The organism is Ahrensia sp. R2A130 (genome assembly GCF_000179775.1).
Lineage (GTDB): Bacteria > Pseudomonadota > Alphaproteobacteria > Rhizobiales > Rhizobiaceae > Pseudahrensia.
This window is the reverse complement of record NZ_AEEB01000022.1, coordinates 288358-345851: the sequence shown is the minus strand read 5'-3', so window position 1 is coordinate 345851 and position 57494 is coordinate 288358. Positions and strand designations below refer to the sequence as shown.

The following is a 57494-nucleotide window of genomic DNA, read 5'->3' as shown; positions in this document are numbered from 1 at the left end:
ACTGCCAGCGCGCAGCTTGCGATGCGGGCCTCGGCGCTGTCGGCGCGGCTGGTCAGGATGACGGGGGCAGAAGCGCCCACTACAAGTCCGCCGGTTTCTGCGCCCGCCATATAGACTAGCGCTTTGAACAGGATGTTGCCTGCCTCGATGGTCGGCACCACCAGAATGTCAGCGTCTCCGGCTGCCGGATTGGTGATGCCTTTCAGCTTTGCTGCTCGTGCGCTCACGGCATTGTCCAACGCAAACGGTCCGCCGACGATGGCATTTTCATAGCCGTGGTCTGCGATTTCCTTTGCTTCGGCGGAGGACGGTATCGCGGCATTCACGCTTTCTACAGCCGACAACACAGCGACCTTCGGTTCGGTCACGCTCAGCGCATGGGCGAGTTTGATGGCGTTTTTGGTGATGGCGATGCGGTTCTTCACGTCTGGCGCAACGTTGAGCGCAGCATCGGTGATGATGACCGGCTTTGGCCAGTTGGGAATGTCCATCACGAAGCAATGGCTGGTGCGATTGGCCGTTCGCATGCCGTTTTCGCGGCGGATAACGGCGGCTAGATAAGTGTCGGAATGGACGTCGCCTTTCATGATGGCCTGCGCGCGCCCATCGGCCACGCAATCGACACCGGCATGGGCCGCGCCCGCTTCGCCCCTTGCTTCCACGATGGTGAGGCCGGAAATATCGAACCCGTTCTTTTGAGCGACCTGCTGGATGCGTGCGCTCTCGCCCACCAGAACCGGTTCGATCAGGCCCAGATCACGGGCTTCCAACGCGCCGCCCAACGCGGTTTTTTCATGCGGGCAAACCAGCGCGGTACGCAGTGGCGGCAGCGGCTTGCAGCGTTCCAGCATGGTGGTGAAGTGTGGGCGGTTGCTCATATCTGTTGCGGCGTCGGTCACGAAAAAGTCCAGCGTTCAAAGTCGGTTCACCGCTTCTAATGCGTGGGAAGCGTCACGTCACGCTTGTAAACTGGCCCGTTAGCTGGTCGGCTCACTTGCCCCCAACCGCGCTGGATGGTTTATCTCACCGCAAGATTTCAATCGTTCTCATATAGGCTGTTTTATGTCCCACAAGGTTCTCGTCGTCGGCAATTTCTTCCCTTCTGTCATGGATGATTTGAAGGGCAAATTTGATGTCCTCCATGCCACCGACAAGGATGCGTTGGCTGCGATGAGCGACGATGATATCGCCGATATCGAGGCCATGGCGACGTTCGGTTGGGCACCTGCTGATGTGATGGACCGCATGCCGAAACTCAAACTCGTTTCATCTTTTGGCGTGGGCTACGATGGCGTCGCCGCTGAACATGGTGCGGGCAAAGGCATCATCTGCACCCATACGCCCAACGTGTTGAACGACGATGTGGCCAATGTCGCCATCTCGCTGATGTTGATGACAACCCGCCGTTTGGTGGAGCACGACCGTTATCTGCGGGCAGGCAAATGGCTTTCGGAGGGCAACGCGCCCCTCACCACATCGGTGCGCGGCAAACAGGTCGGTATCGTCGGTCTTGGTCGTATCGGTGAAGCGATTGCCGAGAAGCTTTCGGTCTTCAACTGCAAAACGGTTTACCACTCCCGCAACGACAAGGGCGTGGCCTATGAATATTACCCAAGCCTGTTGCAGATGGCCCGCGACAGCGATGTGTTGATCGTCATCACGCCGGGCGGACCGGAAACCGACAAGCTGATCTCACGCGAAGTGATGGAAGCGCTGGGTCCAACTGGCACGCTCATCAATGTCGCGCGTGGCACGGTTGTCGATGAAGCAGAAATGATTTCCGCACTGCAGGATGGCCGCCTGGGCAATGCCGGTCTCGATGTGTTCGAAGAAGAGCCGAAGGTGCCGCAGGCGTTGATCGACATGGACCACGTTGTCCTCACTCCACACGTCGCGTCCGCCACGCAGGAAACCCGTCAGGATATGTCCGATATGGTGGTCGAAAATATCGTCACCTTCTTCGATAGCGGTAAGCCGACTGCACCTGTGCCGGAAAGCGCGCATCTGGTTCAGGCGTAAGCCTTTAAGTTTGGTGGCGGTTAAGCCGCCACTAGCCCGCGTTTTTCGATCATCGCCTCGACAGTCGGCATTTTGCCACGAAACGCCTTGTAGGTTTCTTCAGGGTCGATGGACCCGCCCGCGCTGTAAATGTGGTCGTGCAGGCGTTTGGCGAGGTCCGGGTCGAAGGGGTTTTGCACCTCTTCGAAGGCGGCGAACGCATCAGCGTCCAACACTTCCGACCACATATAGCTGTAGTAACCGGCGCTATAGCCATCGCCTGAAAACACATGGGCGAAATGCGGCGTGGCATGACGCATGACGATAGCGTCCGGCATACCGAGCCGCTTCAGTTCTGCTGCTTCGAATTCCAGCACATCGTTCAGTTTTGCATCATCGCCGCACAAGCGGTGGAAGGCCATATCCACCAAGGCGGACGACGTGAATTCCACCGCGCCGAAACCGGCGTTGAAGGTGAGCGCCGCCAGCACTTTGTCGAGCAAAGCTTTCGGCATGGCTTCGCCGGTTTCAACATGGCGCGCGTGTTTTGCCAGCACTTCGGGCACGGTGAACCAGTGTTCGTAAACCTGGCTCGGCAGTTCCACAAAGTCGCGGGCAACCGACGTGCCGGACACGCTGGGATAGGTGACGTTGGACAACAACCCGTGCAGCGCATGGCCGAATTCATGAAACAGTGTGCGCGCATCATCCATCGACAGCAGCGTCGGCTGACCGGCAGGCGCTTTGGCGAAATTCATTACATTGACAATGATCGGTGCGGAGCCTTCGGTTCCGTCCGCATTGGTCAATTTGTGTTGCCCGCGAAAGCCGCTCATCCATGCGCCGGACCGTTTGGAGGGTCGGGCGAAATAGTCACCGATGAACACGGCGCGGTGTGAACCGTCCGCATTCTTCACCTCGAAAATCCGCACATCGGGGTGGTAGGCGGTGATGCCTTTGCGCTCTTCGATGGTGATGCCGAACAGGCGGTTGGCGACGTCGAAGGCGGCGGCGATGATGTTGTCCAGCGCGAGATAAGGCTTCAATTCTGCCTCGTCATAGGCATAGGTTTCCGCACGAACCTGTTCGGAATAATAGCGCCAATCCCATGGCTTCACATCGTGGTTCGCGCCGCTGGCAGCGATGCGGTCTGCTAAAAGTTGCTCTTCGGCAGCGGCTTTATCGACGGCCTTTTCCCACACCGTTTCCAGCAGTTCGATCACCGCTTCCGGCTTTTTCGCCATCTGATTTTCGAGTTTGAAATGGGCGAAGGTTTCGTAACCCAACAAGGCTGCTTTCTCTGCACGCAGGCGCACGATCTCGGCGACGTTGGCGCGGTTATCCGTATCGCCGCCGTTCTTACCTCTGGCTGTCCAGGCCGCAAAAGCTTCTTCGCGCAAGGCGCGGTCATCGGCAAAGGTGAGGAAGGGTTCGATGATCGAGCGCGACAGGGTCACGGCATATTTGCCGTCTTCGCCACGTTCACTTGCCGCGGATTTCATGGCATCGCGCAGAAAGGGCGGCAGACCTGCGAGTTTTGCCTCATCCTCGATCACCAACATCCAGTCTTTTTCATCGGCCAGCATGTTCTGTGCAAAGCTGGCACCCAGTTCGGCCAAGCGCGCGTTGATTTCTGCCAGCCGTTTTTGGTCTGCATCTTCCAGCGCAGCACCGCCACGCACGAAACCCTGCCATTTGCGTTCCAATACGCGAAATTGCTCCGTGGTGAGGTTCAGGCTTTCGCGACCATTCCAAAGCGTGTCGATGCGCTGGAACAATGCCTTGTTGGCGGCAGTCTCGGAACCATGGCGGGACATTTTTGGCGCGATCTCACGTTCCAGCGCGCGCAACGTGTCGTCGCTGTTGGCGCCCATGAGGTTCCAAAATAGTGCGGATACACGAGACAGATCATGGCCGGAGAGTTCGAGCGTTACGACAGTGTTGTCGAAGGTAGGCGCTTCGGAATTTTCAGCAATTGCATCGATCTCGGCACGGTCGGCTTTCAGCGCAATGTCGAAGGCGGCAGCGAAATCATCGCTCTCCACGGCTTCGAAGCGCGGTAGGTCCATTGGACCATCCCAGTTCACCAATTCCGGTTTGATCGTGTCGTTCATGGGGGATGCCTTCGGTGAAAATACTGAAGTCATCACTTAGGTAGCGAAATGCTGCACTGCAATCGGCTCAAGCTCTGGCATGTGCGGCAATGTCGCTTACATGATGGCCTATCGTTCCTCCCAGCGAATCAGAACCAATGCGTGACCGCTTAGCCGCCTTGCTGAAAGACCGCCGTTTCGAATACATCATCATCGCGCTGGTGGTGTTGAACGCCATCGTTTTGGGGCTGGAAACCTATCCCGCCGTGATGAATGCTGTGGGTCCATTTCTGATCGGGTTGGATAACGTTATCCTCGCGATCTTCGTGGTGGAACTCGGCGTTCGCATGTTCGTCCATCGGACGCGGTTCTTTCACGACCCATGGCGGATTTTCGACCTTGTGGTGGTGGGTATCGCGCTGGTGCCGGCATCCTCTGGCTTCGCCGTGTTGCGCGCGTTGCGGGTGCTGCGGATATTGCGGCTGCTGTCGGTCATTCCAAGCCTGCGCGCGGTGGTCACCGGTCTTGTCGCAGCGCTGCCGGGCATGGGCTCCATCGTGGTGCTGATGTTGCTGGTCTTCTACGTTTTTGCCGTTATGGCGACGAAACTGTTCGGCGCAGATTTCCCACAATGGTTCGGGTCGCTCGGCGATTCCGCCTATTCGCTGTTCCAGATCATGACGCTGGAAAGCTGGTCCATGGGCATCGTGCGCCCGGTGATGGAACAGTTTCCATGGGCTTGGGCGTTCTTCATCCCCTTCATCATGTCCACCACGTTCACCGTTCTGAACCTGTTCATCGGTATCATCGTCGCTGCCATGCAGGCCGAGCATGATGAGATAGCCGATGATGCCCGCAACCAGTTGCAGTCCGATCAAGAGATGATTCTGAGTGAGGTAAAAGCACTGCGGGTGGAACTGGCGGAGATGCGGAAGGAGCGGGGTTAGACCCCACACCTACGCTGTCATCCCCGCGGAGGCTGGGACCCGCTTCTCAACAAATTCGATTGTTGTTCTGGACGCGACGGCTAGCTGTGTGGGCTTTGGAAAAAGTCTGTGCAAGCCCACCAGTGGGTCCGCGCCTTCGCGGGGATGACAATGGTGGAAGTGGTTAGAGCGGTTTCAATGTGTCGGGGTCTATTCCCCCCATCCGACACACGACTTCCCATTCTGCACGTTTCACAGGTTGCACTGATAACCTCATCGACGTGACCAGCGACATATCAGCGAGCACCTCCATCGCCTTCACATCCTTCAACGTCACAGGCTTTGGCACATCGGCCAGCGCGCGGATGTGGACGCAGTCCCAGCGCTCGTCGTCGATGGTGCTGTCGGGTGCGGATTCGGCGGAGACTTCCGCAATGCCAACGACTTCCAGCCCTTCGTTGGAATGATAGAAGAACGCCCGGTCTCCGACCTTCATGTCGCGCATGAAATTGCGGGCCTGATAGTTGCGGATGCCGTCCCATTCTTCGCCAACATCGCCCTTGGCTTTTTGTTGTTCCCAGGACCATTTGAACGGTTCGGATTTGAAGAGCCAGTATTGCATCGGATCAGCTTTCAGTTTCGCGGGTAAGTGGGCGTGACAGGAGTTGCCGCACCGCGTCGGTGGCGTCCAGATCACCATTCAGGATTGCACAGACCATGTCGATGATGGGAGCGTCCACGTTCGTCTGGCGAGCCAGCTGTTGCGCCTGTCGCGCGGTATGAACGCCTTCTGCCAGCGGACGGTCTGACAGGTCTTCGCCTTTCGCCAGCGCTTCTCCGTAAGCGAAATTGCGCGATTGCGATGAACCGCAAGTGAGAACCAGATCGCCGAGGCCTGACAGGCCGGTGAGTGTTTCGGCATTTGCGCCGCGGGCGACCGCGAGGCGCGTCATTTCGGCAAACCCACGGGCGATCAGCGCGGCTTCTGCGCTGGCTCCTAGTTTCAGCCCGCGTGTAATGCCGACGGCAACGGCCATGACGTTCTTCAACGCGCCGCCGAGTTCTACACCGACGAGATCGGTGCTGGCATAAAGGCGTAGATTGCGGGTCGAGAGGTTGGCGCAAAGCGCATCAGCTTTTTCATCATCCTGCGCTGCCAATGTGACTGCGGTGGGCAGGCGGCGCGCCACATCATGGGCAAAACTGGGGCCGGATAGAACGGCGATAGCGCGTCCGGGCAATGTCTCGCTTACAATATCGACAGGAGACGCGAGCGTTTCCCGTTCGATGCCTTTGGCGCACAACACCAGTGTCGCGTCTGCTGCGATGTGCTTGCCGACATCGTTCAACACGGCTCGTAGCGCTTGCGTGGGAATGACAATCGCAATGATAGATGCACCCTGCAACGCAGCAGGATCACCGGTGATCGCCATATCTTTCGACAATGGGATGCCGGGCAAGTAGCGGGTGTTTTCTCCCGCATTTCGTATCGCGTCGGCAGCTTGCTCATCGCGAGCGAGTAGCGTGACATCCTTGCCCTCCATCGCCCAGCCCTGCGCCAATGCTGTGCCCCATGCGCCAGCGCCGATGACCGCGATGCTCATGCTTTCGCCCCTTTACGCCCGCTGCCATAGCTTTTCGGTTGGCGTTCCGCAGCGTCGGGGTCCAGCGGCCAACGTGGGCGGATGGTGTCGTCGTCCTTCTCTACCAAACCGGCACGCAGGCGCTCCAGTCCAGCCCAAGCGATCATCGCAGCGTTGTCGGTGCAGAGCGCCATGGGCGGTGCGATCCATTGCCAGCCATCGCGATTGGCCACAGCCTGAAGCTGTGTGCGAAGCATGGTGTTCGCCGCGACACCGCCCGCCACCACGACGGCACCGGCATGGCCATACTCATCTTCGAAGCGGTTGAAGGCACGGGCGATACGGTCCTCCAGCACATCTGCAACAGCGGCCTGAAAGCTGGCGCAGATGTCGTTGGTGTCCGCACCATCTTCAATTGCGGCTTTTCGCACGGCTGTCTTCAATCCGGAAAAACTCATGTCCAACGTATCGCGTCCCTTTAGTGGGCGGGGGAAAGCGTGGGCTTTGGGGTCGCCGTCACGGGCCGCGCGTTCTACTTGCGGACCGCCGGGATAAGGCAGACCGAGCAGTTTCGCTGTTTTGTCGAAAGCCTCACCCAGAGCGTCATCAATCGTCGTGGCCCAGCGTTCGTAGTCGCCCACGCCACGCACGAGCAAAATTTGCGTGTGGCCACCAGAAACAAGCAGAAGCAGGTAGGGGAATGCCACACCGTCCGTAAGCCGCGCGGTGAGCGCATGCCCTTCCAGATGGTTCACCGCGATCAGCGGCTTGCCATGCACGGCAGCGATGGCGCGGGCCGTCATGGTGCCAACAATCAATCCGCCCGCCAGTCCGGGGCCGGACGTGACGGCGATGGCATCGCACTCTTCGAAACTGGTATTCGCTTCGGCTAAAGCCTGTTCGATCACCGGACCGATTTTATCGAGATGGGCGCGGGCCGCGATTTCTGGCACGACCCCGCCGAAAGGCGCGTGATCTTCGATCTGGCTGAACACCACGTTGGAAGCGATATCGCCCGCACCACCGTTGCCTGATCGGACGACGCTGGCTGCCGTCTCATCACAGCTGGTTTCGATGCCCAAAATGGTAAGGTGTTCGCTCATCGTTGCGGCGTAACACCCGTGCGCGGTGTCGCCAACAGGCACGCGGCAATCCACTGGCATTCACCCAATCACCTTGTAGGCGGCGAGCAGCTTCGCCATACCGTTTTCATCCCGCCCTCCAGCATCGGACCCGCCGTCCATGGCCATTGCCTCCCGTAATTTCTCCGCTCCCAATCACGTTAAAATTCGACGTGCGTTGCTGTCTGTTTTTGACAAGACCGGGTTGGTGGACCTTGCCCGTGCGCTACACGATCAAGGTGTGGAACTCCTGTCCACCGGCGGCTCGTCAAAGGCGATTGCGGAGGCCGGTTTGCCGGTGCGCGATGTCTCCGACGTGACGGGTTTTCCCGAAATCATGGATGGGCGTGTGAAAACGCTGCATCCGGCAATCCACGGCGGTCTGCTGGGCATTCGTGATGCGGGCGATCATGTAGCGTCCATGGACGAGCACGGCATTCCGCAAATCGATCTGCTGGTTTCCAACCTCTACCCCTTTGGCGAGGTGATGCAGGGCGGTGCAGATGCTGCAACCATCGTCGAAAACATCGATATCGGCGGCCCTGCAATGCAGCGCGCCGCAGCCAAGAACCATGCCTATGTCACGGTGCTGACCAGTGCCGACGACTACGCTGAGCTGCTGGAGGAGATGGCCGCAAACGACGGCGCGACCACTCTCGCCACCCGCAAACGATTGGCGCAGGCCACCTATGCCCGCACTGCAGCGTACGATTCCGCCGTATCGAACTGGATGGCCGCTAATCTCGAAATCGACACGCCGCCAGCCCGCGCCATCGGTGGGCCACTGCTTTCCACCATGCGCTATGGCGAAAACCCGCACCAGAAAGCCGCACTCTACGGCACCCCGGAGGTTCGTCCCGGCGTCACCACCGCACGCCAAGTGCAGGGCAAGCAACTGTCCTACAACAACATCAACGACACGGATGCTGCTTTCGAACTGGCAAGCGAGTTTGACCCCAAACCCTCTGCTGCCGTTGCCATTATCAAACACGCCAACCCTTGTGGTGTGGCAACAGGCAGCGATCTGGTTGCGGCCTATGAGGCTGCTCTTTCCTGCGACCCGGTCTCTGCCTTTGGTGGCATCATCGCCATGAACCGCACGCTGGATGAAGCGGCTGCCAAGGCTATGACCGGTATTTTTACAGAGGTCATCATTGCGCCGGATGCTGATGAAGCGGCGATTGCCGTATTGGAAGCCAAGAAGAATTTGCGCTTGTTGCTGACCGGTACAATGGCCGACCCGCGCGGCGCTGGCCTGTTCGTAAAAACGGTGGCCGGTGGCCTGCTGGTGCAGGATCGCGACGCTGCCAATATCGATGACATGGACCTGCGCGTCGTCACCAAACGCGCGCCTAGCGAGCAGGAAATGGCTGATATGCGTTTTGCCTTCCGCGTGGCCAAACATGTGAAATCGAACGCCATCGTTTACGTCCGCGATGGCGCAACTGTGGGTGTGGGTGCGGGGCAGATGAGCCGGGTGGACTCCTCCCGCATCGCCGCACGCAAAGCAGTCGATGCTGCGGAAACAGCGGGCTGGGCAGAACCGAAAACCAAAGGTTCGGTCGTCGCGTCGGACGCATTCTTCCCCTTCGCAGATGGTCTTTTGTCAGCAGCAGAGGCAGGAGCAACGGCGGTTATTCAACCGGGAGGTTCCATGCGTGATGATGAAGTGATTGCCGCTGCGGACGAGGCTGGCCTGGCGATGGTGTTTACAGGGCATCGCCATTTCAGGCATTGAGCCTAACCGCCACTCTCTTGTCATCCCCGCCTGCGCGGGGATGACAGCGGAGGAGTTAGGTTGGGCTACCCGTCTGCTGACAACTCACCCGGCTTCTTCTGCTTCACCAGCGGTAGCAACAACAGCGCTAGGAAGAACAACACCACCACCGGCGCGACACCCAATTGCTGGCTGCCGGTGGCTGTCGTGATGATGCCGATCATCAGTGGAGCGATAAAGGATGTGGCTCGGCCCGATAGGGCGTAGAGGCCGAAGGCTTCCGCCATGCGGTCCGGGTGGGCCTGGTCGACCATCAGCGTGCGGGACGCAGCCTGAAGAGCGCCACCGGCAGCACCGATGAAACCACCACAGATATAGAACACGATGGTCGGGAGATTAGAGCCCGATTCAAGCTGCATGAAGAGTGCCGAGGTCGGGCTCGTGGTGACGATGATGAGGCTTGAGATCATAAGCACGATAACAGAGGTGACCACCACGAATTTCGGACCCTTGGCAGCATCTGCGCGACCGCCGAGGAATGCACCAGCGACGCCGGTTAGGTTTGCAAGAATGCCGAAGATACCCACCTGCACGATGTCCCACTTCAACACGCCCACGGCGTAGATGCCGCCGAATGTGTAGAGGCCGTTCAGCGCGTCGCGGTAGATCATGGATGAGCCGAGATAGGCGAAAAGCGACGGCGTTTGCGGCAGCGACTTGATGGTGTTCCAAAGGCCTTGCAGTCCGGCTTTCACCGCGCCTTTGGACTTTTCTTTCTTCTCCGCGTCCGGCGTAAACAGGAACAGTGGGATGACGAAGACGAGATACCAAAGGCCGGTCAGTGGACCGGATGCGCGCTCACCTTCCTTGGCGGAAGCGTCGATGCCGAACAATGGCTCGATGCCGAGCAGCGTCTTGCCTTCACTGTTGGTTGCCATGGTCAGCAGCACGACGATGAGGGTGAGCAGCCCAGCGATGTAGCCTAACGCCCAAGCGTTGCCCGACAGGCGGCCCAGCTGCGCACGGGGGACCAGACTTGGCATCATGGCGTTGTTGAACACGGCTGCAAATTCAAAGCCGATCATGGTGATGATGAAGGCCACCAACGCGAACAGCACACCGGAACTACCAGCGTTCGGCTCTGCCCACCACAGGCCGATAGAGCCCGCGATTGCGAGCAGAGAGAAGCCGAATATCCACGGTTTACGAGGGCCGGATGCGTCTGCGATGGAGCCGAGAACCGGCGATAAGGCTGCGATGAGAATGCCGCCAATGGCAGCCGCATAGCCCCAATAGGCTTGGCCGGTCACACCGTCCGGTGCGACGGACGCCGCAAAATAGGGCGCGAAAATGAAGGTGATGATGAGCGTGTGGAACGGCTGGGCTGCCCAATCGAACAGCATCCAGCCCCAGATGCCTTTTTTGCCGACCTTCGCTTCCGTAGGCTCATCTACGGCGTGCCTCACCGGCGCCTGCGCGGCCCTTACTTTTTCTCGCCCGATATTGTTGTCGCTCATTTCGCCCGTTCTCCCGTCAGGCCTGCTCGTTGGTGCAGGCTGTCATGGATCGGAACGCTATGCCAGCGTGGTTAACGTTGATTCAATATTGGCAACATCTCACCCGTCCCGCAGGCGGTCCCGCAAAACGAATTTCTGAATCTTGCCGGTGCTGGTTTTGGGCAACTCTTCGAAGATGAATGTCTTGGGGACCTTGAAGCTTGCCATACGCTCGCGGCACCATGCGGTCATAGTGGCAGTATCGCCGGATTTCCCCGGTTTGAGCTCCAAGAAAGCGCAAGGCGTTTCGCCCCATTTTTCATCCGGCTTGGCGACGACCGCGGCTGCCATGACGTCTTCATGGCCTGCCAGAATTCCTTCGATCTCGACGGAGGAAATGTTTTCACCACCAGAGATGATGATGTCCTTGGAGCGGTCTTTGATCTTCAGATAACCGTCGGCATTCATCACCGCGAGGTCGCCGGTGTGGAACCAACCGCCTGCGAAGGCCGCTTCCGAGGCTGACGGATTGCGGTAATAGCCCTTCATCACCACGTTGCCGCGCACCATGATTTCACCTATGGTTTCACCATCTGCGGGAACGGGTTCCATTGTGTCGGGGTCCGCCACCATAACGTCTTCCAGCACGGCGTAGCGCACGCCTTGGCGGGAGTTCAGCTCGGCTAATTCGTCGTTCGGCTTGCCGAGCCATTCTGCTTGAGGCGCGCATTCGAGAACATGGCCGTAGGTTTCCGTCAGGCCGTAAACGTGGGTGAGCGTGAAGCCTGCCTTTTTGACTGCGGCCAGCACAGCGGGCGGTGGTGGCGCGGCTGCAGTGTAAGCGCGGATGGGCCAGTCGAAGTCTTTGCGCTCTTCGTCAGTCGCATTGATGAGCATGGACAGCACGATGGGCGCGCCGCCAAAATGGGTGACGCGGTGTGCGCCGATGGCCGCGTAAAGGTTCTTCGCGTTGACGTTGCGGATGAGCACGGACATGCCACCGGTTGCAGCCAACGCCCAAGCGTGGCCCCAGCCGTTGCAGTGAAAGAGTGGCACCACATACATGTGGACGGGGAAGGTCGCGTCGCCTTCCAGTCCACCCGTCATGGGCCAAGACGCTGCCGTTCCCAATGCTATGAGGTGCGCCCCGCGATGGTGGACGACGACGCCTTTCGGGTCGCTCGTGGTGCCTGAGGTGTAGTTGAGCGAAATCGCGTCCCATTCATCGGTGGGCATCACCCAATCATAGGCCGGGTCGCCCAAGCGAATAAACGCTTCGGTGTCCATTTCGCCAAGGCGCTTGCCTTCCGGCTCGTCGGTCTCGCCATCAACAATATCGATCACCGGCAGTGCGCGACCAAGCTTTTCAAGTGCCGGTTCTACTGCTGGCGCAAAGCGGGTGTCGGTGACCAGCAGCTTCGCCTCGCCATGGTCGAGGATGTAGGCGATCGTTGCCGCATCGAGCCGGATGTTGATCGGGTTCATCACCGCGCCTGCCATGGCAACGGCAAACTGCAGTTCGAACATTTCTGGAATATTGGGCGCGATGATCGCCACCGTATCGCCGCGCCCTATGCCACGTGCGTTCAAGGCCGACGCGAAACGCACGCAGCGTTCGTACACCTCACCCCAGCTGCGCGTCAGGCTTTCATAAGCGTAGGCCGTGCGATGGGGATAAACGTCGCGGGCGCGGCGCAGGAATGACAACGGAGTCAGTGCTGCGAAGTTCGCCGTGTTCGCATCAAGATCACGGTCGTAATTCGATTGTGAAATTTGTGGGTCCGATCTTTCCGTTTCGTGAACCATATCGGCAATCTCCCCGTCCATTTGCCTTCGAAACTGCGGGTTTGGCCGCATTCTAAGGTCTTCATTAAGCTGCGCGACTGCACGTTGGTCGGGCACTCGTGCGCGGTTGAAAATCTGTCTGCCGCGTCATGAGTGGACCTGCAAGGCAAAAGAACGCGCCTGACGGGACAAAACATAGGGCATCCGCGCAAGCGAATGGAGACTTGAGACGATGGGTAACGAACAGCTTGACCAGAACACCACCACGGGTGCCACAAGCGCACTTGTACGGTGGGCTGCCGTTGGCGCTCTTGGCTTCTTCGTGGCGTGCATGCCTGCTGCCGCACAGGCATCGGGCTATACGACGCTGGCCTTGCCCGAAAAGCAGGGCTCGATCAGCAATATTGGTGCTGCACCGGACAAGGAATCTATTGATCTGAAGCTGGGCGACATCCGGACCCGCGAGGCTCAACTGCCCGGCGGCAGCACGACCCTGCGGGAACGTATGGCGATGCGGGCCAAACTGCGTGAAAAACGCCAGATGGCCGTAACAATGGCAACCCGCGAGGCTGAGCCTGCCGAAGGTGAAGACCAGGCAAAACCTGTCAGCGCTAACGGCGGTTCTGACATCGACCTGCCACCGCCGCCGAAACAGGCGCCGGTGGACGAATTCGGTATGTCCGACATCAATATGTAAGCTTGGATAAAGCCTAAACTAAATTCCGCCGTCACGCCCGAACTGCACGTCGCGTGTGGCGGAGCGGATCGACACCGAAAAGCCTGCCATCACATCTATCGCCACCATCAACATGATGAGGAAGAAGGTGGATGTTGCCGCAACCGGCACCAGCAGAAATTCCACCAGAAACAGGATGAGCACCAGCGTCGACAGCAGATGGTCGATGATGGACAGCTTGCCTATGCGCGTGGCTTTCAGAATTTCGATGAAAAGCAGGAACATGGAGAATGACAGGATCGCGTCGCCCATGTCGAAGCGCCAAACGCCACCTGTCGGCATGGTGAGGTTGAAGAGCTCGCTGTCCCAGATATTACCTGCGGCAGGGTCAAGCGTCATGCCGAAGGCAATGCCGTTATAGGCAATCAGCGCAAGCGCCATGAGCGGAAAGTTGGTGAGCATGGGCTGGCTCCAATGCAGTTAGGGCGATTCTAACCCTGTCTTTAGGCTTTCACCATCTGCAGGGCAAAACGACAAAAGGGCCAGCGGATTTATCCACCAGCCCATCGGTATTTCATTGTTTGATGTGTGAACCCACCGGAGCCGAATGGCGACCGGCCGTCGGCCGCCCCCGCGGAGCGTCGGCAAAGCCGACAGCGTGAGCGCGAAAGAAAGCTGAAGTCAGCCTTACAGGCTGTCTTTAGCTTCCAAGATCTGCTTGCCGCGATACATGCCTGATTTCAGGTCGATGTGATGCGGACGGCGCAGTTCACCGGAGTTCTTGTCTTCGACATATGTCGGGTTTTTCAACGCGTCTGTGGACCGGCGAAAACCGCGTTTCATGCGCGAAATCTTACTCTTTGGGACAGCCATGGTATCATGCTCCTACGGGTGCCGGACCTTATCCAAAACTCCGTGGCGCACACGACCGAATGTTCGGCGGGCGCTGGGTGGACATCCAGCTATCTGAAAACGTTGTTTAGCCCGTCGCAACACTGGTGTAGCGACGTTGACGGGCGGTATAGACCATATGTGCGGCAAGGCAAGAGGTTTTGCGGTTCGCTGTCACGCTTATTGCGGCTTCAGGCATCTTATATAGGCACCGGACTGTTTGGCACGACCCTCTACCCGCCGCGCCATGCGCGCCAGCGACCGTGAGGGCTTGGCGGGATTGCGGGTGAGAGGGCTTGGCAGCACCACCGCCAACCGCGAGGCCTGTCGGCGCGACAGCTTTTTGGCGGAACGGCCAAAATGGTGTTGGGCTGCCGCGTCGATGCCGAAAATGCCCGGCCCCCATTCAGCGATATTGAGATAAATCTCCATCATGCGCCGCTTGCCCCACACTTTGTCGGCGGCCAATGCCAGCGGCACTTCAAGGCCTTTACGGAGCACGGAACGGCTGTTCCAGAGGAACAGGTTTTTCGCTGCCTGCATGGAAACCGTGCTGGCACCACGCGGACGTTCACCTTCCAGCACATCGGAGACCACGGTGTTCACAGCATCCCAATCGACACCGCTGTGGCTGCAAAATTTGCCGTCCTCACTGGAGACGATGGATTGGACGACAAAGGGAGATATATCGTCGAGCGCCACCCACTCACGGGTAATTTCAGTGCCGGAAACGCGCTGCCACACCATGAGTGCGGAAACCGGATTGACCGCCGGGACGGTATAAAGCGCGATCAGCGCAAAAGGCAGCAAGACCAGAATGAGCGCGACGATAACAAGTCGTTTGACGAGCCATCGCGTCATCCGTCGCCAACGCGAGCCGGAGCGGGATGGGCCGACGATTGCAGGTCCGTTCTTCTGCGCGATCAGATCATCAACGGGTGATTTTTTGCGTTTGGACTTCGACGGCTTACTCGCTCGCCCTTTGGATGAGCTGGCTGCTTTGCTGCGTGTCGTCTTGGCCAATGTGGTCGCAGCCTTTGCAGGTTGTAGAAGGGCGGATTGTCATATCGGTGTAGCGAGGGGCCGCCGCATCAACAAGCGGCCTGATGCAATCGCTTGACGCTGCACCGCCTTCCGCGCCACCAAGGCGGCAACTTAACGGGGGGCATCATGGCTGATCTGAAACTACAAATGGCGAAGATCGCCGATGCCGTAAACGGCTGGCTCGACGTCGAACTGAACGCTGATTCTGCAGCGGAAGGCGAACGGCAGCGTCCCGAACGGTTGGTGGCTGCCATGCGGCACGGCGTGTTGAATGGCGGCAAGCGGGTGCGGCCTTTCCTCGTGGTGGAATCAGCGGCCCTTTTCGGCGTTTCGCTTGATGATGCTTTGCCAACGGCATGTGCGCTGGAATGCCTGCATTCGTTTTCGCTGGTCCATGATGACCTACCCGCGATGGACGATGACGATCTACGACGCGGCCAGCCAACGGTTCACAAAGCGTTCGATGAAGCGCTGGCTATTCTCGCAGGCGATGCGCTGTCGACATTGGCCTTCGATATTCTGGCATCGCGCTCTTCGGCTGATGCTGCGGTGCGATGCGAACTCACGACCATGCTTGCCCGCGCGTCCGGTTGGGGCGGTATGATCGGCGGGCAGGTGTTGGATATCGAGGCAGAAGACGGTGCGCCGACCGACGCAGAAATCCGCACGCTGCAAGCGATGAAAACCGGCGCGCTGATCCGCTTTGCCTGCGAGGCTGGCGCGGTGCTGGGCGGTGCAGATGATGCGGCTCGTGCAGCGCTCCGCAGCTACGGCGAAACGGTGGGTCTCGCGTTTCAGCTGGCCGACGATATTCTGGATGTTACCGCCGACACAGCAACGCTGGGCAAGACGGCGGGCAAGGATTTGGATGCCGATAAAGGCACGCTTGTTGCACTGCATGGCGTGGATGCGGTGCGGGACATGCTGGGTGAAGCCGTGGCGCAGGCGCATGAGGCGCTGGGTGGTTTTGGTGCAGAAGCCGATGGGCTTCGGGCGATGGCGACGTTCATTGCCGAGCGAAAGAGTTAGCGGTTCCGCTTCACCAGACAAAAACCGCCTGCGTCGCGAATACGCTTGCACAGTCGGATTGCGCCGATGCGGCTGGATGTTCCTAGCCTCACTGCCCATTTCGATTTCAAACCCCGCCGCGTTCGTTCGCGGTAGAGCGCGGGTTTGGTGTCGCCTAAATCTACACCGAGCTTGCCGCGCACGCGCTCCCAGTTTTGCATGGCGCGATTGCGGGAGAAGTTGCCCGCCACCTGGACGCCCCAGGGTTGGCGTGGCACGGCGATCTGACCGGGAACGCCGGGGGAACGTGTTTTCAGCACTGGCAGTTCGGCGCAAGCCTGCTGGAACGCGACGCCTTTCTTGAGCGAAAAATCGTTTACTTTCGCATCACGGGCCCGAAACTGTTCCGCCTGCTTTCCTGTGATCGCCACCACATAGTCGCGGGTTTCGAAGGGCAGGCCGCCGTTACCCGCAAGCCACTTACCCACCCGACCGGCCCCCGCGTTGTAGGCGGCCGCAGCGAGGCCAAAATTACCAAAGCGCAGGCGCAGGCTGGAGAGGAGTGCTGCGGAGGCTTCGATGGCCTGGTCCGGCGCAAAAGGGTTTTTCAAACCACGTTCGATTGCCGTGCCGGGCATGAACTGCGCCACGCCCATGGCGCCTACGGGACTGACCGCAAGCACGTCGAAACGGCTTTCCGTCCAGATGAGGCGGGTGAAAGTGGCGCGGGGAAGGCTGTGGCGGCGGGCGGCTTCGTCGATGAGTTTGCACAGCCGTTCGGCTGGCCAGTCGGCAGGTTTGGGAAGCTCGGGCGCCTTCGTCTGCGCGTTCGCCGGTAATACAAACAGCAACGTCAGAACGAAGATGCTATTCCGCAGCATCGACCTTTGCCACGTTGTCGCCTGCTGTGTTGTCTTGGCCGAAACGACGCTCGACATAGTCCTGCACCAATTGCTCGAAATCTTCGGCGATGTTCTCGCCGCGGAGCGTGACCGCTTTCTCACCGTCGATGAAAACGGGTGCGGCGGGCGTCTCGCCGGTGCCGGGCAAGGAGATGCCGATATCGGCATGTTTGCTTTCGCCGGGGCCGTTGACGATGCAGCCCATCACGGCAACTTTCAGCTCGGCAACACCGGGATATTTCTCTTTCCACGACGGCATGTTCTCGCGCAGCTGGCCCTGAATTTTGGCCGCCAACGACTGGAAGGTGGTGGAGGTCGTGCGGCCACAGCCGGGGCAGGCGGCCACGATGGGGACGAAGGTGCGGAAGCCCATGGTCTGCAACAATTCCTGCGCCACTTGCACTTCACGGGTGCGATCACCGCCAGGTTCCGGCGTAAGCGAAATGCGGATCGTGTCGCCGATGCCCTGCTGCAACAAAATGCCCAAAGCGGCAGATGATGCGACGATGCCTTTCGACCCCATGCCTGCTTCGGTGAGGCCAAGATGCAGCGCGTAATTGGTACGGGCGGCAAGGTCGGCATAGACCGTAATGAGCTGCTGCACGTCCGACACTTTGGCCGACAGGATGATGCGGTCTTTGCCCAGTCCGATGCGTTCGGCTTCGGCGGCAGACAGAAGGGCGGATTGCACCATGGCTTCGCGCATGACGGCGTCTGCGGAGAGCGGCGAACCCTTTGCGGAGTTTTCATCCATCAGCGAGGTGAGGAGTTCCTGATCGAGCGATCCCCAGTTCACACCGATGCGGACGGCCTTGTCGTGTTTGGCGGCGATCTCGACGATCTCGCCGAACTGCCGATCACGCTTTTCGCGGAAGCCGACATTGCCGGGGTTGATGCGGTATTTCGCCAGCGTTGCCGCGCAATCGGGATAAGCCTTCAACAGCTTGTGGCCGATGTAATGGAAGTCACCCACCAGCGGCACGTCGATGCCCAAGCGGTCGAGACGTTCGCGGATGCGCGGCACAGCTTCTGCCGCTTCGTTGCGGTCCACCGTGATGCGAACGATTTCCGAGCCAGCCTTCGCCAGTGCTGCCACTTGAGCGACAGTGCCGTCCACGTCTGCGGTGTCGGTGTTCGTCATGGATTGCACTACGATGGGCGCACCACCGCCGACCATCACGCCACCCACATCGACGCCCACGGTCTTTTGACGAATGAGCGGGCGAACGAGGGGGGCTGCGTCTGTAAAGGCGGGGCAATCGGCGTCGAGGGTCACGGGCGGGCTTTCGTTACATCTGAACTGTCCATGTCGTATGACAGCAGCCTAGCAAGGCGGCGGCCATGTGTCATCGTTGTCTTTGACGCGATCACGCCTTGCGATTGCCCCCTTCACGGTCCATCTGCAGTTCACGTAAGATGCGGATGAATTTTGCCGACAAGAGGGTGCCGATATGAAATTGACCATCAACGGAGAAGAGCGCGAGATTGATGCGCCGGGCGAGATGCCCCTGCTGTGGGCGTTGCGCGATGTGGCCGGTCTCAAAGGCACGAAATTCGGCTGCGGTATCGCATCGTGTGGTGCTTGCACCGTGCTGGTAAACGGCGTTCCGCGCCGGTCCTGCGTCGCACCGCTGGACTCCATCGAAGGCGAGGTGACCACCATCGAAGGGTTGGTCGGTGCTGATGGCGAGTTGCACCCGGTGCAGAAAGCATGGGCGGAAGGCAATGTCGCACAGTGCGGCTACTGCCAGTCCGGCCAGATTATTAGCGCCGTGGCGTTGCTGTCGGAAATTCCCGAACCCACCGACGAAGACATCGACATCAACATGAACAACCTTTGCCGCTGCGGCACCTATCCGCAAATCCGCACGGCCATTCGTCAGGCTTCCGCCGAGATGAAATCGTCGACCTCCAGCGCAGCCAAAACAGACAAGGTTGAGGGTTAGATCATGGGTAAAATTCTCCGCCGCACATTCCTCATCGGCTCCGCCGCCATCGTTGGTGGCGTTGCTTTCGGTGCCTACAAGATCAATCAGGACTACCCCAACCCGCTCGCCGAAGACGGCGCATTGGCAGAGGGTGAGCGCACACTGAACCCGTATATCAAGGTCATGGCCGATGGCGGCGTGACCATCATGATACCTCGTGCCGAAATGGGGCAGGGCGTCACCACTACGCTTGCAGCACTGGTTGCGGAAGAATTGGACGTGCCGCTGGACGCTATAGGCACGGAAATCGCACCGGCGTCATACGCCTATTATAATGCCGCGATGATGTCCGACGGTGCGCCCGTCGCTCACTTCAATCGTACGGCGATGGCGGAAGTCACCCGCACGGCCATGGGTACTGTGGGCAAGGTGTTGGGCTTGCAAGTGACGGGCGGCTCGTCCTCCATTGCAGATGCATACGACAAAATGCGGGAGGCTGGCGCTGCGGCGCGTGAAACTTTCCGGCAGGCCGCTGCTGATCGCACGAATACGCCGCTGACCGACATCACGACGAAGGCGGGCAACGTCGTTCTGCCAGACGGCACGACATTGTCCTATGGCGAGTTGGCGGCGGATGCGTCCAAACTCACCCCGCCATCGGAACCTGCGCTTCGTACGCCGGACAATTGGTCGATCCTCGGCAAGTCGCAGCAGCGCAAGGATGCGCTTCCGAAATCTACCGGCGCAGCGGTCTATGGCATCGACGTCGATCTGCCGGACATGGCCTATGCCACGGTTCGCATGAACCCGCGTTTGGGTGGACCAATGACGTCGTTCGACGCGACCGAGGCGAAGAAAATTCCCGGTGTTATCGACGTGATCGATATGACCGGCGGTGAGAGCGAAAAATTCGGCGGTGGTTTTGCTGTGCTGGCTGAAAACACATGGACCGCCTTCCGCGCTGCCGAATTGGTGGATGTGGAATGGGGGGAGGCACCCTATCCGGCCACCACGGACGGCATCATGGCCGTGATCGCCAAGGCGCTGGATGATGGTATCGGCGATGGCGACAAGCTGCGGAACGATGGTGATGTGGATCTGTCATTTGCAGACGCGCCCCGCGACCGTATCGTGGAAGCCCGTTATCAAGTGCCGTATCTGGCCCACGCGACCATGGAACCCATGAACGCTACGGCGCAGTTCAAAGATGGTGAGTTGGACATCTGGGCCGGTACGCAAGCGCCCACACTGGTGCGCTCCGATTGCGCGTCGGAAACCGGTGTCGACGAGCAGAACGTGCAGGTTCATTCCACCTTCCTTGGCGGTGGTTTTGGTCGTCGTGGCGAGGTGGATTTTGCCCGCTTTGCCGCCCGCGTAGCGCAGCGTGGTGACGGTGTTCTCAAGGGTCGCCCCGTGCAGGTGGTGTGGACCCGCGAGGAGGACATGACCCACGACACTTACCGCCCCGGTGCCGTGTCGCAGTGGCGCGCGCGGTTGGGCGATGACGGCCTGCCGGTTGCCATCGACGGGCATATCGCCTGTCCATCCGTCATCGGCTCGGTCATCAATCGCACCTTCCCATCCGTACCCGCAGCGGGGCCGGACAACACGATCACCCACGGCGCGTTCGACCAGCCCTATGGTGTGGAGAATTACCGCGTGTCCGGCATCAAGGCGCCGGTGGATATTCCCGTCGGTTTCTGGCGGTCGGTGGGCAACAGCTACAACGGCTTCTTCCATGAGAGCTTCATGGACGAGATGGCCCACGTTGCCGACCAGGACCCCATGGCGTTTCGCGCCGCACTCATGAAGGACCACCCAACCGCCGTGGGCGTGATGAAGCGATTGGCCGATATGTCCGGCTGGACGGAAGCGAAGGTCGAGGGTCGCGCCAAGGGCTGTGCCTTCACGCTGTCCTTCGGTTGCTGGACAGGTCAGGTGGTGGAAGTCGTTCAGACCGACGATGGCATCAAAATTGAGAACGTGTGGTGCGTCGGCGATATCGGGCAGGCGCTCGATCCCGCAAACGTCGCGGCACAGCTGCAGTCCGGCATCGTCTATGGGTTGTCATCGGCGCTAGGGCAGGAAATCACATTCGAAGACGGCATGGTGCAGGAAACCAATTTCGACACCTATGACGCGATGCGGATGGCGAATTGCCCGACGATTACCGTCGAGGTGATGGAAGAGGCAGAGCATCGTGGCGGCGCGGGCGAACCCGGCACGCCGCCGTCCATTCCCGCGCTGGCCAACGCGGTCTTCGCGCTCACCGGCAAACGCATTCGCACGATGCCGCTGTCGAAAGAGGTGGAGTTCGTTTGAGGGCTGGCTGACTTTGAACGGCTGCGATGACGGTGGACTAGCGGCTTCGTTGGGATGACACCCGCCGGAGGCTGACGTAACTTTCGCATCATACCTGCTCGCGAGAATCACACAATGGCCAAACCCTTTTCCATCGCCACGTGGAACATCAATTCCGTGCGGTTGCGTATCGGGTTGGTGGAGAAGTTTCTCGCCGAGCATCAGCCGGACGTGCTGTGCCTGCAGGAAATCAAATGTGTGAACGAGCTGTTTCCCGCAGACGCTTTTACTGCTGCCGGTTATCCGCATCACGCTGTCCATGGGCAAAAGGGTTATCACGGGGTGGCGACCGTTTCGAAGCACCCGCTGACGGAAACTGCGTCCGCCGATTACGTCGCCATGGGCGATACGCGCCATGTGGAATGTATCGTGCAATCCCCCGGCGGGCCGGTGCGAATGCACAATTTCTATGTTCCTGCCGGTGGCGATGTGGCCGACCCTGCCGTGAACCCGAAGTTCGATCACAAGATGAAATTTATCGAAGAGATGAAGGCGCTTGGCTGTGATGATGGCGATGTGCCTGCGATCCTTGTGGGCGATCTCAACATCGCGCCGTTGGAAACCGATGTGTGGTCGCACAAACAGCTTCTTAAAGTCGTTAGCCACACGCCCGTGGAAACCGATGGGTTGAACGAAGTGATGGCGAAAGGCGGTTGGACCGATCTTATCCGCCAGCACATTCCCGCTGAGGACATTCTCTTCACGTGGTGGAGCTACCGCTCGAAGGATTGGGATGCGGCCGACAAAGGGCGTCGCCTCGACCACATCTGGTCATCGCCGAAACTGGCGTCCTCGCTATCGAAGATCGAGGTTCTGCGTGAGGCACGTGGCTGGGAAAAACCGTCAGATCATGTGCCGGTGATCGCCCGTTTCGATTTCACTTAAGAGACCGTCTCTAACTCTGCTTTTTGATGTGGTTCAGTGTGGGATTTAGAGATTTCAGGTGCTTAGAGGCAGTTTTTGCGCTGCTGAACTGAGTTTGACACAGAAATTGATGGCCGGATGCGACATGGTTCGCAGGCATGGTTAACCATTCGTTTACAGTGCTTTACCAGCCAGTTTAATTACTAACGTCATGCGACCCTAGACTTTAGGCAGGCATTAATGTTGCCGCTCGGTTGTTGGCCCCCGACCCATTGTCTTAATCTCCCGCCCAACCTGCGAAAAGTAGGAGAAGAGGGAGACCATATATATGGCTATCAAACCACCACTCACGGACCTGCCGATCCATACGGCAGATTCCGGGTTCTATCGCGGCTTCAGCCCAAGCGTTGCCGTTATTTCCAAGATCATCATCGCCGCACTCGTCGTCTGGGCGATCGTGTGGCCACAATGGGCGGGCAGTGTGTTGTCCGGTTGGAACACTGTTATTTTGGCAAATTTCGCCGCATGGTACATCTGGACCGTGGCGTTTTTCATCATCGTATGTCTTGGCCTTGCGATTTGGCCAACAGCCGGACGCCTCAATCTGGGGCAGGATGGCGAAGGGCCGGAGTTCACCAACTTCTCATGGTTCTCCATGATGTTCGGTGCCGGTATCGGTGTCGGCATGTTGACGTGGGCTGTTGCTGAACCTGTTTCGCATTTTGCCAACAACCCGGAAGTCATCCAAGGCCTGACGACCGCCAAGAGCGAAGACAATATTCGCATGGCTTATAAGTGGTCCTTCCTGCACTGGGGTCTAGGCGCATGGGCTTGCTACGCGGTGGCAGGTCTTTCATTGGCCTTCTTCACATACCGTCGCGGTCTGCCGCTGACGATCCGCTCCGGCCTCACGCCGCTGTTCGGTAAAGCATTGTCCGGCCCGCTGGGTAACCTCATTGATATTATCGCTGTGGTGGCCACCATTTTGGGTGTCGCGCAGACGCTCGGTTTTGGTGTGGACCAGTTCGTTGCCGGTCTTACGCGCATTGGTATCGGTGGTCTTGTTCATCCGGCTGGTGCGGTCGATGAAGCGGGCAAAGCAATCGCCAACACCGCCAACACGTTCGGCATCATCGTTGCGCTGTTGTTCATCATGGGGGCTTCGACCCTGTCGGCGCTGTCCGGTGTAGGCAAAGGCATCAAGTGGCTGTCGAACATCAACATGGTGCTGTCCATCGTACTGCTGGGTTTCTTCATCATCTTTGGTGCCAGTTTCTTCGGCTTGACTGCGATGTTCCTCGGTTTGTTCGATTACCTGATCGCACTGCCGGTGATGAGCTTCAACGTTTGGGTGTCCGATGGACAGGCAGACTCCGAAGCCTTCAAGCTGGCGCAGTGGCAGGGCTGGTGGCCCGTGTTCTACTGGGCTTGGTGGATCGCATTTGCACCTTTCGTGGGTCTGTTCCTGGCGCGCATCTCGCGTGGCCGGACCATCCGTGAATTCGTGCTGGGCGCGATGATTGTGCCTGCGCTTATGTGCTTCGTCTGGTTCGCATGGGCAGGTGGTACCGCTATCTGGCTCGAACTCTACGGTAACGCCAACGGCGTGATCTTCGATGCCGGTAACGGCGACAAGATCTTCGCAATGACCGCCTTCATGCTGGAGCCTATTTCCGAATGGCTCTCATGGGGTATGGCGGTTCTCATCGTGGTCTTGCTGATGACGTTCCTTGTTACCTCTGCCGACTCTGCAGTTTTGATTGTGAACACGATCAATGCTGCTGGTGATGAAGGTCCGAAGGCTCGTCCGCACATCCTGTTCTGGGGTGCCGCACTGGCGTTCGTTGTTGCTGGTCTGCTGATTTCCGGTGGCACCACAGCGATCCAGACCGCGATGGTGATCGGGGCGCTGCCCTTCTCCGTCGTCATGGTATTGATGTGCATCTCGCTCATCAAAGCGATCTATAATGACGGTCGCCGTGAAGCTGCCGGTGTGCAGACGCTGTACGAAAGCGACATCGCACCTGCGGCAGCTGAGTAACAGCTGACAACACTATCGAAGTCGGCGCTTTCCAAGCGCCGACTTCCCCCCTATATAGCCGCCTGAATGCCGGACGCGACGAGCGCGTCCCGCTCCTCCCAGTTTTCAGGCCAGCTCTTATGTCCCTTCGCAACATTGCGATCATCGCACACGTCGACCACGGCAAAACCACACTCATTGATGTTCTGCTCAAGCAGTCCGGCACCTTTCGTGATAACGAGCAGGTGGACGAACGCGCCATGGACAGCAACGATCTTGAAAAGGAACGTGGCATCACGATCCTCGCCAAGGTCACGTCGCTTGCCTGGAAGGGCAACCGCATCAACATCGTCGACACCCCCGGCCACGCCGACTTCGGCGGTGAGGTGGAACGCATTCTCAACATGGTCGACGGTGTCATCATTCTGGTGGACGCAGCCGAAGGCCCGATGCCCCAGACGAAATTCGTTCTCGCCAAAGCTTTGAAGCTTGGCCTGCGTCCTATCGTCGCCATCAACAAAATCGACAAGCCGGACGGCCGCCCCGATTGGGTGTTGGACGAAGTGTTCGACCTGTTTGGCAATCTTGAAGCCAACGAAGATCAGCTCGATTTCCACACGCTCTACGGTTCCGCCAAAGAGGGCTGGATGGCGATGGATGCTGACGGCCCCAAAGACGATATGGCGCCACTGCTCGACCTCGTGATGGAGCATGTGCCGGAACCCGCCATCGAAGAGGGCGAATTCCGCATGCTGGCCACCACCATTCAGGCCAACCCGTATCTGGGCCGCATTTTGACCGGTAAAATCATGTCCGGTACCGCTGTTCCGAACCAGTCGATCCATGCGTTGAACCAGGATGGCGAGATCGTGGAACAGGGCCGCATCACGCAGGTGCTGTCCTTTGAAGGTCTGGACCGCAAGCCGGTCGATTCAGCAACCGCTGGCGACATCGTTTCCATCGCGGGCCTGTCCAAGGCCACCGTCGCCGATACGCTGGTTGCGCCCGGCATCAAAGAGCCTATCCCCGCACAGCCCATCGACCCGCCGACACTGTCCATGACCTTCCGCGTCAACGACGGCCCGCTTGCCGGTCGTGAAGGCTCCAAGGTTCAAAGCCGTGTCATCCGTGACCGCTTGATGAAAGAGGCCGAGGGCAACGTTGCACTAAAAGTCACGCAGCTTCCAAATTCAGACGCTTACGAAGTCGCCGGTCGTGGCGAACTTCAGCTGGCCATCGTCATCGAAACCATGCGCCGCGAAGGCTTCGAGCTCACAGTAGGTCGCCCACGCGTGTTGATGCAGGAAGACGAGAACGGCCAGAAGATTGAGCCCGTTGAAGAAGCCATCATCGACGTCGATGAAGAATTCTCCGGTGCTGTCGTTGAGAAACTCTCCCAGCGCCGCGCCGACCTCGTGGAAATGAAGCCTTCCGGCACAGGCCGCACCCGCCTTGTGTTCCACGCACCCACCCGTGGCCTGATCGGCTACCTGTCGGAGCTTATGACAGACACGCGCGGCACCGCGATCTTCAACCGCACGTTCCTCGCTTATCAGCCCTACAAAGGCGATATTCCGCAGCGCAACAACGGCACGCTCATCTCCAATGGCGATGGCGATGCGGTGGCCTTTGCCATGTTCAACCTGGAAGACCGTGGCCCGATGATCATTCATCCCGGCGACAAGGTTTATCAGGGCATGATCGTTGGCGAGCACGCTCGTGGTAACGATCTTGAGGTCAACGTGTTGAAGGGCAAGCAGCTCACCAACATGCGTTCGTCCGGTAAGGATGAAGCTGTGAAGCTGACGCCGCCGATCAAGATGACGCTGGAAAAGGCGCTGTCCTACATCACCGATGGTGAGCTTGTGGAAGTGACGCCGGAAAACATCCGCCTTCGTAAACGCATCCTCGACCCTATCGAGCGCAAGCGCCAGATGCGTGCCGATCAGGCAGAAGCTGCGGCTGGTTAACGTGCACCCCTCGATTTTGGGGAAGTGACAGCCGCCTGTTGAATGATCAATGTCGAAGGGAGAGAAGCTTCCTTCGACATGGGTTTAACATGAAAATCCGACGTACCCGCCTGACACCACTGCTTACGTTAGCCGCCATTTTATCGGCTGTTATATTCAATTCAGGTGCAGTTTTTGCAGCTCATCAGGTCGCGGGCGACGGCGCTAACAATCGTCAACACAGTGTTCACTGTGACAGAGGCTCACCCCCGGGCTTGTGCTGTCACAGGTCTCGCAAGGGTGTTTATTGCAAATAGAGCATTGCGGGAAGTCTGATCGGCTCGACTGGAGCAATCAAACTCCAACGAACATTATGGTCTGCGGCCCTATCTGCGGCAGCAACCACGCCATATCCGCCGGTGAAATCGCCACGCACCCTTCCGTTGGAGGATAGCCCGGTTTTGCGATGTGAAAGAAAATCGCGCTGCCGCCACGGCTCATGCGGCGCGTGATGTTGTAATCCATGACGATCACCACATCATACAGCCTATCGTCGCGCATCATCAGTTCGTGGCTTGCGGGATAGGGCAGTTGGACGGGGCAGTTGTAGTTGCGGTCGCCAACAGCATCGCACCAGCCATCCGTCGGTTCGATCGGGCTCATTGGCAACAGTGTTTGCGGTGTGTGCCCACGGTCGGCACGGAAATAGCCGTGCATCAGCCGGAACTCGCCAATCGGTGTTCCACCATCCCCCTCACGTTTTGCACTGACTATTCCGGACCGGCCAAGCGCGCAGGGCAGTACGCGATTGCCTGCCCGCAGCAGCCCTTGCTGACTGCATCCGGGTCGGGTTTTGACGTAAAGTCTGTTCAACATGTTGGGAGGTTCCCGCTTTCTTCTTCATGCAATCGACACAAAGACCAGATTGCGCCACGATTGGCTGGTTGAGAAGAGGCCGATACGAGCCCCATTTGGGAACAACTATTATGACCGAACGCACGCTTTTGCTGGTTGATGACGACAATGATTTGCGCGAGGCGCTGACCGAACAATTGTCTCTCTACGAAGAATTTACAATCCAGCAGGAGCAGACGGCATCGGCGGGCATCGCGGCGGCCCGCGATAACCACACCGACCTTCTCATCATGGATGTGGGCTTGCCGGATATGGACGGCCGCGAGGCGGTGAAACTGCTGCGCAAGGGCGGCTTCAAGAGCCCGATCATCATGCTCACCGGTCACGACACCGACAGCGACACGATTCTCGGTCTCGAAGCCGGTGCTAATGATTACATCGTCAAACCGTTCAAATTCGCCGTGCTGTTGGCCCGTATCCGCGCCCAGCTTCGCCAGCACGAACAGTCCGAAGATGCCGTCTTCACCATCGGACCGTACTCGTTCCGTCCGGCGCAGAAGATCATGATCGACGACGATGACAGCAAGGTCCGCCTGACCGAAAAAGAAACGGCGATCCTGAAATATCTCTACCGCGCCGACCGCAAAGTCGTGACCCGTGACATCCTGCTGGAAGAGGTCTGGGGCTATAATTCCGGCGTCACCACCCACACGCTGGAAACCCATATCTACCGCCTGCGCCAGAAGATCGAAAAAGATCCGGGGAATGCGGTGCTCTTGGTCACCGACGCCGGCGGCTACAAGTTGATGCCATAGGGGCGCACATGTCTCTCGATACCGACATCCGTCTCCTTTCCCGCGTCAAACTCTTCGAGGGGTTCGACCGTGAGGCTTTGCGTCTTCTGGCCTTTGGGGCGGAGGCGCGAACTTATGGGGCAGGGACGCGGTTGTTTCGTGCTGGTGAGCAGAGCGATGGCGCTTATGTCGTCGTCACCGGTGCAATTGATCTCTACCCCGAAGAAGGTTCCCAGCCACCGATGCGGTTGGAGCAAGGGGCGCTGATCGGCGAAATGGCTGTCATCGTGCCGACGTTGCGCGCCAATACCGCAATGGCGGTGGAACACAGCGAAGTGCTGAAAGTGCCACGCCCGTTGTTCCGGCGGATGCTGGAAGAATATCCCGAGCTTGCTGCCATCCTTCAGCAGCGCATTGCAGGTTCGGTCGATGAGTTCATGGCGCGGCTCGAACGTATCCGCGCCAAGCTCGATCACGCCAACGAGATAGCTGCCCGCCCCGAATAAATCGGGGCGGTCTTCAGATCATCCCCGCGCCATATCGGCCAACACATTGGCGGCGACTGTCAGCATCGAGACGCTGACACCGTCCACTTCCACGATGGTTTCCAATTGTGCGGTGGTGCGTTCCACCTCTTCGGCGTGGGCTTCACACCATTTATCGGCGTCACCCTTGGCCTTTTTGTCGGTCAGAATATCGGTGACGATATCGCGGCGGGCGCGGTGCAGGCTTTGCATCGCACGGTCCAGCGCCAGACCGTCGTAATAGTCTGCCGTCTCGATGGCTCGTGCCGCTTCCACGATGCGGCCAACACGGAATGTGTGGGTGATCGAGAAGAAGGCCCTCGCCGCTTTATCCAGGCTGGTGTTGGAGCGTTCTGCCGCCAGCACGATGTCCGGGATCAACGCTGCGATCGGCATGCGGGCAATCTCAAGCGCCAGCTTTTTCGGTACGCCACCTTCTTGGAAACGCGCAGCTTCTGAACGGATGCGGTCGCCGATGAAGGCGGGCGCTATGTCTTCCAGTTTGGGCGACAGTTTCGAAATGGCTGAACCGTAGAGCTTCACCACGTCGCCGACGCCGTTCCCAAATTCTCCGTAACGGGCGAACCAGACCGTTTGTGACACCACGCGGGATTTTAGATGGTCGTAAAGTTCCAACTGCAATGCGCCCGCAATTTTCGCGTCCAGCGCATCGATCTCGCCGTTGAGGCGGGGCATGTCGAAAGCGTCGCGTGTGGCGGTATAGGCGCGGGCGACGGTGGCGATTGTGCCGCCGGTGCGGTCCTGCACGCGGTTGATGAAGGTTGGGCCACCACGGTTGATCATCGAATTGGCCAACACCGTACCGATGATCTCACGGCGAAGCCTGTGGCCTTCGATTTCCGCTTTCCACTTTTTCTGCATCCCTTCGGGGAAATATCCGAACAGCATGTCAGTCAGGTAATCGTCGTCCGGCACATCAGTTGCCACCAGGTCGTCCAGCGCCACGATCTTGGCATAGGCCAATAAGACGCCGATTTCGGCGCGTGTCAGCGGCGTGCCGTTCTTGGCCCGCTCTGCGATTTCCATGTCGTCCGGCAGGTCTTCAACACCACGGTCCAGCAGGTCGCGGTCTTCCAGCGACCGCATAAGGCGCTGCTGGTGGGCGAGGTTGTCTTCGCCTTTCAGTTCCGAAAGCGATATGGCGAGCGTCTGCAAATAGTTGTTGCGCAGAACGAGTTCGGCGACGTCTTCCGTCATGCTTTCCAGCAGCGTGTTGCGTTTGCCACGGGTCAGCTTGTTGGCCTTCATGGCAGCGGCCAGCGCGATCTTGATGTTCACCTCGACGTCGGACGAGTTCACGCCTGCGGAGTTGTCGATGGCGTCTGAATTGCACCGCCCGCCCAGCATGTTGAACTCGATGCGGGCTGGTTGGGTGAGACCGAGGTTGGCGCCTTCGCCCATAACCTTGGCGCGCACTTGCTTTGCGGTGATGCGGATTGGGTCGTTGCCACGGTCACCGGCGTCGGCGTTGCTTTCGGTCGAGGCACGAATGTAGGTGCCGATGCCGCCGAACCACAGCAAGTCGATTGGCGCTTTGAGAATAGCGGTCATCACGTCCTGCGGTGTCATTTCGCCTGCTTCGCAATCCAAGGCTTCGGCTGCTTGTTTCGACAGATAAATGACCTTGGCGTTGCGGGAATAGATGCCGCCACCTTCGGAAATCAGGTCGGTCTTGTAGTCCTGCCAACTGGAACGGTCCTTATCGAAAAGCCGCTTGCGCTCTTTGTATGTGGCGGCGACGTCCTGCGGGTTGGGGTCGATGAAAATATCGCGGTGGTCGAAGGCTGCGATAAGGCGCGTTTTCTTCGACAACAACATGCCATTGCCGAACACGTCGCCCGACATATCGCCCACACCGCCCGCGGTGAATTCTTCTTCCTGAATGTCCCACGAACACTGTTCGGGGCGCTCCATTTCGCGGAAGTGGCGTTTGACCGCTTCCCAAGCGCCACGGGCGGTGATGCCCATTTTTTTGTGGTCGTAACCGGCGGAACCACCTGATGCGAAAGCATCGTCCAGCCAGAAATCGCGGCTCTGGCTGATGGCGTTTGCGGTGTCGGAGAATGTCGATGTGCCCTTGTCGGCGGCAACCACGAAATACGGATCGTCGCCATCATGGCGCACCATGTCGGTGGGCGGCACCACATCGCCATCCACCAGATTGTCAGTCAACGACAGCAGCGAGGCGATGAACACGCGATACGCGCCGCGCCCTTCGTTGAACCACGCATCGCGATCAGACGATGGTGGCAGGTGCTTAGGCACGAAACCGCCCTTGGAGCCCACCGGCACGATGACCGCGTTTTTCACCTGCTGTGCCTTCACGAGGCCCAGCACTTCGGTGCGGTAATCCTGCGCGCGGTCGGACCAGCGCAAGCCGCCACGGGCCACCGGGCCGAAACGCAGATGCAGGCCTTCGACGCGAGGGGAGGACACGAAAATTTCACGGTACGGCACCGGCTGCGGCATGATGGAAATCGCGGCGCAATCGAATTTGAACGCCAGCACAGGAACGGGAATCGGCTCCTGTGACTTGCCATCCGGCGTGTCCATTTCGCCCGCCTGTTCGTCGGGGTGGATGAGCGCGTCTGTGTAGTAGTTTGTCCGCAGGGTAGCGGCGATCAACATGCGGTAATTGCGTAGGATACGATCATCATCTGACGAGGATACGGATTCCAGCGCCTGTCGGATTGCATCGCGGTCGGCTTTTTCCTTACGGCCCCGCGCTTTTGTGGCGGGGTCGAAACGGTGGGTGAAGTAGCTAGCAATCTGGCGGGCGATGTCGCCATTGGCGGCCAATGTGCGGGCCATGGAGCCGATGGTGAAGCCGGAGCGGATCTGCCGCGCGTAGCGTGCATAGGCGCGGAACATGGTGGCGGTTCGCCATGTCAGGCCGGTGCGCAACACGATTGCGTTGAACTCGTCATCATCCGTCTGGCCGGACCAGATGGCGTGGAGTGTGTCTTCCAACTGCTCTTCGGGAAAGTCTGCATCCGCGTCATAGCTGGCATCCACCAGCACCATGTCGTGAATGAAGACGTTGCCGCCATCGCTGCGTTTTGCTTCCCACGTCGTTTCTTCGATGACGGAAAAGCCAAGATTTTCCAGCAGTGGAACGCGGCGGGAAAGGGGAATGGCCTCGTCGAGGTGGAACAGGCGCAGACCGAGACGGCCGGTCTCATCAGGAGCGGAAAAGTCTGTGCCGATCTCACCGGCATTTTCCAGCGCGCGCACGGCGGCCATATCGGCCAGTGCGCGGTCTGCTGATTTTACCTCGCGGTATGCTGAGGAGAATTCAACCTCGTCCAACCCTTCCACACTGCCGGCCTTTTCCGCAACGCGCTCACGCCAAGTGCGCGTCATGGCAGTTAGCGTTGCTTCCAGCTCGTCGCGGGAGACTTCCGGTGCCAGACCTTCGTCACGACCGATAATGAAGTGGACGCGCACCAGTCCGTTTTCGAGGAAGGCCGGATAGAAGGCCGAGACGCGGCCATCATAAACGTCGGCAAAATGGTCGCCCATGCGCGAGCGCACAGATGTGTCGTAACGATCACGCGGCACATAGGCGATGACGGAAACGAAACGCCCGAAACGATCAACGCGGGACAGAACCCGAATGCGGACGCGCTCTTCCAACTGGGCGGCGATGGCGGCGAATTCCGCCAGTTGTTCCACGTCTGTCTGGAACATCTCGTCGCGTGGCCATGTCTCTAGAATGTTGGTCAGCGCCTTGCCGAAATGGCTGGTTGGATCGGCGTCGAAATTCTCCAGCACCGCATCCACCTTGTGGCGCAGCAGCGGAATAGAGGACGCGGATTTTGTGTAGGCGGTGGACGTGAACAGGCCGACGAGGCGCAGTTCGCCATCGAGATTTCCGTCATCGTCGAACAGCTTGATGCCGATGTAGTCCATATAGGCGCGGCGGTGGACGCTGGTCTGGATGTTGGCCTTGGTGACGATCAGCCCGTCTTCTGAAAACAGAAATTCACGGATCTGTTCCGTCATAACCACGCCCTTGCCGGCGCGGGTCATCACATGGGCGTCGGGGTCGCGCAGCAGGCCGAGGCCGGAGTCCTTCACCGGTACCAAATTCCCCTTCTTCTCGCTGCCCTCGTAGTGGTAGTGGCGCAGGCCCATGAGGGTGAAGTTGTTGTCCATCAACCATTCGAGAAACTGGATGGCTTCCGCGATGCGCGGTGCGGGCAGTGGCGGCGGTGTTTCGCGGAAGGTGCTGACAGTTTCCGTCAGCCGTTTGACCATGGGCTTCCAGTCTTCGGTGACCGCTGTCACCTGATCGACCACGCCGTGGATCGCCTTTTCCATTTTGGTCGTCGCCATGCCACCTGGCACGCGGGCAGCGATGGCCATAACAGAGCGGCCATCCATCACGGGGTGGGCCACCAGTTGAACGTCCGCCCCGCGCACGGCCAGCTCACCCAAAACGCTGTCCAGAATGAAGGGCTTGTTGGGAGTGGCGACGGTGATGTGCCAGATGCCGTCCGGCCCTGTATCGTCTGCCACTTTCACCGTGACCTTGGTGCCTTTGCCGCCGAAGACAGCCTTGGCTTGTTTGCTCAAGGCTTCCAGTTGGCCCGCATCAAGGCTGTCGAGATCTTCCGCCGGAGTGGCGGCAAACAGCGACCGTGCAAATTCCGCCACCCCCTCATTCAACCCCTTCGTCAGCTTGGTGATGAGGCGTTTGGTGCGTGGGGAAGCCGGACGGGGCATGGGCGATCCTTCAAGGGTGCGCTAAAGCGGATGGTGACGGTTGCACCAATGATGGCTTGCGTGAAGGGATAAAGGGATGAAAAACCCACATAACGATGTGATTTCGCTCGATTTTGAGGCGGACGAACCGCTTTCGGAGCGTACGGAGCGCTATTTCAGCATTTGCAAAGAGAAACTGGGCCTCGTGCCCAATGTGTTGAAGGCCTATTCCTTCAACGCTGAAAAGCTGAACAGCTTCACCGCGTTGTATAATGACCTGATGCTCGGCGCGAGTGGACTGACCAAATTGCAGCGCGAGATGATTGCGGTCGTCGTGTCATCCCACAACAAATGCTTTTACTGCCTCACCGCCCACGGCGCTGCTGTGCGGGAGCTTTCCGGTGATCCTGCGCTGGGTGAAATGCTGGTGATGAACTTTCGCGCGGCAGACCTCGACCCCAAAGATCGCGCCATGCTGGATTTCGCCCACAAGCTAACGGCGCACGCAAGCGAAGTGGACGAACCCGACCGGCAGGCTTTGCGCGATGCAGGCTGGAGCGACCGGGACATCTGGGACATCGCCAACGTCACCGGCTTCTTCAACATGACGAATAGAGTGGCGACCGCGACCGATATGAGGCCGAATGATGAGTATCACGGGCAAGTTCGATAATTGGCGCGGTGAGGGGGGCTGCCGATCAACCTGTTCGATAAATTCAATTTTGCGACGATGGAGGTCTGAAAGAGCCCATTCCAAATGTTTGGGCACTTGCTTTTATGCCCTCACAGAAGAGTGAGCGGAAAGTCGAAACGTTTGACATATTTCCCACGTATCCTTCGGCAGAACACACTTGCTGAACGGATTGTGCATGTCTTCTCATCTGACCCGCCGAACCACCCTTTCTCTTGGTTTAGGAGCACTGGCCATGGCCGCCATTCCAAACGTAGCACGTGCTAATACGATCTCCTTTAATAATGGCTGGGAGCATCTAAAATTTCGCAGCCTTAAACCCAACACGTTCAACACTGCAGATAACGCCGTGACCGTTATTGCCGAAGGCACGTCCTCGATCTTATATCGCATTTTGCCGTCTGATCTGTTTGACAGCCGCAGTGCCGAATGGACATGGCGGGTGGACAATTCCGTCCCACCGTCTGACCTGAGCGACACCGATAATGATGACCGCAATTTGGGTGTGTTCTTCGTCAATGCCTCCGATAGAGTCGCGGGGCGCATCCGTCCTGGCACCGGTATTTCCAGCCTCATGCGCAATCGCAATGTGCAGGTGCTCATGTACACATGGGGCGGCAACAATCCGCAGGGTACTGTTGTTCCCAGCCCGCAAGCATCGGGCCGGTTGCGCAATATTGTGCAGCGGCGGCCAGCAGCGGGCGAATTCCGCGAAAGTGTGGATCTGGCAAGCGACTTCCAGCGGGTATTCGGTGTCGAAATGAGCAATCTGGTGGCGCTGGCCATTTCATCCAACAGCGAAAATTCGGGTAGCCGTGTTCAAGCGCAGGTCAGCGAATGGGTGTTGGGATAGCCGGTTGGTATAGTGCCGCCTCGCTGATTTCTTGTGTCGCAAAGACAGACGCAGAATTTCTGGCTCGTTTTCCTAGGGTGTTTACGTCCGGACAGTATCTGCCTGTGAAGTCGCCGCTTCATACTCTCCACGCCCCTCCCAAACACACGTCTTGTTACGCCCATCATTCTTCGCCTGATACAGCGCTTCATCGGCTCGTTTGTAGAGCACGTCGCGGGGGCCTTCTGACACCCCTATGCTGACGGTGAAGTTGAGCGGGCGGGTGGCTTGGCGGATGTTGTTGTGAATGTTTTGGGCGACTGCGGAAGCGGTCGCCACGCCGCCATCGTTCACCAGCACTGCAAACTCTTCACCGCCCAGTCTTACGGCATGTGTGCCTTCTGGCGCGGCTTGCGCGATGAGGCCGGCTACAAGTGCGATGCAGCGGTCACCTTCGTCGTGGCCGAAGCTGTCATTGATGCGTTTGAAATGATCGATATCGATCATCACCAGCGCTGCCAGATCATCCTTGCGACCCTGCCGCTGAATGGCGCGATCAAAGGCGCGGCGGTTGGCCAGACCCGTCAGAGCGTCCGTTTCCGCCTCCTGCCTTGCGCTAACGATGACGTCGCGCATCGACAAAGCGATGGTTGTACCAGCCAGCAGTTGCGACACGATGATCCAAACCACCGCGTAAATTGGCCAGGTGTTATACGCGATTTCCATTGGCAACAGATTGGGCAATAGGCTGCTGAGCAAGCGCGGGTTGGCAAGCAGCAACGCAGCCACGACGTAAAGCACGATCACCAAAACGCGCTCGACGGGGAAGCGCGCTTTTGCCTGCTGTCCGGCATAGGCCACCAGCAGGTACATCAAGCCGAGCGATGTGTAGAGCGCGACGAAACGCAAGCTGGTGTCATCCAGGAAAAAGCTTGCCGCGTTGCCGACGAGCCCCCAAACCGCCAATGCGCCAACGGGTTTCCACGCGACTGCCCATTTCCCGCGTTGGGCCAACCCATATGCTGAGACCAATGTGCCGACAATCATTGCGGTATTGCCCAGATGCAGCAAGCCGCTGGCGTGCTCTTTCAGGGCAAACAGTGCAAAACTGATTGCGAACAGGCCATACCCGCATGTGAACGATACGAACGCGCTCTGCCGCGTGAAAAACCACGCGCCAAGAAACATACATGCTGCAGTGACGTTCACCGCAGAGGCTGCAAATGTAATCCAGTCCATCCCGGACCTCCCTATCGTTAGAAGATATTGGGGGTTGGGCGGTAATGTGTGGTTAAGAAGATAGAGCGGATTTTACAGGACGCGTTCGACGCTTGTGGACGCAGGAATTTCCGTTTTTCGAAACAGTGTGGTGACGCCGGTTATGCGGCTGGAAAAAATGTGAGAATATGATGGCATGACATGGGAAACATACATTATCTATCTCGCCGCTGTTGCAGCCTTCTTCGCGACACCGCCAGACACCAGCCAATTGCTGATCATGTCGAACAGTATCCAGCACGGTTTGAGGCGTTCGCTTTGGACGGTGTTTGGAGATTTGTCTGCCAATGTTTTGCAGATGTTGGCCGCCGCCTTTGGCCTTGCTGCCATTATCGCAACGTCAGCGTCAGCCTTCACCATCATCAAGTGGTTGGGTGTCGCCTATCTTGGGTGGATTGGTTTGCAGCTGTTTTTGAGCAAACCCGCTGACCTCCGCGCCGCCAATACACCGCGAAAATCTGCAGGTGCCTTGTTTCGGCAGGGCTTTTTCACATCGAGCGCTAACCCCTACGCGGTCGTCTTTTTTGCCGCTCTGTTTCCGCAGTTTATTGATCCCGCTCTGCCGGTCTTACCGCAGGTGGCCGTGCTTGGCGCTACCTATCTGGTTGTCGACGGCATCATTTTATTGCTCTGGGGCTATCTCGCGGTTCATTCAGCAGAGCGCATCAAATCGTTTTCGACGGGCATGATGAACCGCGTTTGCGGAATACTGATGATGGGGGCAGCGGCGCTGCTGGCCAGCAAGGATTTTGAGCCGCAGAAATAGTGCAGCGGTTAGGTGCTTGTTGCGCCTGCTGAGACCTCACTCCAGCCCCGCCACTAATTACGTTGCTAAATTCAGCTCTTGAATAAAACTATATTTCTAGTTATATAAGTTGAATGAACAAGAACCAAAACACTGCGCGCGCGCTTGCGGCACTGGGCCATGAGGCTCGGTTGGATGTTTATCGTTTGCTGGTGCGCGCTGGTGAGGGCGGGTTGATTGTTGGTGATATTGCCGACCACACCAAGGTTCCACTTTCCACGCTGGCCCATCATTTGCGCACTCTGGTAACCGCAGATTTGGTGACTCAGGAGCGGCGGGGACGTGAGATAGTCAACCGTGCCAATTACGTGACCATGAATAGCGTGGTGAGTTTCCTTACCGATGAGTGCTGCCACGGTGTCGAGTTGATACGCGAGGGCGCAGCATGAACAGGTTTCTGTATTTCTTTTCTCAAAAATAACTACAAATCTAAAGATATAGTAATGACTGGAGCTGTTATTCGACTATCCCGACAGGGCACAACGATCACGCGACACGTGTGGATGAACGAGCGTGTATGGCTTGTCACCGCAGCCATTCTTGCGATCATCGCCGTATTCAATCCAACGCAGGGAGTGGAGAGTTTCGCTTTCGCCATTCGCGCGCTGGTGGAGACGGCACCCTATCTGCTGTTGTCCATCGGCTTGGCTGCTTATGCCGGTGCGTCCGGTGCGGACAGTCTTATAGCACGGGCATTCACCGGATCGCCGGTGGTCATGATTTTGGTCGCTGCAGCGTTTGGCGGGTTGTCGCCCTTTTGCTCTTGCGGTGTCATTCCGCTCATTGCAGCACTGCTCGCGATGGGCGTTCCGCTATCTGCCGTCATGGCTTTCTGGCTGGCATCGCCCGTCATCGACCCCTCCATGTTCGTGTTGACCGCAGGTGTGCTGGGACCGGAATTTGCCATCGCCAAAACGATGGCTGCGGTCGGGCTCGGCGTGTTTGGCGGGTACATCACGCTGGCACTAACGCGGGCAGGTGCTTTCGCCGATCCATTGCGTGACGGCATAGGCAATGGCGGCTGTGGCGCATCGAGCGTTCGCAATCCCAAACCTCCCGTCTGGGCGTTTTGGCATGATCGCGAACGGCGCGAAAAATTCGCCCGCGAAGGGTTGAAGACGACGCTTTTTCTGCTCAAGTGGTTGGCATTGGCCTTCGTTCTGGAATCGCTGATGATCGCTTTCGTACCGGCAGAATGGGTCGCTCAGGCCGTTGGTGGTGAAGGCGTCGTGTCGGTGTTGATCGCAACACTGGTGGGTGTGCCTGCCTATCTCAATGGCTATGCTGCGCTGCCGTTGGTTTCCGGTTTGGTGGAGCAGGGCATGGCCCCGGGGGCAGGTTTGGCCTTCCTGGTCGCGGGCGGCGTAACTTCGCTCCCTGCCGCTATCGCGGTGTGGGCGTTGGCCAAGCGTGCGGTCTTTGCACTGTATGTTGGTCTGGCGCTTTCAGGATCACTCGCGTCAGGACTGCTGTTTCAAGCCTGGCTCTCAACCTAAGCGGGCCGAAGGACTAGGCAGCGCGGGCGTTGCGCGGGGGGATCGTTTCTGTTCTCCCTTCCACGCGATCATCGGCGGTCCCGATCCATAGATCGAGAAAATCGTCCAGCCATTTGCTGACAGGAGCGTCGTAGCGCATGCGGCCTTCCATGTGTTGGCGACGGTTTTGAGCGCCGGGCATGACCATGCGTTCGGCACCTTTGACGGACCAGCGGCACATCATGGCCAGCGTAAGTTCGGTGTGGAATTGCACGGCATAGGCGTTGTCGCCGTAGCGGAAGGCCTGGTTGGGATAGACTTCACCGCCGGCCAGCTTCACCGCACCATCGGGCAGATCGAAACCCTCGCGGTGCCATTGGTAAATCATCTCCGGCCAGTCCAACAGCGCCTTGCCTTCGGGGGTGGCGTGTAGCGGATAGTAACCGACCTCCACCTGACCTTCAGGATGGCTCGTTACGTTGCCGCCCAGATGGCGCACCAGCTTTTGCGCACCGAGGCAGATACCAAAGAAAGGGCGGTTTTCTTTCAGCGGCACGGCCAGCCAGTCGGTCTCACGCTTTACGAATTCTTCGGGGTCGTTGGCGCTCATGGGGCCGCCGAACATGACTGCTCCGGCATGGTCGTCCAGCGTTTCCGGCAGCTCGCAGCCCAACGGTGGGCGGCGGATATCCAGCTCAAAACCACGCTGCACCAGCCGTTGGCCGACACGGCCCGGGGTGGAACTTTCCTGATGCAAAATGATGAGAATGCGGTTCGACGTCACGATTTTTCAGTGTAGGGCGCGGACCTATGACCCGTACCCCGATCCCCTCTCGACATTGCTTGTTGGCGGGCGGTGTAGCAACCGAGATTACAACAGCTTGGCGGGCGTGTCAGCCCACTGACTGCGCGGGCGTTCCAGCTCTGTGCCTATGTCGCAGGCGCGGTTCCATCCAGACGGGCTTTCACCCGTTGTTTCAGCACCATGCGCTCGCGCGATCCGATGCCGAGCAATTCTGCGACCCGCCACACAACATTGTCCTCGAACTCGTGAACGTTGCCGTCCGCATAGACCATTTCCCAAAGGTCTTCGATGAGTGCGAGACGTTCATCATCGCTCATCTGCGCTTTCAGGATCGATGTAAAACCGTAGAGATCAACGGCCTCGCTTTGGGCGTCCTTGGCGGCTTCCGCCAGCTTGCGGGCATCGCCTTCGCCCACGGCATAGTGCTCCCCCAGCACCTCGTTGAGGCGTTTTTCCTCGGCATCGGTAATTTTGCCATCGGCCACGATGACGTGAACCATCAGGGCTGCTGCCGACAATTTCTTGTCCAGCGGCGGGCGCTCTTCGGTCATAGTGTCGGTTTCACCCAGACCGGTGAGGAAGTTTTTCAAAGTGTCGAGCATGGGTCAGGAAGCCTTGTGATCTATGTTAGCGATTTTGCGCGGCCTTGCTTCTGGCAGCAAGCCTTCTTCCATGAACGTATCGTGAGCTGTGCGGTAGGAATCGGTATAAACGACCGGGATGCCCAACTTCTCCACTTTCTCCAGCGCGTCTTTGATGGTGGCATCGCGATCGTCGGGCGTCACGTCGTGGATGACGATGGCGCGGATACGGTCGGTGTGCTTTTCAGCGATGCCTGAGTAAATTTCAGCATCGCGCTGGCCGCTATCACCCACAAGTACGAACTTCAGATCGGGGTTGGCGTCGAACACACGCTCGATCATCTTCGTTTTGTGTCCGTCATGACCGCCGGTCAGCCATTTGCCTTGTTCGAGGCCGAAATCCTTCAGTAGCATGGGGCCAAGCGGAATTCCGTTCAGGATCATGAAGCGCTCGAAGAGATCGAACAGGTTCCACGGTGAGGATGAAACGAAATAGATTGGATTCGTCATCGCACCAGCTGCACCATCGGTGAGCGCGTCGTAGAATTCCGGCAGATGGTCATAGACCTGACGGCTCTCTGCGGAATTCGCCACCACAGTGCGCCAGTGCTTCACAAAATTCGTCGCACCGGTGTAGACGATGGTGTCGTCGATATCGGAAATGATGCCGTATCGTGCTTGGGGTGAGGGCGTTCGCACCTGCACCGCAGCGCCCAGTGGATGCAGTTCAAAATTCGGCGCTTCCAGCAATTTCAGCTGCACATTCTGCCAGTCGGCACCGGGGTCGAAATCATTGCCGGGGTGAATGGTGAAATCGAAGAAACCTTCGTCGTCCGTCACCACCTCGCCGGTCTGACTGCCGAAACTCCACTGCACGGTGGCGCCGGGAATCTCATCAGTTTCGTAGCGTCGAAACGTGTGGCGAAGATTTGTCCACAGCGAGTCCGATTGAATGGCGGTGACGATGCCCGGGTCTTCCAGCACACGACCGCGAATCCAGAAGCGTTTGGAGTCGCCGATACCGCGATAGGGCTGGATGATGGCTGTGCCGTTGAATCCCAGCCTATCGCTGGCGCGGCGTTTGATACGGTCCCAACTGCGTTCTGCAAGTAAAACGGCGCTCTGGATTGTGGATGCTTTTTGACTTGTCATGCAGAACAAATGTTCGAGACGGGATATTGGTTGCAGTGCGGGGTTAATACGCTGCATCGTCAGGCGCTCGATGAGGTTGGTGCGCCTTCTCGTCGCTAATTCAACGCAGCTTTCCAACTAGCCGCAAGCCCTGACTTATGCCGGTATCAGGAACGCCTAATCAAAATAGTAGTCGTCAGGTTCCAAGCCGCCGTTACCCTCTTCCATATTCGTGAGGATGAATTGTTGTGTGACGGAGCCATCTGCAGAGGCCACCTCGAATGAGGTCTGCGACAACTGTTTGACAACGCCGTCCCTGCCAAAATCGGCTGCGGAAAAGCCAAGACGGTCACCACCGGCCACGCCTGCCCCGGTGAAGTCGCCAATCACATCCACGGCGCCGTCCTCGGCTACAATGATGAAAATGTCGTCACCCTCGCCACCGACCATGTAGTCCGAACCGCCTCTGCCAAACAGAACATTAACGCCGTCATTACCGTACAGGTGGTTGGACTGGTCGTTGCCCCAGCCTGTCACGGCATTGCCGGTCAGCACCAGCGCTTCCACATTTGCCGACAGATGAATATCGGCAGATGACATGACGGTGTCCGTGCCGCCTTGATCTGTTTCGGTGACCAGATCTGCGGAGTTGTCGAGGATATAGATGTCATCACCTGCACCGCCGATGAGAATGTCGGTTCCGGCACCGCCGTCCAAGATGTTGTTGCCGTCATTACCGGTGATTGTGTTGGCAAGCGCGTTGCCTGTGCCAATGTTGGCCTGAAGCCCCATTTCCAGGTTCTCAAAATGGTCGAGTAACGTGTAGTCGAAATCGGCCCGTACCGTATCATTGCCCTCGCCAGCATATTCGATGATGAGGTCCGATTGGTCGATAATGTACGTATCATTGCCGCCGGAACCTAACATCATGTCTGTTCCGCCCCTGCCATCAAGCGTGTTGGCCCCGGCATTGCCGGCCAGCAGATTGGTCAGATCGTTGCCGGTTGCATCTAGGTTGTCGCCGAATTTCAGGATGACGTTTTCAACGTTATCGGCCAGCGTGTGGGAGAGCGTTGAATAGACGGTGTCGGTTCCGCCATTGATTGCCTGTTCGATGACTGTGTCGCCGATGTTCTCCACGTCGTAGACGTCATTGCCTGCGCCACCTATCATCGCGTCGGCACCTTGTCCGCCAATCAGTCTGCCGTCGCCGGCAAGGTCGGTGATCATGTCGTCACCATCGCCCGTCTCGTACTCTGCATTGGCGTTGCCGATGGCTTGCATGTGGTCGCCGCCGTCATCGACACCGTTTACCCGCACATCAAGACGTCCTGTGGTGCCGTCGCTCAACGCGTAATTATAGACAAAACTGCTGTGGTTATGGCTTGCAGTTTCCCCGTTCGCTCCGCTCACCGCGCCGTTGCCAGCGTCTAGTTCTGTAAGACGTGTGAAATCAGCTGTTAGCTCTACGCGGCCTTGGCCGTTCATAAGGGAGGTGCCGACATTCGTTCCCACCGGACCGTCAACGAGGTCGCGGTTCGTTTGTCCGTCGCTTACGGTGGTCGCGCCATTCAAGGTGTCGGCAAAACTTTGCCAGATCACACTTGTGATCGTGACAACGGGGAAGAAATCGCTTTTTCCCAACAGGCCAACAATGTCGACGATATAGTTTTCGCCCTCGTTGAATGTGACGTTCAGATCCATAGCGATTAACCCCTTGGCCTTGTACCCTGCGAAGAGGTGGCGTCTGCCGGACTCCCATGTCCTGCAGCCTGACCCTGCGCTTTCCATCGCAGAATTGCCCGAATGGCTTACGGAACTCCTTTAATCAGGCGGGTGGGTTGCACTCATGGTTAAGCAACTGTTGCGACCCTTGCTGCGTGCGGAGCTTCAGAAAATCTCTCCCCGCACTTTCAAACCGGCTGCATACTGCCCTTTCTTTCGCGCATGAGCCGGTCGTCCGGACCGACCTGATGACTGCGTGAAAGCGATCCTTCCGTCGCGCGCGCTTAACGGTCGCAAGCGGGCGGAGCTCTATGTCGCACCGGCAGGGCTGCCACAACAGCTTCGGGACCGGACGTCGAACGTCAGCAATGGCGGGCCGAGGGCAAGGCCGATGGGGACTTTCGGGTTCTCATGTTCGGGGAGGTGACGGGAATGGTGTTGAGACACATCTGCAGCAGGATCGAGCGGGGCGAAGGTGTCATGCCTTTTCGCCTGAGACTACAGGCTAACGGCAGACTTCTTCGTCCCGCTGGCTCATGTTTTACGGGGTCGCTTGCGCTTTGGCGCAGCCAAAGCGGCGACACCTTGTTGCGCTCACGCTGTCGGCCCCAAGGGGCCTTCGCTGCGCGGGCGCAGGGCATTAGCCCCGGGCGGCTCTTCGCCGCCTGCTCCCCGTTCGGACGTCGGAAGACGGGTCGATGTTTTGGCTCGTCCGCAACCCACACTCCCATGTCATCCCCGCCCACGGGTCAAGCCCGAGGACAGGCTCCGGCGGGGACCCACTTCGCAACGAAACGTGGCAGAAAAAGCAGACGCCCATGCTTCCCAGCAGTCAACATACCGAACCCAACCACTGCCACGTCTCGCGGATAAGTAGTTCCCCGCCTGCGCTGGGGCGACATAGGCGCTTGGGGCAGATGGCAAGGGTAGGCTGAAAACCGCGTTTAGACGCGACGTTCCACCATCATCTTCTTGATTTCCGCAATTGCCTTGGCGGGGTTCAAGCCTTTGGGACAAGCCTGCGCGCAGTTCATAATCGTGTGGCAACGGTAGAGGCGGAATGGGTCTTCGAGGTTGTCGAGCCGGTCGCCGGTAGCTTCGTCGCGGCTGTCGATGAGCCAGCGATAGGCTTGCAGCAACGTTGCCGGGCCAAGATATCGATCGCCATTCCACCAGTAGGACGGGCAGGACGTGGAGCAGCAGGCGCACAGGATGCACTCGTAAAGACCGTCGAGTTTCTCGCGGTCTTCCGGCGATTGCTTCCACTCTTTTTCCGGCTTCGGCGTTACCGTTTTCAGGTATGGCTCGATGGAGCGGTGCTGAGCGTAAAAGTTCGTGAGGTCGGGCACGAGGTCTTTCACCACCGGCATGTGCGGAAGCGGGTAGATTTTTACAGCGCCCGATACTTCGGCCATGCCCTTGGTGCAGGCCAGCGTGTTGGTGCCGTCGATGTTCATGGCACAGGAGCCGCAAATGCCCTCGCGGCATGAGCGGCGGAAGGTCAGTGTCGGATCGACATTGGCCTTGATCCAAAGCAGCGCGTCGAGAACCATGGGGCCGCAATCGTCTGTGTTCACAGTGTAAGTGTCGACGCGCGGGTTGCGGTCATCATCAGGCGACCAACGGTAAATTTTGAACTCGCGACCGGGAGCTTTTTGATCGGATGCAATTTGCGTCCAAACCTTGCCGTCTTCGATTTTAGAATTCTTGGGCAGTACGAGTTCGACCATCAGGGGCTCCCGACCCGGAGTGAATTTGGGTGCTGTACTGGAATGCAACGATGGCGCGGCACATGCAAGCCGTGCCTTCGTCGCAGTTAGGGTCGCAGTTGAGGCTGTAGTCGAGCCGAAGGCAGATGAGAGTTGCGCGCTAGCTGCGGCCGTCTTCCCACGTCACGTCCTGCCCGTAGAGCGGAACGGTGGAGATCGACATCTTCGCTGAACCGTCCTGCACCTGGTTGGCGTGGGTGAGGTAGATCAGCGTTTTGTTCTTTTTGTCATAAACGCGTGTGACCTTGACCGACTTCCAGATGAGGGACTGGCGCTGGGAGAACACCTCTTCGCCGCCTTCATCTTCCTCGATATCACCGATCATCAGCGGGCCTGTCTGGCGGCAGGCGATGGAGTTGTTGGACGGGTCCTGAAAGATATCGCCACGGCGCAGGCGGTCGATTATGCCACGTTCGAAATAGGTCACGTGGCAGGTGATGCCCTTCACTTTGGGGTCGGCAATGGCTTCGATGATGATGTCGTTGCCGGTCCAATCGACGCCAACTTCGCCAACTTCTTCGGCGTTGGCGCAAAGTGCTGGCATGAAGGTCATGGCGGTGGCGGTTGCCAAAGTGGCGATAGCGGTCAGTTTCATGGGTCAATCCCGATCAAAACGGTTTTCTTTCCCCGACAACGCGTTGAGGAGCATAATGGCTCCTAGATAGTGCGAAACTGATGCGTTTTAAGACCGCCAGGCGAGGAAACGACGTTCAATACGGCCGATGGCCCACGAGACCAGCAGGCCCAATAGCGATAGAATGGTGACGCCCGCGAACAGCCGCTCCAGATCGTAGAGGCTGCCGGCTTCCAGAATATAGGCGCCAATGCCATAGGTCGCGCCCAACATCTCTGCGGCCACCAGCAGGATGATGGCGATGGCCAGCGACACGCGCAGGCCGGACAATATGCCGGGCAACGCGCCGGGCAGAACGATTTTGCGGACGATGCTCCACCACGGCAGGCCGAACGATTGGCCCATGCGGATGAGTGTGCGGTCCACTGCATCCACCGCGCCATAGGTGGCGACCACGGTGGGGGTGAAGGTGCCGAAGGCGATGAGCGCGTATTTCGACCCTTCGCCAATGCCGAACCAGATGACGAAGAGCGGCAGAAGCGCGATTTTGGGAATGGGAAAGATGGCGGCGACCAGCGGAACAAGCGCACCGCGCGCCAGCGAGAACAGACCGATCGCAACACCAACCGCGACGCCTGCCAGCACACCGAAAAACGCACCGACGGCAAGGCGTGTCAGTGAGGGAACGAGATGTTTGAACAGCAGGCCGGACGTCCACAATTCCACGAATGTGTTCCAAACTGCGGAAGGGCGAGGAAGGGTGAGCGCGGAAATGTCGCCGGTGCGCGTTCCGATTTCGGCAAGCACGAGCAAGCCGATCAATAGTGCAGCGCCTGCCCAGACGACCGGCTTAGGGGCAAAGCCGCCGCCGCGGTAGGCAATGGGGGCGGCAGTTTTAGTGGTCGTTGGTTTGCTCGTCTCACGCATCGGCCCCTCACGCATCGGAAAGCTCCAGATCGGCTTCCATCGCCTCGCGGCGCATGGCGTTCCACAGCTTGTCGCGCGCTTCGGCCAGCGCCGGGTCCGTCATGCTGCGCTGTGACAAAGGCGTGTCGATTTCCACCACCTCGCGCACCCGCCCCGGACGGCGTGACAGGATGGCAATGCGGTGGCCGAGGCGCACGGCCTCGTCGAGATTGTGCGTCACGTAAATGGCGGTGAATGGTGTGCGCTCGAACAGGCCGACGAGATCGTCCATCAGCAATTCCCGCGTCTGGGCGTCCAGCGCGGAAAGCGGTTCGTCCATCAACATGACGGCAGGGCGCACAGCCAGCGCACGGGCGATGGCGACGCGCTGTTTCATGCCGCCTGAAAGTTGTCTGGGCACGGCGTTGGCGAAGTCCGATAGTCTCGTGCGGGCCAGAACGTCAGTGATGATCTCGGTGCGTTCAGCCGCCGTGATGTCGTGATGCTCCAAAGCCAGAGCCACATTTCCTTCCACCGTTCGCCACGGCAGCAGGGCGAAATCCTGAAAGATGTAGGTGAGCGGGTTGAGCGACGTGGCGGGCGGTTTGTCCAACGCCATCACGGCACCGGCATCGGGTTTTTCCAGCCCGCCGATCATCCGCAACAGGGTGGATTTTCCGCAGCCGGATGGGCCAACGAGGCAGAGTATCTGCCCCGCCGGAATATCCAGCGTGATGTCGTCGAGAACCGTCAGCTCACCGTAGGAGTGGGTGAGGCCTTCGACGCGCAGATGCACGGGGTCGCCCGCAGTCGGGCGCTAGAGGTAGCGCCCGTCCACCACCATGGACATGTCCCCGGTCACCAAGCCTTCGCTGTCGTACCAGGCCAGTTGGTCGTCGACGCTGGCCTTGTTCATCTCGGTGGTGATGCGCATCGCGCCGTTCACGATGGAAGGCTTGGCCTTCTCGTATGGGCGGTCGGTATAGACGTATTTGTGGATCAGTTTGACCATGTCTTCAGCCGCCTCGTCGCCTGCGGTTTTGTCCACCAGCGCTGCGTTGAAATCGTCGGCACCCTTCTGGAATGCGGCGAGGAAGGCGCGGGCTTTTTCCTCTTCACCTTCTGCGGTGGCCTTCGACGTAAAGACGGTGGTGACCTGATAATCGGGCAGGTAGTCGGCCACATTGCCGATGATGTGCACCGCGCCGCCGCCGGACAGCGGCTTGGCAATGTGGGGCACGATGGACCATGCGTCCACCTGACCGGACTTCAACGCGCCGATGATCGCGCCGACCTTCTGGAGCGGTTTGAACTCCAGCGTCACGCCTTCGGCGGCGGCAATTTTGGAGCCCATGTAATGGAAGGACGAGCCGGCCTGCGTGACCGCCCATGCCTTGCCGTCGAGGTCTTTCGGGGTTTTTACACCGGCTTGAAAGGCAGCGTCGGAGACGAGGATCTTCTGGCCGTCGACGCCTTTTTCTTCACGCAACGCTCCGGCGATAACACGCACCGCATCCTTCTGCGCCAGCGACACGAGGCCACCGGAAATCGCGGTCACCGCAAAGTCGGCGTCGCCGGAGGCAATCGCCACGGCCATGGGCTGGGCTGCCTGAAAGAACGCGAAGTCCACATCGAGCCCAGCCTCATCGAAATAGCCGCGCTCCTTGGCGACGAACGACGCTGCATGAGACGTAAAGCGCAATGCGCCAACGGTAAGCTTGGTCTTCGTCTGCGCGAATGCAGGCGAGCCGATAATCGGCAGCGTAGCGGCTGCGGACAAGCCAGCGATGGCCGTGCGGCGGGTGATGTTGGTCATGGTGTGGTTCCTCCCAGAGTGTGTAAGGAGGATACTTACTGAACTTCCGCGATACAAACGACTCCTAATCTAGTAATTTCGTACGCCGGAAAATGCTTCTTAAAACGGAATGTCGTCGTCGGCTTCCGCAACTGAGATTGGGGATACCTTGAGAGTGCCGCTGACAATTTCTAAGGACGAGTCTGAATTCCCCGAGATCTGTTGCCTACGAGAAATTTTGTTTCCCATTTCCGTAAAAGGCTGACCGCCGGCTTCCGTAAAAAGACCGGCCTCCAAATAATAGCTCTTGATCCGATCAAAGTCTGCTTTGAATATGGAAAACAGATTTTCAGAGATCATAGGATCAATCGTTTTTGCTATACTTGAACCTATCGCAGTCATCGATTCCTCCTCATTCACGTAATAGTAATCCTCACCATTCCAATCGTTAGAGCTCCAAGAGAGGTTCCTATGGAAGTGAATAAACATATCGGTCCAATTTATTCGGACTGAGAAAAAGGAACCTTGTTGTGTTGCAAATCCCGAAGGTGCCACAGGTCCGATATTACATCCAAAGGTGTCCGTTGGACTCGGAATGTCTGGAAGAGGGAAATCTATGATTAGTTCACCGACTTGCGCTTTCAGCCTGTCATTCTCTTTGCGAAATGAATGCAAATCAGCGAGGACGTCAGCACTGGATACTGTCGCAGCTGAAACCCAACCGGTACGAGGTGAAATTGCCTTCGCATGATCCAATGCTTCTCGTACTGCGAGTTTTAAACTTCCTATATCCGTCCAACTGCGCCGAAGTCGACCCTTCTCTACTTCGCCAATAAATTTCTGTAGCGCCGCTTTTCCGTCTAAAGTCGTTTCGGATTTTTTCGCAGATATGGACGGCAAATTGCCGTGGATGAATGCGAGGACAGGGACGCCGGAAGATACAGCATATTGATACTCGCGGTGCGTGTAGCTCAAACCCGCTTTGCTCTGTGTTCCATACCGACCAGCAATTATCAGAACATAGTAATCGCAACTATCGATCAGTGTTTTGATATATTCAAATTGCTCCTGATCTGAGGCTGGGAAAGATTCCATCTGAACTGGAAAATCTCCGGCTCTAATCACTACATCCTGTACTGCCTGACGTTCTTTCCTCAAATCCTTGAACGTTGAGCTAATAAAAACTTCATACTTTTTCATTGAATGCGTCGGGCCTTAGTACACCCGAGCCTTCGGCTTGATGTAGCTCACCTCGTTGGACAGCGTGTAGGTGTGGACGGGGCGGGCGCCTAAATCGACTTTCTTTTTGTCGTCGTCGGCAAAAGCCAGCGTGTGGTGCATCCAGTTCTTGTCGTCGCGGTCGGGGAAATCCTCGTGGGCGTGGGCGCCGCGGCTTTCTTTGCGGGCGGCAGCTGATTCCACGGTTACGGCGGCCTGGCTGATGAGGTTGTCGAACTCCATCGTTTCCACCAGATCGGTGTTCCAGATCATGCCCTTGTCGGTGACGGAAATATCGTCGGTGCCGGACCACACATCGGCGATCTTCTTCTGACCCTCTTCGAGAATTTCGCTGGTGCGGAAGACTGCGCAATTGGTCTGCATGGTTTCCTGCATGGCGTCGCGCAGTTCAGCCGTCGACGTGCCGCCATCGGCGTGGCGGAAATGGTCGAGGCGGGAGACGGCGAGGTCGCTGGAACCTTCCTGCAGCGGCGCGTGGCTTTGGCCCGGCGTCACGGTTTCCTGACAGCGCAGGCCAGCCGCGCGACCAAAGACCACGAGGTCGATGAGGGAGTTGGAACCCAGACGGTTTGCCCCGTGCACTGACACGCAGGCGGCTTCGCCCACGGCCATGAGGCCCTGAACAACGCTGTCGGGGTCGCCGTCTTTCTTGGTCAACACTTCGCCATGATAGTTCGTGGGAATGCCGCCCATATTGTAGTGCACCGTGGGGATGACCGGGATCGGCTCCTTGGTGACGTCGACACCGGCGAAGATTTTCGCGCTCTCGGAAATGCCGGGCAGTCGTTCGGCCAGCAGTTCGCTGTCGAGGTGGTCAAGGTGGAGATAGATGTGGTCGCCCTTGGCGCCCACGCCACGACCTTCGCGGATTTCCATGGTCATGGAGCGGGACACGACATCGCGGGACGCAAGGTCTTTGGCGGAGGGCGCGTAACGCTCCATGAAGCGCTCGCCTTCGGAATTGACGAGATAGCCGCCTTCGCCACGCGAGCCTTCAGTGATGAGGCAACCGGCACCGTAAATACCGGTTGGGTGGAACTGGATGAACTCCATGTCCTGCAACGGCAGCCCCGCGCGCAGCACCATGGCGTTGCCGTCACCCGTGCAGGTGTGGGCAGACGTGCAGGAGAAGTAGGCGCGGCCATAACCGCCGGTGGCGAGAATGGTTTTGTGGGCGCGAAAGCGATGAAGCTCGCCGGTGGCGAGGTCCATGCAGATGACGCCACGGCAGGCACCGTCTTCCATGATGAGGTCGATGGCGAAATACTCGATGTAGAATTCCGCGTCATATTTCAGGCTCTGGCCGTAGAGCGTGTGCAACATGGCGTGGCCGGTGCGGTCAGCGGCAGCACAGGTGCGCTGGGCGGGCGGGCCTTCGCCATATTCGGTGGTCATGCCGCCGAACGGGCGCTGGTAGATTTTGCCTTCTTCGGTGCGCGAAAACGGCACGCCGAAATGGTCGAGTTCATAAACCGCCTTGGGCGCTTCGCGGCACAGATATTCGATGGCGTCCTGGTCGCCCAGCCAGTCCGATCCCTTCACGGTGTCGTACATGTGCCACTGCCACGTGTCCTTGCCCATATTGCCGAGCGATGCCGCAACGCCGCCCTGCGCTGCAACCGTGTGGGAGCGCGTTGGGAAAACCTTGGTGATGCAGGCCGTCTTCAACCCGGCCTGCGCCGCGCCAAGCGTAGCACGAAGCCCTGCGCCGCCCGCGCCCACGACGCAGACGTCCACTGTGTGGTCGATGAAGGTGTAGGCTTTTTTGGTTTGGGCAGTTGCCATCGGGTCGGTCTCTCTTTTGCGTTCACGCTGTCGCGGCTTCGCCGCTGCGCTCCACGGGGGCGGCGAGATTCTCGCCGGACCGCTCTTCGCGATCTTGTCGCCCGCTTCTAATTCGTCGTTCGGCCCGCTCCGAGAGTGGGCCAGTATTCTTATTTAGCTCGCGATCGGCACTATCGGAACGACGGTTCCAAAGCCCAGCTTCAGCACCGCGAAAACGCAGGCTGCTGCGATGGCAATCGCGAAAAACACATTCGCGATCAGCAACGCCTTGCCGGCGGCACCATGCACGTAGTCTTCGATGATGACCTGCATGCCGAGCTTCATGTGGTAGATACCGGCACCGAGCACCATCACCATCACAATAGCGACGAGTGGGCTGGAAAGGTATGCGACAGTTTCTTCCCATGTCGCTCCGTTCAGCGCGACCACGGTCCATACGAAAAACGTGATGAGAACCAGGTTGGCCATCGCGGTAAGGCGCTGGTGCCAGAAATGCTGTGTGCCATCCTTGGCCGAGCCCAAGCCACGAACGCGGGACAGCGGGGTGCGGAAATCTTGATCCATGCTCATATCCTTCAACCCAACCGCACGGCGTAGGCCGCAAACCAGATCAGCACCGTGATGATGATCGACAGCACAGGCTGCGCCTTGGCCATCTTGGTGGTGAAGTCCTTGTCCAAGCCACGACCGGTGTCCTGCACGAGGTGCTTCATGCCACCCAGCATGTGGTGGATCAGCGCCAGCGTGTAGCCGAACAGCACGAGCCGCCCGAACCACGAACCGAAGAAGTTCGACGCCGTCTCGAACGCTTCGGGGCCGGAGGCTGCCGCCAGCAGCCACCACGCCACGAGGATCGTGCCGAAATACAGCGCCGCACCGGTGACGCGATGCAGGATCGACATCACCATTGTGGGAATGGGTTTGTAAATTTCCAGATGCGGCGAAAGCGGTCGCGGCTTTCTGGTCGTCGGATCGACAGTGGTGTCGCTCATGAGCTGGTCTCGATTGGCTCCCGTAGTTGACGAGACACTAGAAGCCAAAGACGAGGAATGAAAGTGGGCTTTGGTCGATGATGGCTGCTACCATGTCATTTAAGCCAGACCTGCACTGGCGTTTGTCGCCACCGCTTATCTATCAAGCAACGCTACTTTCATCACACGAACATGTAATCATCCGCCGTCAGCACGCCATTACCCTGATACAGCCAGAACTGTGCTTGGGTGTCGTTGTTGGCGTCGCGGACCTGATAGCTTTGGGTGGAGACCTGAACCACGGTTGCGCCTTCGCCGTAGCCACCGAATTCCAGAGTGTCGCCGCCGGTCACGCCTGCGCCTTCGAAGCCTACGATGATCTGCTGGGGCTCGCTGGTGCCATTGTCTGCTGCGTTGAGCACGAATGTGTCGTTGCCGCCGAAGCCGTATAGGGCATCCAAGCCTGCGCCGCCGTTCAGGCGGTTGTCGAGGTCGTTGCCAAAGATAGCATTGTCGCCATCGTTGCCGGTTCCGTTGGCTACTCCGTCGAGGATCAGGAACTCGACATCGTCTGCCAAGGTGTAGCCGTCGATGGATGAATAGACGACATCGAGTCCTTCACCGGTATTTTCGATCACACTATCGCCTAGGGAATCCACGCGGTAGCTGTCGTTTTGCGTGCCGCCAACCATGGTGTCTTCGCCGGTGCCGCCGTCCAGAATGTCTTCGCCTTCGCCACCGTAAAGAGTGTCTGCACCCTCGAAGCCGCAGAGAATGTCATGGCCGCCTTCGCCGTGGAGTGTGTTGGATAGGTCGTTGCCGAACATATAATTGTCCAAGCCATTACCGGTACCGTTGCCTGTATCGATGAGAACCATGTGCTCCACGTGGTTGGGCAAGATGTAATCGACTGAGTTATAGATGACGTCGAAACCTTCGTTTTGAAGTTCGGTGACGATGTCACCGGTTTCGGTTACGCTATAAACGTCGTCGCCTGTACCGCCGGTCATTGTGTCGTTGCCTGCAAGCCCGTTCAGTACGTCGCGCCCAGCGCCGCCGATCAGCACGTTGGCTGTGGCATCGCCTTCCAGAAAATCGTCCTGTGAGCCGCCATATACTTCGCCGTCCTGCGGGGTGGAGCTGGTGATCTCGATGTTGCCGGTTCCCATGGCGGCTGCGCCGCTGCCGATGACCTGACCGGTGCTTGCGTTGTTACCAAAAAATGCAGTGTTGGTGACGTTGAGATCGCCGCCATCCATGACATAGATCGCGCCACCGACGCCTGCACCATCGCCTGTCAGGGCGTTGTCTATGAAGTCGCCTGTATCGATGGTCGCGATTGATGTTGCGCCCACCCACAGGCCGCCGCCATCGCGGTTGGCGTTGTTGCTGTCGAACACGTCCGATGTGGAGTTGAAGGTGGTGCCCGCATCGCTGATATGCGCCGCGCCGCCATTGCCGGGAAGGTCCAGCGCGGAGTTGGAATCATAAGTGCTGTACTGTGACGTGATGATGGTGCCGTTTGTGCCTTCCAGCGCGCCACCGGCGCGGTTGGCGTTGTTCATCGTGAACACGACGTCATCGACACCCAGCGTACCGCCGGATGAGAAGACCGCCCCGCCTGAACCCAAAATACCTGCCGCGCGGTTGGAATCGAATGTGCTGTCCGTGATGGTGACGGTACCGCCAGCGTTGAAAATGCCGCCGCCGCCTTCCCCAACATTCTCGCCTTCGGCTTCGTTGCTGTCGAACATCGTGTCGGTGAGGGTCAGCGTGCCGGTGCTGTAGATGGCGCCGCCATTGGTTGTTGCTATGTTGTCGGAGAAGGTGACGTTGTTGGTGGTTAGTGCGAAAGTGCTGAACACTGCGCCGCCATTATCCGTGGCTGCGCCATCTCTGATGATCAGATCGTTCAGCGTCAGCGTGCCGTTGTTGGTGAAGATGCGGAAATCGCTGCCCATGCCGGTCTCGCGGTCAATGGTGATGTCGGCTGCGCCGTTGCCGTCGATGTCGCCGTTGATAGTGATGGCCTGGGCAGTGTTTATCGCCAGTTCACCGAGGCTTAAGGTAATCGACTGGCCGCTCAAACCTGCTGCAAATGTGATGATATCGCTATCGCTTCCAGCCGCTGCGTCACCGAAAACTTGATCGGTATTGGCTGCAATCAGGGCTTCGCGCAGCGAGATTACGCCGTCTGTTGCTGTGGATTCGTTCGTTGTGGTGACGACGTAGTTTGTCATTAGTTGCTGCCCGATCATTGTGCAGATTGCTCTCATCCCGGAGCGGCTAATCTGCGTACTTCCCGTGCTGAAACTGTCATTTTGGCAGAGATCGTCAATCGAAACGGTAAGGAATGGTTAACCTTGACGATTCGCTTCCGGAACATCGGCCAAGTCCCTTCGATGGAACTGAAATTCGTTGTTGGTCGTTGTTACTTCAAACCACCCAAAGGTAAGCGATCGAACATGGCTATGAACCGCTCCATCACGAATCACGACGAGATCAGGGAATGGGCTGCAGCCCGTGCCGGTAAGCCCGCGCTAATAGCTGTTCCCACCGGCACAGGAGGCGCAAAAGACACGGTTTCATTTGAATTCGGGCAGGTGCGTCACGGCTCGGACAACAATGAGAGCGCGACCCATACTCAGCGACTGGTGGAATGGGACGAATGGTTCGCAGCGTTCGACGCAGGTGATCTGGCTTTGGTGGTGCCGGAGGGTGTGGACGGGCAAGTGGACGAGAACCATCAGTTCCTGAAACGCTAACCAAGTCTATTGCGTAGTTGAGATTGTGCTCACGCGGGTGTGACTGGGATTGAGACGCCAACATCATGTTTGCGCCTTAAGACAGTCGCAGACATGTTCTCACGCAACCACCGGCATTGCCCTGTGATGAGAAAATCCAACGGAGACGTTTTATGAAGAAGACCTTTGCCGCAGCCCTACTTGCTGGTGCCGCAATCATGCCGATCAGCGCCGCGCAGGCCGCTGAAAAGACCGCCATCGTTGCCGGTGGCTGCTTCTGGTGCATTGAGAAAGACTTTGAGACCGTCGCGGGCGTGAAGGATGTTGTCTCCGGGTACACCGGCGGTGAGAAGAAGAACCCGACCTACCGCAGCCACAAGGGCCACCGCGAGGCGGTGAAGATCACCTACGATTCGTCCAAAATAAGTTATGCGGAAATTCTGGATACCTTCTTCAAGACGGTTGATCCGACCGATGCCGGAGGCCAGTTCTGTGACCGTGGTTACGCTTACGGCACCCACATCTTCACGCAGGATGCTTCTGAAGCTAAGGCCGCTGCTGCTGCCAAGGCCAGGGCCGAAAAAGAACTGGGTCAGGCCATCATAACGCCGATCTCGGACGCATCGTTCTGGACGGATGCTGAGGGGTATCATCAGGATTATTACAAGAAAAACCCAGTGCGTTATAAATACTACCGTTGGAACTGCGGGCGCGATCAACGTGTCGAGCAGCTTTGGGGCGATGCCGCTTATCCACGCGTTGCGCACAAGAAAGAAAAAGCCAGCTAGGGGCCTCTGGCTCAACATTTCGAGCGTATCATCACGGGAGAATTCTTATGAAGACCACGATCAAAAACGGCATCGCAGCTATAGCTTTAGCTGCTGCTGTCACCGTGACCATGCCTGCGCCAGGCTTTGCCGATGGTCATGCATCGCCTTTCATTACGCAGGACAGCGCCAACTCGGTGGCTGAAACGGCTGACAAGCTTGTGGCTGCCATCGAAAAAGCCGGTGCGACCGTCTTTGCTGTCGTCGATCATCAGGCCAATGCGGCAAAGGCCGGGTTGGAACTTCCGCCAACCCGCCTCGTGATCTTCGGCAATCCGAAGATCGGTACACCCATCATGCAGGCTGACCGCATGGCGGGTATTGATCTGCCAGTGCGCGTGTTGATCTGGGCAGAGGATGGCAAAACGAAAATGGCCGCCACATCTCCCGATACATACAAGCAGCGCTATAAAGTGGATGCCGCCGAAAAACCGCTCACCATGATGGGCGGCGCGCTGGGCAAATTGATGGGCGCTGCCGCTCAATAAGCGCTGTCTTACAGATATAGCGGCTGCATTCGTCTAAAATCGTGTGCAGCCCTTGGCGTGTCTTAAGCGCAACTGTTCCGTATTTTCAGCCAAACGTGGCTTTGCGTACCGCTTCCCGCGCGCAATACACCCTTTCGCGTCATATTAGGCCCGCATTTACCATGCTGGTCCAATATACGTTTCAATACAGCCCGCACCGCCCGAACGGTGATGGGTCAACGGTCGGCGGGATGGTGATGTGTCCTTTGCTCTTTTGAGCAACCCGGTCTTGGGGTGATTTCGGGTATTACAAGGAAGAACATCATGGCCAAATTGGTCCACACGCCACGTCGCGCCGAGCCACGTAACACTCATTTCCGCATCGCAGTTCTGGCAGCTCCAGCGCTTGCAATTGCGCTTTCTGCCTGCACACGAACCGCTGATCCTTATCAGGGTGGCGTTAGCGCGCAGCCTCGCGCTTCCACATTGACACCAGCGCCACCGCCGCCTGTTGCAGGCCAGCCATTGCAGGACGTTTCCCGTCAGGCACCGGACGCGGTCGCGCAGCCCATTGATCCGCTTAATCCCAACACGCCAGCCGGTCAGGAGCCAGTTCTGGCACCGGTCGAGGTTGCTTCGGCCACGCCTTCCGACGGTGGCAAGCCTGTTACCCGTAACGAATTGCTGGGCGCATGGACGGTGTCGTCCGGCGGCGCCAACTGCCAGATCTTCCTGACGCTGACCAAATGGTCCGGTGGTTACCGCGCAGCATCGCGCGCTTGCCCCGGTTCGCTCAAAGCCGTTCAGGCATGGGACGTTAAGGGCAAGCAGGTTGTGCTGGTCGACCAGTCCGGCGGCACGACAGCTACGTTGTTCCGCTCTGCAGACAGCCGCTATGATGGCTCCACGACTTCGGGTTCGGCTATATCATTGTCCCGCTAGGGATTGCAGACAGGGCGCGCTAACGCGACAACTTTTCAGTTTGCGCTCACGCAGATTGGCTGCGCCAATCGCTCCGCATTTTTGCTGCTCCGCTTCGCTGCGCGGGGCGGCGCAACTAGCGCCGGGCGGCTTTTCGCCGCCTCGGCTTGCCTCTAGGTAGCGTTTTGCTTTCTCGTAAAGTTATTGGGGTGGTTTCTGGCTGCCCTGACTTGTCGTTAGTCGCAATTTCGCTTGCCCCAGCAGTTAGCGTGCCTCTTCAAACGATTTTTAGTGGATCGAGGTGCAGTTTGCCCCTTGTGGGGGCGACTGCGGTTTTGCACGGTCTCTTGAAAGCCAGCCGACTCTGATTGCGCCTGATTTGATGGCCGACACTTCCCGAACACTTCAACAAACTGTCGACGGCCGCATTGCCTCCGGCGAATTGCGCCATGATGCAGCGCAGGCCAATGCGATTGTGGTGCTGGACGATCTGCTGGTGCAGCTTGCAGAGCCTCGGCTTGGCAACAAGAGCAGCGCGTTGGGGTGGCTGTTTGGCAAAAAACCCACCGTATCGCTCGACACGCCGCGCGGACTTTATCTTTGGGGTGGGGTGGGGCGCGGTAAATCCATGTTGATGGACACGTTCTACGAACTGGCACCGACGCAGCCGAAAAAGCGGGTGCATTTTCACGCTTTCATGCAGGACGTTCACGCCCGCATCCATGAATGGCGGCAAGGGCAGAAGAAGAAACAGTCCGGCACCGGTGATCCCATCGTGCCGCTGGCTGTAGAAATCGCCGAAGAGGCGCACCTGCTGTGCTTCGACGAGTTCACCGTCACCGATGTTGCCGATGCCATGATCCTCGCACGGCTGTTCACCGGCCTGTTCGAGCGGGGCGTTACCGTGGTG

The 57494-nt window shown here is 58.4% G+C and carries 51 protein-coding genes (2 of these 51 only partly in view); 22 read left to right on the top strand and 29 right to left on the bottom strand.

Annotated elements, in window-relative coordinates:
* Positions 1-899, bottom strand: partial view of a bifunctional enoyl-CoA hydratase/phosphate acetyltransferase gene (locus R2A130_RS15000; RefSeq protein ID WP_009758659.1) — the 5' portion only. Its footprint begins 22 nt before the window's first position; the window shows 899 of its 921 coding nt (coding positions 1-899); it begins with the start codon at positions 897-899; the stop codon falls past the left edge of the window.
* Between the two features lie 163 nt (positions 900-1062).
* On the opposite strand from R2A130_RS15000, the gene R2A130_RS14995 reads away from it, so the two are divergent.
* A complete protein-coding gene (locus R2A130_RS14995; RefSeq protein WP_009758658.1) occupies positions 1063-2019 on the top strand; it encodes a 2-hydroxyacid dehydrogenase in 957 nt (318 codons plus the stop codon).
* A gap of 20 nt (positions 2020-2039) precedes the next feature.
* Here the strand turns inward: R2A130_RS14995 and R2A130_RS14990 are convergent, their stop codons facing one another.
* Positions 2040-4112, bottom strand: coding sequence for a M3 family metallopeptidase (locus R2A130_RS14990; RefSeq protein WP_009758657.1), 2073 nt, complete (start codon positions 4110-4112; stop codon positions 2040-2042).
* 137 nt (positions 4113-4249) lie between these two features.
* Here R2A130_RS14990 and R2A130_RS14985 point away from each other — a divergent pair, with 137 nt between their 5' ends.
* A complete protein-coding gene (locus R2A130_RS14985; protein ID WP_009758656.1) occupies positions 4250-5038 on the top strand; it encodes an ion transporter in 789 nt (262 codons plus the stop codon).
* Positions 5039-5201: 163 nt separating this feature from the next.
* Here R2A130_RS14985 and R2A130_RS14980 read toward each other — a convergent pair whose 3' ends face one another.
* The 3 genes from R2A130_RS14980 to tsaD are packed head-to-tail and all read right to left on the bottom strand — an operon-like array spanning position 5202 to position 7703.
* Positions 5202-5639, bottom strand: coding sequence for an EVE domain-containing protein (locus R2A130_RS14980; protein WP_009758655.1), 438 nt, complete (start codon positions 5637-5639; stop codon positions 5202-5204).
* 4 nt (positions 5640-5643) lie between these two features.
* Entirely contained in the window at positions 5644-6621 is a 978-nt protein-coding gene (locus tag R2A130_RS14975) for an NAD(P)H-dependent glycerol-3-phosphate dehydrogenase (protein WP_009758654.1), read from the bottom strand.
* Entirely contained in the window at positions 6618-7703 is a 1086-nt protein-coding gene (gene tsaD, locus R2A130_RS14970) for a tRNA (adenosine(37)-N6)-threonylcarbamoyltransferase complex transferase subunit TsaD (RefSeq protein WP_040306261.1), read from the bottom strand. The genes R2A130_RS14975 and tsaD overlap by 4 nt, the downstream gene beginning before the upstream one ends.
* Positions 7704-7842: 139 nt before the next feature.
* Between tsaD and purH the strand changes: the two genes are divergently transcribed.
* On the top strand, positions 7843-9459 hold the full coding sequence (gene purH, locus R2A130_RS14965) for a bifunctional phosphoribosylaminoimidazolecarboxamide formyltransferase/IMP cyclohydrolase (RefSeq protein WP_009758651.1): 1617 nt from the start codon (positions 7843-7845) through the stop codon (positions 9457-9459).
* A 65-nt stretch (positions 9460-9524) separates the two neighbouring features.
* On the opposite strand, the gene R2A130_RS14960 is transcribed toward purH, so the two are convergent.
* The gene (locus R2A130_RS14960; RefSeq protein ID WP_009758650.1) at positions 9525-10955 is read right to left on the bottom strand and encodes an MFS transporter; all 1431 of its coding nucleotides are present in this window, start codon (positions 10953-10955) and stop codon (positions 9525-9527) included.
* A gap of 99 nt (positions 10956-11054) precedes the next feature.
* Entirely contained in the window at positions 11055-12740 is a 1686-nt protein-coding gene (locus R2A130_RS14955; protein ID WP_050786191.1) for an AMP-binding protein, read from the bottom strand.
* A gap of 211 nt (positions 12741-12951) precedes the next feature.
* Between R2A130_RS14955 and R2A130_RS14950 the strand changes: the two genes are divergently transcribed.
* A complete protein-coding gene (locus R2A130_RS14950; protein ID WP_009758648.1) occupies positions 12952-13416 on the top strand; it encodes a hypothetical protein in 465 nt (154 codons plus the stop codon).
* A gap of 18 nt (positions 13417-13434) precedes the next feature.
* Here R2A130_RS14950 and R2A130_RS14945 read toward each other — a convergent pair whose 3' ends face one another.
* The 3 genes from R2A130_RS14945 to mtgA form a co-directional block, all read right to left on the bottom strand.
* The gene (locus tag R2A130_RS14945; RefSeq protein WP_009758647.1) at positions 13435-13857 is read right to left on the bottom strand and encodes a hypothetical protein; all 423 of its coding nucleotides are present in this window, start codon (positions 13855-13857) and stop codon (positions 13435-13437) included.
* Between the two features lie 225 nt (positions 13858-14082).
* Entirely contained in the window at positions 14083-14268 is a 186-nt protein-coding gene (rpmF, locus tag R2A130_RS14940; RefSeq protein ID WP_009758646.1) for a 50S ribosomal protein L32, read from the bottom strand.
* 198 nt (positions 14269-14466) lie between these two features.
* Positions 14467-15309 carry a monofunctional biosynthetic peptidoglycan transglycosylase gene (mtgA, locus tag R2A130_RS14935; RefSeq protein ID WP_009758645.1) on the bottom strand — a complete coding sequence of 281 codons (843 nt, stop codon included), beginning with the start codon at positions 15307-15309 and terminating at the stop codon, positions 14467-14469.
* A gap of 147 nt (positions 15310-15456) precedes the next feature.
* Here mtgA and R2A130_RS14930 point away from each other — a divergent pair, with 147 nt between their 5' ends.
* The gene (locus tag R2A130_RS14930; RefSeq protein ID WP_009758643.1) at positions 15457-16359 is read left to right on the top strand and encodes a polyprenyl synthetase family protein; all 903 of its coding nucleotides are present in this window, start codon (positions 15457-15459) and stop codon (positions 16357-16359) included.
* On the opposite strand, the gene R2A130_RS14925 is transcribed toward R2A130_RS14930, so the two are convergent.
* Together R2A130_RS14925 and ispG are read right to left on the bottom strand one after the other, a co-directional pair.
* Positions 16356-17219 carry a lytic transglycosylase domain-containing protein gene (locus R2A130_RS14925; RefSeq protein ID WP_009758642.1) on the bottom strand — a complete coding sequence of 288 codons (864 nt, stop codon included), beginning with the start codon at positions 17217-17219 and terminating at the stop codon, positions 16356-16358. The two genes, R2A130_RS14930 and R2A130_RS14925, sit on opposite strands and share 4 nt — an antisense overlap.
* The gene (gene ispG, locus R2A130_RS14920; RefSeq protein WP_040306256.1) at positions 17206-18456 is read right to left on the bottom strand and encodes a flavodoxin-dependent (E)-4-hydroxy-3-methylbut-2-enyl-diphosphate synthase; all 1251 of its coding nucleotides are present in this window, start codon (positions 18454-18456) and stop codon (positions 17206-17208) included. The genes R2A130_RS14925 and ispG overlap by 14 nt, the downstream gene beginning before the upstream one ends.
* Positions 18457-18691: 235 nt before the next feature.
* Here ispG and R2A130_RS14915 point away from each other — a divergent pair, with 235 nt between their 5' ends.
* The 5 genes from R2A130_RS14915 to typA all read left to right on the top strand — a co-directional run bounded on the left by R2A130_RS14915 (position 18692) and on the right by typA (position 26383).
* Positions 18692-19186, top strand: a complete 495-nt coding sequence (locus R2A130_RS14915) for a (2Fe-2S)-binding protein (protein WP_009758639.1) — start codon at positions 18692-18694, stop codon at positions 19184-19186.
* Positions 19187-19189: 3 nt separating this feature from the next.
* Positions 19190-21490 carry a xanthine dehydrogenase family protein molybdopterin-binding subunit gene (locus R2A130_RS14910; protein WP_009758638.1) on the top strand — a complete coding sequence of 767 codons (2301 nt, stop codon included), beginning with the start codon at positions 19190-19192 and terminating at the stop codon, positions 21488-21490.
* A 114-nt stretch (positions 21491-21604) separates the two neighbouring features.
* A complete protein-coding gene (locus R2A130_RS14905; RefSeq protein WP_009758637.1) occupies positions 21605-22414 on the top strand; it encodes an exodeoxyribonuclease III in 810 nt (269 codons plus the stop codon).
* 307 nt (positions 22415-22721) lie between these two features.
* Positions 22722-24434: a BCCT family transporter gene (locus tag R2A130_RS14900; RefSeq protein ID WP_009758636.1), complete on the top strand. Its 1713-nt coding sequence runs from the start codon at positions 22722-22724 to the stop codon at positions 24432-24434.
* A gap of 119 nt (positions 24435-24553) precedes the next feature.
* Positions 24554-26383 (top strand): translational GTPase TypA, encoded by a 1830-nt coding sequence (gene typA, locus R2A130_RS14895; RefSeq protein ID WP_009758635.1) that lies wholly within the window; start codon positions 24554-24556, stop codon positions 26381-26383.
* Positions 26384-26716: 333 nt separating this feature from the next.
* Here typA and R2A130_RS14890 read toward each other — a convergent pair whose 3' ends face one another.
* A complete protein-coding gene (locus tag R2A130_RS14890) occupies positions 26717-27238 on the bottom strand; it encodes a L,D-transpeptidase (RefSeq protein ID WP_009758634.1) in 522 nt (173 codons plus the stop codon).
* Positions 27239-27348: 110 nt separating this feature from the next.
* Here R2A130_RS14890 and R2A130_RS14885 point away from each other — a divergent pair, with 110 nt between their 5' ends.
* Together R2A130_RS14885 and R2A130_RS14880 are read left to right on the top strand one after the other, a co-directional pair.
* Positions 27349-28032: a response regulator transcription factor gene (locus tag R2A130_RS14885; protein WP_009758633.1), complete on the top strand. Its 684-nt coding sequence runs from the start codon at positions 27349-27351 to the stop codon at positions 28030-28032.
* Positions 28033-28040: 8 nt separating this feature from the next.
* Positions 28041-28517: a cyclic nucleotide-binding domain-containing protein gene (locus R2A130_RS14880; protein WP_009758632.1), complete on the top strand. Its 477-nt coding sequence runs from the start codon at positions 28041-28043 to the stop codon at positions 28515-28517.
* A gap of 18 nt (positions 28518-28535) precedes the next feature.
* On the opposite strand, the gene R2A130_RS14875 is transcribed toward R2A130_RS14880, so the two are convergent.
* On the bottom strand, positions 28536-33284 hold the full coding sequence (locus tag R2A130_RS14875; protein WP_009758631.1) for an NAD-glutamate dehydrogenase: 4749 nt from the start codon (positions 33282-33284) through the stop codon (positions 28536-28538).
* Positions 33285-33360: 76 nt separating this feature from the next.
* Here R2A130_RS14875 and R2A130_RS14870 point away from each other — a divergent pair, with 76 nt between their 5' ends.
* Positions 33361-33936 (top strand): peroxidase-related enzyme, encoded by a 576-nt coding sequence (locus R2A130_RS14870; RefSeq protein ID WP_009758630.1) that lies wholly within the window; start codon positions 33361-33363, stop codon positions 33934-33936.
* Between the two features lie 253 nt (positions 33937-34189).
* Positions 34190-34807, top strand: coding sequence for a DUF3047 domain-containing protein (locus R2A130_RS14865; protein ID WP_009758629.1), 618 nt, complete (start codon positions 34190-34192; stop codon positions 34805-34807).
* 81 nt (positions 34808-34888) lie between these two features.
* Here R2A130_RS14865 and R2A130_RS14860 read toward each other — a convergent pair whose 3' ends face one another.
* Complete coding sequence (locus R2A130_RS14860) at positions 34889-36025, bottom strand: diguanylate cyclase (protein WP_009758628.1); 1137 nt, start codon at positions 36023-36025, stop codon at positions 34889-34891.
* Positions 36026-36200: 175 nt separating this feature from the next.
* On the opposite strand from R2A130_RS14860, the gene R2A130_RS14855 reads away from it, so the two are divergent.
* The 3 genes from R2A130_RS14855 (at position 36201) to R2A130_RS14845 (ending at position 38365) form a co-directional block, all read left to right on the top strand.
* Positions 36201-36830: a LysE family translocator gene (locus tag R2A130_RS14855; protein WP_009758626.1), complete on the top strand. Its 630-nt coding sequence runs from the start codon at positions 36201-36203 to the stop codon at positions 36828-36830.
* 113 nt (positions 36831-36943) lie between these two features.
* Positions 36944-37258 (top strand): helix-turn-helix transcriptional regulator, encoded by a 315-nt coding sequence (locus R2A130_RS14850; protein WP_009758625.1) that lies wholly within the window; start codon positions 36944-36946, stop codon positions 37256-37258.
* 114 nt (positions 37259-37372) lie between these two features.
* Entirely contained in the window at positions 37373-38365 is a 993-nt protein-coding gene (locus R2A130_RS14845) for a permease (protein WP_009758624.1), read from the top strand.
* A 13-nt stretch (positions 38366-38378) separates the two neighbouring features.
* Here the strand turns inward: R2A130_RS14845 and R2A130_RS14840 are convergent, their stop codons facing one another.
* From R2A130_RS14840 to R2A130_RS17785, 14 genes are all read right to left on the bottom strand, one after another.
* The gene (locus tag R2A130_RS14840; RefSeq protein ID WP_009758623.1) at positions 38379-39128 is read right to left on the bottom strand and encodes a glutamine amidotransferase; all 750 of its coding nucleotides are present in this window, start codon (positions 39126-39128) and stop codon (positions 38379-38381) included.
* A 146-nt stretch (positions 39129-39274) separates the two neighbouring features.
* Complete coding sequence (locus R2A130_RS14835) at positions 39275-39751, bottom strand: TerB family tellurite resistance protein (RefSeq protein WP_009758622.1); 477 nt, start codon at positions 39749-39751, stop codon at positions 39275-39277.
* A gap of 3 nt (positions 39752-39754) precedes the next feature.
* Positions 39755-40882: an App1 family protein gene (locus R2A130_RS14830; RefSeq protein WP_009758621.1), complete on the bottom strand. Its 1128-nt coding sequence runs from the start codon at positions 40880-40882 to the stop codon at positions 39755-39757.
* A gap of 156 nt (positions 40883-41038) precedes the next feature.
* On the bottom strand, positions 41039-42565 hold the full coding sequence (locus tag R2A130_RS17790) for a calcium-binding protein (RefSeq protein WP_009758620.1): 1527 nt from the start codon (positions 42563-42565) through the stop codon (positions 41039-41041).
* 965 nt (positions 42566-43530) lie between these two features.
* Positions 43531-44316 (bottom strand): succinate dehydrogenase iron-sulfur subunit, encoded by a 786-nt coding sequence (locus R2A130_RS14820; protein WP_009758619.1) that lies wholly within the window; start codon positions 44314-44316, stop codon positions 43531-43533.
* Positions 44317-44455: 139 nt separating this feature from the next.
* Positions 44456-44908 (bottom strand): CreA family protein, encoded by a 453-nt coding sequence (locus tag R2A130_RS14815; protein WP_247869282.1) that lies wholly within the window; start codon positions 44906-44908, stop codon positions 44456-44458.
* A 129-nt stretch (positions 44909-45037) separates the two neighbouring features.
* A complete protein-coding gene (locus R2A130_RS14810) occupies positions 45038-45856 on the bottom strand; it encodes an ABC transporter permease (RefSeq protein WP_040306250.1) in 819 nt (272 codons plus the stop codon).
* A 7-nt stretch (positions 45857-45863) separates the two neighbouring features.
* Positions 45864-46631 carry an ABC transporter ATP-binding protein gene (locus tag R2A130_RS14805; protein WP_009758616.1) on the bottom strand — a complete coding sequence of 256 codons (768 nt, stop codon included), beginning with the start codon at positions 46629-46631 and terminating at the stop codon, positions 45864-45866.
* A gap of 21 nt (positions 46632-46652) precedes the next feature.
* Positions 46653-47651, bottom strand: coding sequence for an ABC transporter substrate-binding protein (locus R2A130_RS14800; RefSeq protein ID WP_009758615.1), 999 nt, complete (start codon positions 47649-47651; stop codon positions 46653-46655).
* Between the two features lie 99 nt (positions 47652-47750).
* Positions 47751-48830, bottom strand: coding sequence for a DUF4062 domain-containing protein (locus R2A130_RS14795; RefSeq protein ID WP_009758614.1), 1080 nt, complete (start codon positions 48828-48830; stop codon positions 47751-47753).
* A 15-nt stretch (positions 48831-48845) separates the two neighbouring features.
* Positions 48846-50654, bottom strand: coding sequence for a succinate dehydrogenase flavoprotein subunit (sdhA, locus tag R2A130_RS14790; protein WP_009758613.1), 1809 nt, complete (start codon positions 50652-50654; stop codon positions 48846-48848).
* Positions 50655-50807: 153 nt separating this feature from the next.
* Positions 50808-51218, bottom strand: coding sequence for a succinate dehydrogenase, hydrophobic membrane anchor protein (sdhD, locus tag R2A130_RS14785; protein WP_009758611.1), 411 nt, complete (start codon positions 51216-51218; stop codon positions 50808-50810).
* Positions 51219-51229: 11 nt separating this feature from the next.
* A complete protein-coding gene (gene sdhC, locus R2A130_RS14780; protein ID WP_009758610.1) occupies positions 51230-51646 on the bottom strand; it encodes a succinate dehydrogenase, cytochrome b556 subunit in 417 nt (138 codons plus the stop codon).
* A gap of 161 nt (positions 51647-51807) precedes the next feature.
* Complete coding sequence (locus tag R2A130_RS17785; RefSeq protein WP_009758609.1) at positions 51808-53865, bottom strand: calcium-binding protein; 2058 nt, start codon at positions 53863-53865, stop codon at positions 51808-51810.
* A 231-nt stretch (positions 53866-54096) separates the two neighbouring features.
* On the opposite strand from R2A130_RS17785, the gene R2A130_RS14770 reads away from it, so the two are divergent.
* From R2A130_RS14770 to zapE, 5 genes are all read left to right on the top strand, one after another.
* Positions 54097-54390, top strand: coding sequence for a hypothetical protein (locus tag R2A130_RS14770; protein ID WP_156798549.1), 294 nt, complete (start codon positions 54097-54099; stop codon positions 54388-54390).
* A gap of 152 nt (positions 54391-54542) precedes the next feature.
* A complete protein-coding gene (gene msrA, locus R2A130_RS14765; RefSeq protein ID WP_009758607.1) occupies positions 54543-55157 on the top strand; it encodes a peptide-methionine (S)-S-oxide reductase MsrA in 615 nt (204 codons plus the stop codon).
* Between the two features lie 47 nt (positions 55158-55204).
* On the top strand, positions 55205-55684 hold the full coding sequence (locus tag R2A130_RS14760; protein WP_009758606.1) for a DUF302 domain-containing protein: 480 nt from the start codon (positions 55205-55207) through the stop codon (positions 55682-55684).
* Positions 55685-55987: 303 nt separating this feature from the next.
* Positions 55988-56605, top strand: coding sequence for a protease inhibitor Inh/omp19 family protein (locus tag R2A130_RS14755; protein ID WP_009758605.1), 618 nt, complete (start codon positions 55988-55990; stop codon positions 56603-56605).
* Positions 56606-56966: 361 nt separating this feature from the next.
* On the top strand, positions 56967-57494 hold the 5' end (the start) of the coding sequence (gene zapE, locus R2A130_RS14750) for a cell division protein ZapE (RefSeq protein WP_050786175.1). Its footprint extends 603 nt past the window's final position; the window shows 528 of its 1131 coding nt (coding positions 1-528); its start codon is at positions 56967-56969; its stop codon lies beyond the right edge, outside the window.

Excerpts from the sequence above, each read along its gene's own strand:
- R2A130_RS14995 (WP_009758658.1), top strand. The coding sequence starts at position 1,063 with ATGTCCCACAAGGTTCTCGTCGTCGGCAATTTCTTCCCTTCTGTCATG.
- R2A130_RS14990 (WP_009758657.1), bottom strand. The coding sequence starts at position 4,112 with ATGAACGACACGATCAAACCGGAATTGGTGAACTGGGATGGTCCAATG.
- R2A130_RS14985 (WP_009758656.1), top strand. The coding sequence starts at position 4,250 with ATGCGTGACCGCTTAGCCGCCTTGCTGAAAGACCGCCGTTTCGAATAC.
- R2A130_RS14980 (WP_009758655.1), bottom strand. The coding sequence starts at position 5,639 with ATGCAATACTGGCTCTTCAAATCCGAACCGTTCAAATGGTCCTGGGAA.
- R2A130_RS14975 (WP_009758654.1), bottom strand. The coding sequence starts at position 6,621 with ATGAGCATCGCGGTCATCGGCGCTGGCGCATGGGGCACAGCATTGGCG.
- tsaD (WP_040306261.1), bottom strand. The coding sequence starts at position 7,703 with ATGAGCGAACACCTTACCATTTTGGGCATCGAAACCAGCTGTGATGAG.
- purH (WP_009758651.1), top strand. The coding sequence starts at position 7,843 with ATGGCCATTGCCTCCCGTAATTTCTCCGCTCCCAATCACGTTAAAATT.
- R2A130_RS14960 (WP_009758650.1), bottom strand. The coding sequence starts at position 10,955 with ATGAGCGACAACAATATCGGGCGAGAAAAAGTAAGGGCCGCGCAGGCG.
- R2A130_RS14955 (WP_050786191.1), bottom strand. The coding sequence starts at position 12,740 with ATGGTTCACGAAACGGAAAGATCGGACCCACAAATTTCACAATCGAAT.
- R2A130_RS14950 (WP_009758648.1), top strand. The coding sequence starts at position 12,952 with ATGGGTAACGAACAGCTTGACCAGAACACCACCACGGGTGCCACAAGC.
- R2A130_RS14945 (WP_009758647.1), bottom strand. The coding sequence starts at position 13,857 with ATGCTCACCAACTTTCCGCTCATGGCGCTTGCGCTGATTGCCTATAAC.
- rpmF (WP_009758646.1), bottom strand. The coding sequence starts at position 14,268 with ATGGCTGTCCCAAAGAGTAAGATTTCGCGCATGAAACGCGGTTTTCGC.
- R2A130_RS14930 (WP_009758643.1), top strand. The coding sequence starts at position 15,457 with ATGGCTGATCTGAAACTACAAATGGCGAAGATCGCCGATGCCGTAAAC.
- R2A130_RS14925 (WP_009758642.1), bottom strand. The coding sequence starts at position 17,219 with ATGCTGCGGAATAGCATCTTCGTTCTGACGTTGCTGTTTGTATTACCG.
- R2A130_RS14915 (WP_009758639.1), top strand. The coding sequence starts at position 18,692 with ATGAAATTGACCATCAACGGAGAAGAGCGCGAGATTGATGCGCCGGGC.
- R2A130_RS14910 (WP_009758638.1), top strand. The coding sequence starts at position 19,190 with ATGGGTAAAATTCTCCGCCGCACATTCCTCATCGGCTCCGCCGCCATC.
- R2A130_RS14905 (WP_009758637.1), top strand. The coding sequence starts at position 21,605 with ATGGCCAAACCCTTTTCCATCGCCACGTGGAACATCAATTCCGTGCGG.
- R2A130_RS14900 (WP_009758636.1), top strand. The coding sequence starts at position 22,722 with ATGGCTATCAAACCACCACTCACGGACCTGCCGATCCATACGGCAGAT.
- typA (WP_009758635.1), top strand. The coding sequence starts at position 24,554 with ATGTCCCTTCGCAACATTGCGATCATCGCACACGTCGACCACGGCAAA.
- R2A130_RS14890 (WP_009758634.1), bottom strand. The coding sequence starts at position 27,238 with ATGTTGAACAGACTTTACGTCAAAACCCGACCCGGATGCAGTCAGCAA.
- R2A130_RS14885 (WP_009758633.1), top strand. The coding sequence starts at position 27,349 with ATGACCGAACGCACGCTTTTGCTGGTTGATGACGACAATGATTTGCGC.
- R2A130_RS14880 (WP_009758632.1), top strand. The coding sequence starts at position 28,041 with ATGTCTCTCGATACCGACATCCGTCTCCTTTCCCGCGTCAAACTCTTC.
- R2A130_RS14875 (WP_009758631.1), bottom strand. The coding sequence starts at position 33,284 with ATGCCCCGTCCGGCTTCCCCACGCACCAAACGCCTCATCACCAAGCTG.
- R2A130_RS14870 (WP_009758630.1), top strand. The coding sequence starts at position 33,361 with ATGAAAAACCCACATAACGATGTGATTTCGCTCGATTTTGAGGCGGAC.
- R2A130_RS14865 (WP_009758629.1), top strand. The coding sequence starts at position 34,190 with ATGGCCGCCATTCCAAACGTAGCACGTGCTAATACGATCTCCTTTAAT.
- R2A130_RS14860 (WP_009758628.1), bottom strand. The coding sequence starts at position 36,025 with ATGGACTGGATTACATTTGCAGCCTCTGCGGTGAACGTCACTGCAGCA.
- R2A130_RS14855 (WP_009758626.1), top strand. The coding sequence starts at position 36,201 with ATGACATGGGAAACATACATTATCTATCTCGCCGCTGTTGCAGCCTTC.
- R2A130_RS14850 (WP_009758625.1), top strand. The coding sequence starts at position 36,944 with ATGAACAAGAACCAAAACACTGCGCGCGCGCTTGCGGCACTGGGCCAT.
- R2A130_RS14845 (WP_009758624.1), top strand. The coding sequence starts at position 37,373 with ATGAACGAGCGTGTATGGCTTGTCACCGCAGCCATTCTTGCGATCATC.
- R2A130_RS14835 (WP_009758622.1), bottom strand. The coding sequence starts at position 39,751 with ATGCTCGACACTTTGAAAAACTTCCTCACCGGTCTGGGTGAAACCGAC.
- R2A130_RS14830 (WP_009758621.1), bottom strand. The coding sequence starts at position 40,882 with ATGACAAGTCAAAAAGCATCCACAATCCAGAGCGCCGTTTTACTTGCA.
- R2A130_RS17790 (WP_009758620.1), bottom strand. The coding sequence starts at position 42,565 with ATGGATCTGAACGTCACATTCAACGAGGGCGAAAACTATATCGTCGAC.
- R2A130_RS14820 (WP_009758619.1), bottom strand. The coding sequence starts at position 44,316 with ATGGTCGAACTCGTACTGCCCAAGAATTCTAAAATCGAAGACGGCAAG.
- R2A130_RS14815 (WP_247869282.1), bottom strand. The coding sequence starts at position 44,908 with ATGACCTTCATGCCAGCACTTTGCGCCAACGCCGAAGAAGTTGGCGAA.
- R2A130_RS14810 (WP_040306250.1), bottom strand. The coding sequence starts at position 45,856 with ATGCGTGAGACGAGCAAACCAACGACCACTAAAACTGCCGCCCCCATT.
- R2A130_RS14800 (WP_009758615.1), bottom strand. The coding sequence starts at position 47,651 with ATGACCAACATCACCCGCCGCACGGCCATCGCTGGCTTGTCCGCAGCC.
- R2A130_RS14795 (WP_009758614.1), bottom strand. The coding sequence starts at position 48,830 with ATGAAAAAGTATGAAGTTTTTATTAGCTCAACGTTCAAGGATTTGAGG.
- sdhA (WP_009758613.1), bottom strand. The coding sequence starts at position 50,654 with ATGGCAACTGCCCAAACCAAAAAAGCCTACACCTTCATCGACCACACA.
- sdhD (WP_009758611.1), bottom strand. The coding sequence starts at position 51,218 with ATGGATCAAGATTTCCGCACCCCGCTGTCCCGCGTTCGTGGCTTGGGC.
- sdhC (WP_009758610.1), bottom strand. The coding sequence starts at position 51,646 with ATGAGCGACACCACTGTCGATCCGACGACCAGAAAGCCGCGACCGCTT.
- R2A130_RS17785 (WP_009758609.1), bottom strand. The coding sequence starts at position 53,865 with ATGACAAACTACGTCGTCACCACAACGAACGAATCCACAGCAACAGAC.
- R2A130_RS14770 (WP_156798549.1), top strand. The coding sequence starts at position 54,097 with ATGAACCGCTCCATCACGAATCACGACGAGATCAGGGAATGGGCTGCA.
- msrA (WP_009758607.1), top strand. The coding sequence starts at position 54,543 with ATGAAGAAGACCTTTGCCGCAGCCCTACTTGCTGGTGCCGCAATCATG.
- R2A130_RS14760 (WP_009758606.1), top strand. The coding sequence starts at position 55,205 with ATGAAGACCACGATCAAAAACGGCATCGCAGCTATAGCTTTAGCTGCT.
- R2A130_RS14755 (WP_009758605.1), top strand. The coding sequence starts at position 55,988 with ATGGCCAAATTGGTCCACACGCCACGTCGCGCCGAGCCACGTAACACT.